Origin of the sequence: Aquicoccus sp. SU-CL01552, assembly GCF_040365005.1 — a bacterium.
In the GTDB taxonomy this organism is placed as follows: domain Bacteria; phylum Pseudomonadota; class Alphaproteobacteria; order Rhodobacterales; family Rhodobacteraceae; genus Antarcticimicrobium.
In genome coordinates this window covers 1-56,672 of the sequence record NZ_BAABWV010000005.1, presented here as the reverse complement: position 1 = coordinate 56,672, position 56,672 = coordinate 1, and the positions used below count along the sequence as shown (strand labels likewise).

General features: G+C 65.9%; 47 protein-coding genes, 2 tRNA genes and 1 pseudogene (1 of these 50 running past the window's edge). 23 read left to right on the top strand and 27 right to left on the bottom strand.

Going from position 1 to position 56,672, the window contains the following annotated elements; translation table 11 throughout:
* Positions 1–1,034, bottom strand: partial view of a pyridoxal-phosphate-dependent aminotransferase family protein gene (locus ABWV23_RS07350; RefSeq protein ID WP_353346500.1) — the 5' portion only. Its footprint begins 178 nt before the window's first position; only the first 1,034 of its 1,212 coding nucleotides appear in the window; its start codon is at positions 1,032–1,034; its stop codon lies beyond the left edge, outside the window.
* A gap of 146 nt (positions 1,035–1,180) precedes the next feature.
* Between ABWV23_RS07350 and ABWV23_RS07345 the strand changes: the two genes are divergently transcribed.
* The 3 genes from ABWV23_RS07345 (at position 1,181) to ygfZ (ending at position 4,595) form a co-directional block, all read left to right on the top strand.
* Entirely contained in the window at positions 1,181–1,861 is a 681-nt protein-coding gene (locus ABWV23_RS07345) for a fused DSP-PTPase phosphatase/NAD kinase-like protein (RefSeq protein WP_353346498.1), read from the top strand.
* Positions 1,858–3,720, top strand: a complete 1,863-nt coding sequence (locus ABWV23_RS07340) for an ABC transporter ATP-binding protein (protein WP_353346496.1) — start codon at positions 1,858–1,860, stop codon at positions 3,718–3,720. Before ABWV23_RS07345 ends, ABWV23_RS07340 begins: the two co-directional genes overlap by 4 nt.
* Positions 3,721–3,860: 140 nt before the next feature.
* Complete coding sequence (gene ygfZ, locus ABWV23_RS07335) at positions 3,861–4,595, top strand: CAF17-like 4Fe-4S cluster assembly/insertion protein YgfZ (RefSeq protein WP_353346494.1); 735 nt, start codon at positions 3,861–3,863, stop codon at positions 4,593–4,595.
* A gap of 117 nt (positions 4,596–4,712) precedes the next feature.
* Here the strand turns inward: ygfZ and ABWV23_RS07330 are convergent, their stop codons facing one another.
* Both ABWV23_RS07330 and efp read right to left on the bottom strand, forming a co-directional pair.
* Positions 4,713–6,053, bottom strand: a complete 1,341-nt coding sequence (locus ABWV23_RS07330; RefSeq protein ID WP_353346492.1) for a ferredoxin reductase family protein — start codon at positions 6,051–6,053, stop codon at positions 4,713–4,715.
* Between the two features lie 178 nt (positions 6,054–6,231).
* On the bottom strand, positions 6,232–6,795 hold the full coding sequence (gene efp, locus ABWV23_RS07325) for an elongation factor P (RefSeq protein ID WP_353346490.1): 564 nt from the start codon (positions 6,793–6,795) through the stop codon (positions 6,232–6,234).
* Positions 6,796–7,012: 217 nt separating this feature from the next.
* Between efp and ABWV23_RS07320 the strand changes: the two genes are divergently transcribed.
* Together ABWV23_RS07320 and ABWV23_RS07315 are read left to right on the top strand one after the other, a co-directional pair.
* Positions 7,013–7,333 carry a DUF6280 family protein gene (locus ABWV23_RS07320; RefSeq protein ID WP_005849321.1) on the top strand — a complete coding sequence of 107 codons (321 nt, stop codon included), beginning with the start codon at positions 7,013–7,015 and terminating at the stop codon, positions 7,331–7,333.
* 86 nt (positions 7,334–7,419) lie between these two features.
* Complete coding sequence (locus ABWV23_RS07315) at positions 7,420–8,883, top strand: cobyric acid synthase (RefSeq protein ID WP_353346488.1); 1,464 nt, start codon at positions 7,420–7,422, stop codon at positions 8,881–8,883.
* Here the strand turns inward: ABWV23_RS07315 and ABWV23_RS07310 are convergent.
* The 3 genes from ABWV23_RS07310 to ABWV23_RS07300 form a co-directional block, all read right to left on the bottom strand.
* The gene (locus tag ABWV23_RS07310) at positions 8,880–9,821 is read right to left on the bottom strand and encodes a hypothetical protein (protein WP_353346486.1); all 942 of its coding nucleotides are present in this window, start codon (positions 9,819–9,821) and stop codon (positions 8,880–8,882) included. The genes ABWV23_RS07315 and ABWV23_RS07310 overlap by 4 nt on opposite strands.
* Positions 9,822–9,896: 75 nt before the next feature.
* The gene (locus tag ABWV23_RS07305) at positions 9,897–11,315 is read right to left on the bottom strand and encodes a TolC family outer membrane protein (protein ID WP_353346484.1); all 1,419 of its coding nucleotides are present in this window, start codon (positions 11,313–11,315) and stop codon (positions 9,897–9,899) included.
* A gap of 65 nt (positions 11,316–11,380) precedes the next feature.
* Positions 11,381–12,034, bottom strand: a complete 654-nt coding sequence (locus ABWV23_RS07300) for a protein-L-isoaspartate O-methyltransferase family protein (RefSeq protein WP_353346482.1) — start codon at positions 12,032–12,034, stop codon at positions 11,381–11,383.
* Between the two features lie 266 nt (positions 12,035–12,300).
* On the opposite strand from ABWV23_RS07300, the gene ABWV23_RS07295 reads away from it, so the two are divergent.
* Positions 12,301–12,374, top strand: a tRNA-Cys gene (locus ABWV23_RS07295).
* A gap of 232 nt (positions 12,375–12,606) precedes the next feature.
* Here the strand turns inward: ABWV23_RS07295 and ABWV23_RS07290 are convergent.
* The gene (locus ABWV23_RS07290; RefSeq protein ID WP_353346480.1) at positions 12,607–13,617 is read right to left on the bottom strand and encodes a tyrosine-type recombinase/integrase; all 1,011 of its coding nucleotides are present in this window, start codon (positions 13,615–13,617) and stop codon (positions 12,607–12,609) included.
* Positions 13,604–14,011 carry a hypothetical protein gene (locus tag ABWV23_RS07285; RefSeq protein WP_353346478.1) on the bottom strand — a complete coding sequence of 136 codons (408 nt, stop codon included), beginning with the start codon at positions 14,009–14,011 and terminating at the stop codon, positions 13,604–13,606. The genes ABWV23_RS07290 and ABWV23_RS07285 overlap by 14 nt, the downstream gene beginning before the upstream one ends.
* A 959-nt stretch (positions 14,012–14,970) precedes the next feature.
* On the opposite strand from ABWV23_RS07285, the gene ABWV23_RS07280 reads away from it, so the two are divergent.
* The 3 genes from ABWV23_RS07280 (at position 14,971) to scpC (ending at position 19,837) form a co-directional block, all read left to right on the top strand.
* The gene (locus ABWV23_RS07280) at positions 14,971–15,447 is read left to right on the top strand and encodes a hypothetical protein (protein WP_353346476.1); all 477 of its coding nucleotides are present in this window, start codon (positions 14,971–14,973) and stop codon (positions 15,445–15,447) included.
* 202 nt (positions 15,448–15,649) lie between these two features.
* A complete protein-coding gene (locus ABWV23_RS07275) occupies positions 15,650–17,386 on the top strand; it encodes an ATP-dependent nuclease (protein WP_353346474.1) in 1,737 nt (578 codons plus the stop codon).
* Positions 17,387–18,322: 936 nt separating this feature from the next.
* On the top strand, positions 18,323–19,837 hold the full coding sequence (gene scpC, locus ABWV23_RS07270; RefSeq protein WP_353346472.1) for a succinyl-CoA:acetate CoA-transferase ScpC: 1,515 nt from the start codon (positions 18,323–18,325) through the stop codon (positions 19,835–19,837).
* A gap of 106 nt (positions 19,838–19,943) precedes the next feature.
* On the opposite strand, the gene ABWV23_RS07265 is transcribed toward scpC, so the two are convergent.
* Positions 19,944–21,767, bottom strand: coding sequence for an ABC transporter transmembrane domain-containing protein (locus tag ABWV23_RS07265; protein ID WP_353346470.1), 1,824 nt, complete (start codon positions 21,765–21,767; stop codon positions 19,944–19,946).
* A 513-nt stretch (positions 21,768–22,280) separates the two neighbouring features.
* On the opposite strand from ABWV23_RS07265, the gene ABWV23_RS07260 reads away from it, so the two are divergent.
* Both ABWV23_RS07260 and ABWV23_RS07255 read left to right on the top strand, forming a co-directional pair.
* Positions 22,281–22,430 (top strand): hypothetical protein, encoded by a 150-nt coding sequence (locus ABWV23_RS07260; protein WP_353346469.1) that lies wholly within the window; start codon positions 22,281–22,283, stop codon positions 22,428–22,430.
* A 102-nt stretch (positions 22,431–22,532) separates the two neighbouring features.
* Positions 22,533–23,807: a lytic murein transglycosylase gene (locus tag ABWV23_RS07255; RefSeq protein WP_353346467.1), complete on the top strand. Its 1,275-nt coding sequence runs from the start codon at positions 22,533–22,535 to the stop codon at positions 23,805–23,807.
* Positions 23,808–23,826: 19 nt separating this feature from the next.
* Here ABWV23_RS07255 and ABWV23_RS07250 read toward each other — a convergent pair whose 3' ends face one another.
* The 3 genes from ABWV23_RS07250 to ABWV23_RS07240 all read right to left on the bottom strand — a co-directional run bounded on the left by ABWV23_RS07250 (position 23,827) and on the right by ABWV23_RS07240 (position 26,494).
* A complete protein-coding gene (locus ABWV23_RS07250) occupies positions 23,827–24,537 on the bottom strand; it encodes a Hint domain-containing protein (RefSeq protein ID WP_353346465.1) in 711 nt (236 codons plus the stop codon).
* A gap of 337 nt (positions 24,538–24,874) precedes the next feature.
* Positions 24,875–25,552 carry a sulfotransferase family protein gene (locus tag ABWV23_RS07245; protein ID WP_353346463.1) on the bottom strand — a complete coding sequence of 226 codons (678 nt, stop codon included), beginning with the start codon at positions 25,550–25,552 and terminating at the stop codon, positions 24,875–24,877.
* Between the two features lie 15 nt (positions 25,553–25,567).
* Positions 25,568–26,494, bottom strand: a complete 927-nt coding sequence (locus tag ABWV23_RS07240) for a DMT family transporter (RefSeq protein ID WP_353346461.1) — start codon at positions 26,492–26,494, stop codon at positions 25,568–25,570.
* Between the two features lie 83 nt (positions 26,495–26,577).
* Between ABWV23_RS07240 and ABWV23_RS07235 the strand changes: the two genes are divergently transcribed.
* Entirely contained in the window at positions 26,578–28,206 is a 1,629-nt protein-coding gene (locus ABWV23_RS07235; RefSeq protein ID WP_353346459.1) for an AMP-binding protein, read from the top strand.
* 99 nt (positions 28,207–28,305) lie between these two features.
* Here ABWV23_RS07235 and ABWV23_RS07230 read toward each other — a convergent pair whose 3' ends face one another.
* The 4 genes from ABWV23_RS07230 to ABWV23_RS07215 form a co-directional block, all read right to left on the bottom strand.
* Entirely contained in the window at positions 28,306–29,475 is a 1,170-nt protein-coding gene (locus ABWV23_RS07230) for a M24 family metallopeptidase (RefSeq protein WP_353346457.1), read from the bottom strand.
* Entirely contained in the window at positions 29,465–30,658 is a 1,194-nt protein-coding gene (locus ABWV23_RS07225) for a diaminopropionate ammonia-lyase (RefSeq protein ID WP_353346455.1), read from the bottom strand. The genes ABWV23_RS07230 and ABWV23_RS07225 overlap by 11 nt, the downstream gene beginning before the upstream one ends.
* Positions 30,655–31,806 carry an amidohydrolase gene (locus ABWV23_RS07220; RefSeq protein WP_353346453.1) on the bottom strand — a complete coding sequence of 384 codons (1,152 nt, stop codon included), beginning with the start codon at positions 31,804–31,806 and terminating at the stop codon, positions 30,655–30,657. Before ABWV23_RS07220 ends, ABWV23_RS07225 begins: the two co-directional genes overlap by 4 nt.
* A 182-nt stretch (positions 31,807–31,988) precedes the next feature.
* The gene (locus ABWV23_RS07215) at positions 31,989–32,168 is read right to left on the bottom strand and encodes a GntR family transcriptional regulator (RefSeq protein WP_353346451.1); all 180 of its coding nucleotides are present in this window, start codon (positions 32,166–32,168) and stop codon (positions 31,989–31,991) included.
* Positions 32,169–32,411: 243 nt separating this feature from the next.
* Here ABWV23_RS07215 and ABWV23_RS07210 point away from each other — a divergent pair, with 243 nt between their 5' ends.
* Positions 32,412–32,603 (top strand): YgaP family membrane protein, encoded by a 192-nt coding sequence (locus ABWV23_RS07210; protein WP_353346449.1) that lies wholly within the window; start codon positions 32,412–32,414, stop codon positions 32,601–32,603.
* Positions 32,604–32,711: 108 nt separating this feature from the next.
* Positions 32,712–33,725: a hypothetical protein gene (locus ABWV23_RS07205; protein WP_353346447.1), complete on the top strand. Its 1,014-nt coding sequence runs from the start codon at positions 32,712–32,714 to the stop codon at positions 33,723–33,725.
* 4 nt (positions 33,726–33,729) lie between these two features.
* On the opposite strand, the gene ABWV23_RS07200 is transcribed toward ABWV23_RS07205, so the two are convergent.
* The 6 genes from ABWV23_RS07200 to ABWV23_RS07175 all read right to left on the bottom strand — a co-directional run bounded on the left by ABWV23_RS07200 (position 33,730) and on the right by ABWV23_RS07175 (position 39,958).
* Positions 33,730–35,073 carry an SPOR domain-containing protein gene (locus tag ABWV23_RS07200; protein WP_353346445.1) on the bottom strand — a complete coding sequence of 448 codons (1,344 nt, stop codon included), beginning with the start codon at positions 35,071–35,073 and terminating at the stop codon, positions 33,730–33,732.
* Between the two features lie 70 nt (positions 35,074–35,143).
* On the bottom strand, positions 35,144–35,776 hold the full coding sequence (gene upp / locus ABWV23_RS07195) for a uracil phosphoribosyltransferase (RefSeq protein ID WP_353346443.1): 633 nt from the start codon (positions 35,774–35,776) through the stop codon (positions 35,144–35,146).
* A gap of 106 nt (positions 35,777–35,882) precedes the next feature.
* Positions 35,883–37,094 (bottom strand): phosphopentomutase, encoded by a 1,212-nt coding sequence (locus tag ABWV23_RS07190; RefSeq protein ID WP_353346441.1) that lies wholly within the window; start codon positions 37,092–37,094, stop codon positions 35,883–35,885.
* On the bottom strand, positions 37,091–38,398 hold the full coding sequence (locus tag ABWV23_RS07185) for a thymidine phosphorylase (RefSeq protein ID WP_353346439.1): 1,308 nt from the start codon (positions 38,396–38,398) through the stop codon (positions 37,091–37,093). Before ABWV23_RS07185 ends, ABWV23_RS07190 begins: the two co-directional genes overlap by 4 nt.
* A gap of 4 nt (positions 38,399–38,402) precedes the next feature.
* Positions 38,403–38,795: a cytidine deaminase gene (locus ABWV23_RS07180; RefSeq protein ID WP_353346437.1), complete on the bottom strand. Its 393-nt coding sequence runs from the start codon at positions 38,793–38,795 to the stop codon at positions 38,403–38,405.
* 77 nt (positions 38,796–38,872) lie between these two features.
* Complete coding sequence (locus tag ABWV23_RS07175) at positions 38,873–39,958, bottom strand: cupin domain-containing protein (protein ID WP_353346435.1); 1,086 nt, start codon at positions 39,956–39,958, stop codon at positions 38,873–38,875.
* A 141-nt stretch (positions 39,959–40,099) separates the two neighbouring features.
* Between ABWV23_RS07175 and ABWV23_RS07170 the strand changes: the two genes are divergently transcribed.
* The 4 genes from ABWV23_RS07170 to ABWV23_RS07155 all read left to right on the top strand — a co-directional run bounded on the left by ABWV23_RS07170 (position 40,100) and on the right by ABWV23_RS07155 (position 46,664).
* Positions 40,100–42,373: an NADP-dependent malic enzyme gene (locus ABWV23_RS07170; RefSeq protein WP_353346433.1), complete on the top strand. Its 2,274-nt coding sequence runs from the start codon at positions 40,100–40,102 to the stop codon at positions 42,371–42,373.
* A 246-nt stretch (positions 42,374–42,619) separates the two neighbouring features.
* The gene (gene prpE / locus ABWV23_RS07165) at positions 42,620–44,512 is read left to right on the top strand and encodes a propionate-CoA ligase PrpE (protein WP_353346431.1); all 1,893 of its coding nucleotides are present in this window, start codon (positions 42,620–42,622) and stop codon (positions 44,510–44,512) included.
* 39 nt (positions 44,513–44,551) lie between these two features.
* On the top strand, positions 44,552–45,097 hold the full coding sequence (locus tag ABWV23_RS07160) for a CIA30 family protein (RefSeq protein ID WP_353346429.1): 546 nt from the start codon (positions 44,552–44,554) through the stop codon (positions 45,095–45,097).
* A gap of 133 nt (positions 45,098–45,230) precedes the next feature.
* On the top strand, positions 45,231–46,664 hold the full coding sequence (locus ABWV23_RS07155) for an amidase family protein (protein ID WP_353346427.1): 1,434 nt from the start codon (positions 45,231–45,233) through the stop codon (positions 46,662–46,664).
* A gap of 492 nt (positions 46,665–47,156) precedes the next feature.
* On the opposite strand, the gene ABWV23_RS07150 is transcribed toward ABWV23_RS07155, so the two are convergent.
* On the bottom strand, positions 47,157–47,918 hold the full coding sequence (locus ABWV23_RS07150; RefSeq protein WP_353346425.1) for an NAD kinase: 762 nt from the start codon (positions 47,916–47,918) through the stop codon (positions 47,157–47,159).
* A 165-nt stretch (positions 47,919–48,083) separates the two neighbouring features.
* Here ABWV23_RS07150 and glyA point away from each other — a divergent pair, with 165 nt between their 5' ends.
* Both glyA and ABWV23_RS07140 read left to right on the top strand, forming a co-directional pair.
* Positions 48,084–49,379 carry a serine hydroxymethyltransferase gene (gene glyA / locus ABWV23_RS07145; protein WP_353346871.1) on the top strand — a complete coding sequence of 432 codons (1,296 nt, stop codon included), beginning with the start codon at positions 48,084–48,086 and terminating at the stop codon, positions 49,377–49,379.
* Positions 49,380–49,552: 173 nt separating this feature from the next.
* A complete protein-coding gene (locus tag ABWV23_RS07140; RefSeq protein WP_353346423.1) occupies positions 49,553–50,338 on the top strand; it encodes an inositol monophosphatase family protein in 786 nt (261 codons plus the stop codon).
* 7 nt (positions 50,339–50,345) lie between these two features.
* On the opposite strand, the gene ABWV23_RS07135 is transcribed toward ABWV23_RS07140, so the two are convergent.
* The 3 genes from ABWV23_RS07135 to putA form a co-directional block, all read right to left on the bottom strand.
* Positions 50,346–50,732, bottom strand: a complete 387-nt coding sequence (locus tag ABWV23_RS07135; protein WP_353346421.1) for a GFA family protein — start codon at positions 50,730–50,732, stop codon at positions 50,346–50,348.
* Positions 50,729–51,469: a rhomboid family intramembrane serine protease gene (locus ABWV23_RS07130; RefSeq protein ID WP_353346419.1), complete on the bottom strand. Its 741-nt coding sequence runs from the start codon at positions 51,467–51,469 to the stop codon at positions 50,729–50,731. Before ABWV23_RS07130 ends, ABWV23_RS07135 begins: the two co-directional genes overlap by 4 nt.
* Positions 51,470–51,540: 71 nt before the next feature.
* Positions 51,541–54,951, bottom strand: coding sequence for a bifunctional proline dehydrogenase/L-glutamate gamma-semialdehyde dehydrogenase PutA (gene putA / locus ABWV23_RS07125; protein ID WP_353346417.1), 3,411 nt, complete (start codon positions 54,949–54,951; stop codon positions 51,541–51,543).
* Between the two features lie 122 nt (positions 54,952–55,073).
* Between putA and ABWV23_RS07120 the strand changes: the two genes are divergently transcribed.
* The 3 genes from ABWV23_RS07120 (at position 55,074) to ABWV23_RS07110 (ending at position 56,298) form a co-directional block, all read left to right on the top strand.
* Positions 55,074–55,562 (top strand): Lrp/AsnC family transcriptional regulator, encoded by a 489-nt coding sequence (locus ABWV23_RS07120; RefSeq protein ID WP_353346415.1) that lies wholly within the window; start codon positions 55,074–55,076, stop codon positions 55,560–55,562.
* 30 nt (positions 55,563–55,592) lie between these two features.
* Complete coding sequence (locus ABWV23_RS07115; protein WP_353346414.1) at positions 55,593–56,150, top strand: tetratricopeptide repeat protein; 558 nt, start codon at positions 55,593–55,595, stop codon at positions 56,148–56,150.
* A gap of 62 nt (positions 56,151–56,212) precedes the next feature.
* Positions 56,213–56,298 (top strand) — tRNA-Leu (locus ABWV23_RS07110).
* Positions 56,299–56,438: 140 nt separating this feature from the next.
* Here ABWV23_RS07110 and ABWV23_RS07105 read toward each other — a convergent pair.
* A pseudogene (locus ABWV23_RS07105) lies at positions 56,439–56,672 on the bottom strand (hypothetical protein); the annotation flags it as partial.

Below are 56,672 nucleotides of genomic sequence, written 5' to 3'. Positions count from 1 at the left end.
ATGCCCAGCCCGATCCCCAGCGTCAGCCCGATGTTCCGAGACACCCAGTCGCGCAGCGCCGAGCCATGCGGCGCGCCGATGCGCAGCGCGGTGACCGCGTGCGAGCGATGCGCGCGGTCGGCGACGTTGAGCGTCAGCGGCCCGCCGTCCTGCCCCCAGGCCTCGCAGGCGGTCCAGATCGCCCGCGCCAGCCGCGCGTGGCGGTCCCAGACATGCTCGATCCCCTCGTCGTGGATCAGATCCAGCGCCGCGCGCAGACCATAAAGGTGATGGGTCGGCGCGGTGCCGCCGAAATACTGGAAGAACAGCTCAGGATCGGCGCGCGGCACCCAGTCCCAGTAGCGGCTGACGCGCGGCATCTGCGCGCGCACCGCCGCCGCCTTGTCATTGAAAAAGACGAACCCCAGGCCGGGCGGCACCATCAGGCCCTTCTGACTGCCCGTGACCGCGACGTCGACGCCCCAGGCATCCATTTCGAACCGGTCACAGGCCATCGAGGCGATACAATCGACCATCAACAGCGCCGGATGCCCGACCGCGTCCAGCACCGCCCGCAAGCCGGCGACGTCGTTGCGGACCGAACTGGAGGTATCCACATGCACCCCCAGAACCGCCTTGATCCGGTGGCCGGTGTCGGCACGCAGCGCCTCGGCGATGCGATCCATGTCCCAGGGGGTGGATTTCCCGAAATCGAGGATCTGCGCTTCGATCCCCAATCCCTGCGCCATGTCGGCCCAGCCGTGGCCGAACCGGCCGGTGGCGGGCACCAGCACCGTCTCGCCCGGTGCCACGACGTTGGACAGGGCCGCCTCCCAGGCGCCGTGACCGTTGCAGATGTAGATCGCCGCGTTGTGCTCGGTTCGCGCCACCCGCTTGAGATCCGGGATCAGGCCGGCGGTCAGGTCGATCAGCGCACCCTCGTAGATATTCGGCGCCGGCCGGTGCATCGCCTGCAGCACCACGTCCGGCATCACCGACGGCCCCGGAATCGCAAGGTATTCGCGCCCCTGCGCAACGCTCAACGTCTCTGTCATGGTCTTGTCCTGAAACTGGTCCGACGCACACTATCCCGCTCGCCGGCGGCGTCAATCGGAACCACGGCCTTGTCACGCCCGACCCCGCATCCTAGATAGGCTCGATTTCCCGGGTGCTGCCCGGACAGGCATCGAAGGAAGCGTCAATGGGTCTTGCCGACCGGATACGACAGCTCGAACGGGATGTGCGCGCCCATTTCAACGTGGATCCGACGATTCCCGGGAACGAACAGCGCGCGCGGATCTACAACCGCTACTTCGATCATGCCATCCTGCGTGGCATCTGGACCAACGAGCGCGAGATCGCACCGGGCGTCTTTCGCTCCAACCACCCAACGCACGAGCGCTTTGAACAGATGCCCGCGCGGGGCATCCACACCGTCCTCAACCTGCGCGGCGCCAGTGTCTCGGCCCATTACATGACCGAGAAGGCCAGTTGCGAGGCGCTGGGCCTGACCCTGGTCAATGCCACCTTGCACGCCCGCGCCGCCGCCTCGCGCGCCGAGATCCAGCACCTGATCGCGGTATTCCGTAAGATCGAGAAGCCCTTTGTCATGCATTGCAAGTCAGGCGCCGACCGGGCCGGATTCGCCTCGGCGATCTATCTTCTGGTGATCGAGGGCCGGCCGGTGACCGAGGCGCGCAAGATGTTGTCCTGGCGGTTCTTTCACATCCGCAATTCCAAGGTCGGCATCCTCGATTACATCCTGGACTGCTACGAGGCCCGCAGCGGAAAATCGCCCATTTCCTTTGAGGAATGGATCGCGACCGAATACGATCCCGAGGTAATCCAGACCCGGTTCCGGCAAGGAAAGACACCCGCATGAGCGACAGCCCCAAAGGCGCCAAGAGTTCGACGCTGCTGATCTGGTTGTGGCGCAACTACCTGCACCGGCACGTCGGCTGGCTGCTGGTAGCGCTGCTGTTCATGACGCTCGAAGGCTCGATGCTGGGGGCGCTCAGCTACATGATGCAGCCGATGTTCGACGACATCTTCGTCGGCGGCGACACCGGCGCGATCACCTGGGTGGCGCTGGCGGTGATGGGCATCTTTACCCTGCGCGCGGTCTCGGCGGTGAGCCAGCAGGTGGTGCTGACCCGTATCTCGCAACGCACCGCCGCCGCGCTGCGGCTGGATCTGCTGGCCCGCGCCATGCGCCAGGACGGCGCCTTTCACCAGGCGCATCCGCCGGGGTTCCTGATTCAGCGGGTGCAAACGGATGTGAACGCGATCAACGACGTCTGGCGCGCAGTGATCACCGGCGCCGGGCGCGACGCGATCTCGCTGGTTGCGCTGATGACGGTGGCGATCAGCGTCGACTGGCGCTGGACCGCGATCACCCTGATCGGGGTGCCGGTGCTGTTCCTGCCGGTGGCGTTGATCCAGCGGTTCGTGCGCACCCAGGCGCGCAGCGCGCGCGATCTCGGCGCCGGGCTCTCGACCCGGCTGGACGAGATCTTTCACGGTATCGTTCCGATCAAACTGAACGGGCTGGAGGACTACCAGCATCGCCAATACGGGGAAAAGACCGGGCATTTCGTACGATCCGAGATCCGGGCCGCCTTCGGCACCTCGGCGATCCCGGCGCTGATCGACGTGATGGCCGGGGTCGGCTTCATGGCGGTGCTGATCTATGGCGGCAGCGAGATCGTCTCGGGCGAAAAGACCGTCGGCCAGTTCATGAGCTTTTTCACCGCCATGGGCCTGACCTTCGAACCGGTGCGCCGGCTCGGCTCGATCAGCGGGCTGTGGCAGGTGGCCGCCGCCGCGATCGAACGGATCAAGGAGCTGATGGACGCCCCGATCCGGCTGACCTCGCCCGCCAAACCGGTGCCGGCGCCCGAGGGCCTGCCGGAAATCGTGCTGGAGGATGTCACCCTCAGCTATGGCACCGCACCAGCGCTGCGCGGGCTGACCCTGCGGGCCGAGGCCGGCAAGACCACCGCGTTGGTCGGCGCCTCGGGGGCGGGCAAATCGACCATCTACAACCTGCTGACCCGGCTGGTCGACCCGCAGGAGGGCCGCGTCGCGGTCGGCGGCGTCGACGTGCGCGACATGGACCTGGCCGCGCTGCGCGGGCTGTTCTCGGTGGTCAGCCAGGATGCGCTGCTGTTCGACGAGACCCTGCGCGAAAATATCCTGCTGGACCGCACCGACGTGAGCGACGCGGCCTTGCAAAAGGTGCTGGAGGCGGCCCATGTCTCGGACTTCCTGCCCAAGCTCTCCGACGGGCTCGACACCCGCGTCGGGCCGCGCGGCTCGGCGCTTTCGGGTGGGCAGCGGCAGCGGGTGGTGATCGCGCGGGCGCTGCTGCGTGACACGCCGATCCTGCTGCTGGACGAGGCCACCAGCGCGCTGGACGCGCAATCGGAAAAGGTGGTGCAATCCGCGCTCGACCGGCTGTCGGGCGGGCGCACCACGCTGGTGATCGCGCACCGGCTCTCGACCATCCGCAACGCCGACAAGATCGTGGTGATGGATCGCGGCGCCGCGGTGGACGAGGGCACGCACGAGGAGCTGCTGGAACGCGGCGGCATCTATGCCGACCTCTACCGGCTGCAATTCCAGGACGGCAAGATGCTGGTCGATGCCCAGGGCCGCCCGTTGCCCGCCACCGCCCCGGCCAGCGAGCAGCCGCAGCGCCAGGGTTGGCTGCGCCGGGTCCTGCACCGGATTGCCGGCTGACAATCGGTGCAAACGGGCGTTTTGCCCGCTCTTCTTCTGACCGAGACGACTCCGGGAGAGGCGCGCGGCACGCGCGGCTTTCCCTGTTCAAACCGGCCGCATTTCCTATATCAACCGCGAAGGACAGCAAGGAGCCCGACATGACCGCGCGCCGCATTCTCCGCCTGACCGGGCCGGATACCGAAGAGTTCCTCCAGGGGCTGATCACCAATGACACGGCCAAGCTCGAACAGGGGCTGGTCTATGCCGCGCTGCTGACGCCGCAGGGCAAGTATATCGCCGACTTCTTCCTCGCCCGCGACGGCGACGGCGTGTTGCTCGACGTGGCCGAGGGGCTGGCCGATGACCTGATCAGGCGGCTGACCATGTACAAGCTGCGCGCCAAGGTCACGATTGCACCCAGCGGGTTGCAGCTGCAGCGCGGCACCGGACCGGCGCCCGAGGGCGCCCTGCCCGACCCGCGTCACCCGGAGATGGGCTGGCGCGCCTATACCGCCGCGCCCGAAGGCGACGACGGCACCGACTGGGACGCGATCCGGGTCGCCCATTGCATCCCCGAGACCGGGATCGAGCTGACGCCCGACAGCTATATCCTCGAATCCGGGTTCGAGGCGCTGAACGGCGTCGATTTCCGCAAGGGCTGCTATGTCGGTCAGGAGGTCACCGCGCGGATGAAGCACAAGACCGAGCTGCGCAAGGGTTTGCGCCGCGTGCAGGTCAAGGGCGCCGCGCCGGTGGGCACCGAGATCCTGGCCGATGGCAAGCCCGCCGGTACGCTGTTCACCCAGTCGGGCGGGCATGGCATCGCCTATCTGCGTCTCGACCGGGCCAAGGGCGAGATGACCGCCGGCGCGGCGCGGCTGCGCCTGGACTGAGCCCGGCCCTGCGGAACCGCCGCGCTAGCGGGCCTTGGACGAGCGCCGGACAGAAAAAGGGGCCGGCGCCCGCGCGCCGACCCCCTTGCCATTGTGAAGGCTCATTCTGCGCCGGGTTCAGCGCATGTTGAACAGCTCCTGATGGAAATCCCCGGCGGCAAGGCCGTGGGCCACCAGATCCCCTCGCATGGCCTGACCGAACCCGGCCGGGCCGCAGAACCAGACGCTGGCAGATGTCCAATCCGGCACCATCTGGCGCAGCCGGTCGCCGGTCAATGCCCCGTCGCGGCTGTCTATCATCAGGTGCAGGGTGACCCCCGCCGCCTCGGCATCCGCCTTGAGCAGTTCCAGCGCCTCGGGCGCGATCTCCGGTACGCTGTGGATCAGGTCGATCTGCTTGGTCCCGGGCGATATTGCCAGTTGCTTCATCCGGGCGATGAACGGGGTGATGCCGATGCCGCCGCCAATCCAGATCTGACGCGGCTTGTCGTCATCGAAGGTAAAGCGGCCATAGGGCCCCTCGACCGTGGCCGCGCCGCCCACCATGAGTTGTTCGGGCAGGAAGCGGGTGTAATCGCCCAGTGCCTTGGTGATGAAGGTGATGCACCGGGTCGCCGGATCCCAGGCCGAGGCGATGGTAAAGGGGTGTTTGCCCTCGCTGCGGTCAAAGGTGACGAAGGCGAACTGGCCCGCGTCATGCCCCGCCCAGCCCGCGTCCAGCTTGACCTCGACCTCGGTGATGCGCATCGAGGGGAAGCTACGAACCGCCTCGATCCGGCCCGCTACCTTGTGACGACGCCCGATCTGACGGCTGAGCGCCAGCGCCGCCGAGATCACACCGCCGAGCATCAAGAGCGCGGTGACGATGCCGAGCGGCTGGCTCCAGGCGTCGAAATTCATCAGAACGGCGCCGTGGAACACCAGCACGAGGTAAGCCACGGCGATCAGCGTGTGGGTAGAGACGAAATACTTGTAGGGAAACCGCTTGATCAGCGCCAACAGGATCAGCAGGATCACCGCGTAAAAGGCCCATTCGCCCAAGCCTTCCGCGGTGTCGCGCAAGCTGTTGAAGAACGCCTGTATCGCGCCCGGTTCCGCCGCGTCCGCCGGCGGCCCGCCGCGCTTGGGACGCTCCATCACCCCCCATTGGACCAGCCACTTCGGCCCCTTGGCCGCGATCCAGTGGGTCACCGAGACCACCAGCGCAGTGATGCCCAGCCACTTGTGCAGGCGATAGGACTTGTCGAGGCCGTTCAACCACGGCTCCAGCCACTTGGCGCGGGTGGCGAGGATCATTGCCGCGCTCATGGCGCCGATCGCCAGCACCCCGGAGTACTGCACCAGCAGGTTGCGAACAGCGATGAAGCTCAGGGTATCGGGGATTGGCAGGTTGGCGAGCAGCCAGGCGGCGCTCAGGACGGAGAGAATGCCCCAGAGGGCAAATCTGATTCTAGTCATAACTGAATTCCCAAAACGGATTACCGGCACCCGACGCCGCCCCCTGTTCGCGCGGGGCGCGCCATGCGCCATAAAGGTCATACGAAGGGCCGGTAATATTCCGTCGGAGGAAAAAATAAAATAAGCCCACGCAGCATCTATGACTGCGTGGGCGAAAGGGTCGCACGCGGCGAGCGGGTCAGGCCCGTTCGGCGTAGTCCATGGTTTCGGTGTTGACGATGATGTCCTCGTCCTGCCCGACGAAGGGCGGCACCATCACCTTGACCCCGTTGTCGAGGATCGCCGGCTTGAAGCTGTTGGCGGCGGTCTGTCCCTTTACCACCGGCTCGGTCTCGACCACCTTGCAGGTGACCTTTTGGGGCAGCGTGGCGTTCAACGCCTCGGCCTCGTGGAATTCCACCACGATGGTCATGCCGTCCTGCAAGAACGGGCGACGGTCGCCGAGGATCTCGGAGGGCAGTTCGACCTGGTCGTAGGTCTCGGTGTCCATGAACACCAGCATGCCGTCGGTTTCGTAGAGGAACTGCATGTCCTTCTGTTCCAGGCGCACGCGTTCGACCTTGTCGGCGCTGCGGAAGCGTTCGTTCAGCTTGGAGCCATTGCGCAGGTTGCGCATCTCGACCTGCGCGAAGGCACCGCCCTTGCCGGGCTTGACGTGGTCTACCTTTACGGCCGCCCACAATCCGCCGTTATGCTCCAGCACGTTGCCGGGGCGGATCTCGTTTCCGTTGATCTTGGGCATGATAAAATCCTTGAGACGAGGTTGATGCTCGGAATGCGAACCCTATATCTGGCGGGCTTGGACCATGCAAGACAACGATATCTCGTGTTGCACCCGCAGAAAGCCATGCGCCGGACGCATTGCAGACATGCAGTTTTGGGGTGCCAGAATCAGTCTCGATCGGTCATAAGCAACGCCACGCCAAAAATTGCAAGAGCAAGAAAAACAAGGAAACGGGATGAAAGATTTCGTTGACGGCACTGCCTTCAATAACGAGCAAGGCAATCGTGCCCGTAAACTCTTTGCGGCCGTTGTACTGGCCGCCCTCGACGACGCCATCGCCGATGACAAGAAATATGGCAACGGACCCGAGCAGATCGCGCGTTGGGCGCGGTCCCGCGACGGCCGCGAAGTGCTGAGCTGCGCCGGGATCGACCCGAACGAACGCGTGGTGGAAGGCCTGATGGACTTTGTCGGCAAGGGTGTGCGCACCTCGGTCGCGCTGTCGCGCGAAGAGAGCGAGCGTCGCCACGCCGCCCAGCAGGCCGAGGCCGCCTGACCGCTTTCCCCCATCCTGAGAAACGCGCCCCTTGAGGCGCGTTTTTTTTCGCCCGCCCCAAGGCCGGCGATACGGGAGGTCCACAGATGACCCGCGCGATCATGATCCAGGGCACCGGCAGCAATGTCGGAAAGTCGCTGTTGGTGGCGGGGCTGTGCCGCGCGGCCAGGCGGCGCGGGCTCTCGGTGGCGCCGTTCAAGCCGCAGAACATGTCGAACAACGCCGCCGCCACCGCCGATGGCGGCGAGATCGGTCGCGCCCAGGCGTTGCAGGCCCGTGCGGCGGGACGCGCGCCGCACACCGACATGAACCCGGTTCTGCTGAAACCCGAGAGCGAGACCGGCGCGCAACTGGTGGTGCAGGGCCGCCGTCGCAGCACGCAGGAGGCCGCCCGCTATCAGCGCGACAAGGGGGCGCTGCTGGACGTGGTGCTGGAAAGCTTTCATCGCCTCGCCGCCGGCGCCGACCTTGTGCTGATCGAGGGGGCCGGCAGCCCGGCCGAGACCAACCTGCGCCGCGGCGACATTGCCAACATGGGCTTTGCCCGCGCGGCCGGGGTGCCGGTTGTCCTGGTGGGCGATATCGACCGGGGCGGCGTGATCGCCCAGATAGTCGGCACGCAGGCGATGCTGGACGCCGACGACCGAGCCATGATCGCGGGTTTCGCGATCAACCGGTTTCGCGGAGATCTTGCCCTGTTCGACGCCGGTCGCGACGATATTGCCGCGCGCACCGGCTGGCCCTGCCTGGGGGTGGTGCCGTGGTTCCACGACGCCTGGCGACTGCCGGCCGAGGACATGATGGATATCGCCTCGCGCGGGGCGGACCAGGACGGCGCCTGCAAGGTGGCGGTGCCGCAGCTGCCACGGATGGCGAATTTCGACGATCTCGACCCGCTCTCTGCCGAACCCTCGGTCGCGGTCGAGATCGTGCCGCCGGGCCGCCCCCTGCCCGGAGATGCCGACCTGGTGCTGATCCCCGGCAGCAAGTCGACGCGCGGTGACCTGTCGTTCTTTCGCGCGCAGGGCTGGGACATCGACCTCAAGGCGCACCTGCGCCGGGGCGGGCATGTGCTGGGCCTGTGCGGCGGCTACCAGATGCTGGGCCGGTCGATCGCCGATCCCGACGGGCTGGAGGGGCCGCCAGGCACCGATCCGGGGCTTGGCCTGCTGGAGGTGGAAACGGTGATGCGGGGCGACAAGACGGTCAGCCCGCGGGTGGCGACCGCCCTGCCGGACGGTGCGCCCGTCACCGGGTACGAGATCCATCTGGGCCGCACCGAGGGGCCGGATCGGGCACGCGGCTGGCTTTCGGTCGAGGGCCGGATCGAGGGCGCGGCCTCGCCCGACGGGCGGGTGCGGGGCAGCTACCTGCACGGGCTGTTCGCCTCGGACGGGTTTCGCACCGCGTACCTGCGCGGGCTGGGGCACCGGTCGGACGCGGCCTATGAGGCGGGCGTCGAGGCCACGCTGGATGCGCTGGCCGATCACCTGGAAACCTATCTGGACGTGGACGCGCTGTTGGGTCTGGCCGCCCCGCTGCGGGGCTAGTCGAGGTCCTGCGCGGCCAGCACGCGGTGGATCTCGCGGCGGACCAGCTTGCGCACGTTGCGGGTGATCCGCTCGCCCAACGCGCCCTGCAATTCCTGCCGCACGATCTCGGCCACCAGTTCGCGCAGGCTGTCCTCGTCGATCACCGCCTCGTCGGTGGCCAGATCGTCGGACTCCTCGTCGATGTCCTGCGCGGTGTCGTCTTCGACCTCGTGCCAACCGATCCCCTCGACCGGCGTGCCGGCATAGGCGTCGTCGCTGGTGCCGTCCGGTTCCCACTGGTCTCGGGTGCGGCCGATGACGGCCTCCAGCACCTCGATCTTGGCGCTCAGGTTTTCCGCCCGGGTGGAGTGGAACGTCGGGGACTGATCGGCAAATTCCCCCTCCTTGTCCGGGAAGGCAGCCCAAGGTCCGGCGTCGGGCATTTGCCCGGTCTCGTCAGCAACCTCGTCCGCCGCGTCATCTGCTGATACGGCGTCGTCGCCCGCCTCGGGCGCGTCAAGGAGCGGCAGATCGAGGTGTGGCGGGTCAAGGTCGGGTGCCGGTTCGGAGGGCGCAGCACTCACCGCCGCGGTATCGTCGTCGACAGCGGTCCCAGTCTCGACCGCCTCGTCCTCCGGGGCCTCCTCGCCCACGGTGGCGAACAGGGTCGCGTCCGGGGCGGACCAGGGGGCCGGATCGGCGCCCGCAGCGACGGTGGGGGCGGAAGGCGGGGTCGCCGCCTCTTCTGCGCCCATCGCCGTGTTTTCCGCCTCGGTCACCCGCAACGCCGGCGTCAGGACCAGGCGATCCGCCTTGGCCGCGGTCGATTCGGAAGGTCGTTCAGCCGTGGCCTTGGGGGGCGCGATAGGCTCGACCGGCCGGCCATCATCGCTTACCAGACGGCGAATCGAGGACAGGACGTCCTCGATCTGTGCATTCGTGACGGGGTCAGACATGTTTGTTTTCCACTCTCGCCTCGAACAGGAGTGTACCCCCTGCCCGGGATTCGAACAACCGGGAGCCGAGAATTCTCAGTTCTTGCCCAGCGCCTTGAGCACACGATCGAGATCCTTGCTCCGCTTGCTGAGCTTGGACGGCGCCGTCTTGACGAGGTTGTAATAGAGCGTGGGGTCGTAGATCTGCACTGCAAGGCCCAGCCGCTCGGCGGTCAGAAGGCCCTGCGCCTGCAACAGCTGATAGGTCGCGACCGCCTGTTCGGCCCGGGCCGAGATCTGGTTGGTCTGCGCGTCCAGCAGGTCCTGTTCGGCCGACAGAACGTCAAGCGTGGTCCGTGCGCCCAGCTTTGCCTCTTCCCGGACCCCTTCGAAGGCCACCCGCGCCGCGCGCACCTGTTCTGCCGTCGAGATCAGGCTGGCCCGCGCGGTTTCAAGGCGGGTAAAGGCATTCGCCACGCCCTGCACCACGTCCTCCTGCGCGGTCAGCAAGCCGGATTTGGCCGCGTCCCGGTTGGCCAGTGTCCGGCGGTACTGCGACGCCAGCGACCCGCCCTGGTAGATCGGCTGCGTCACGGTGAGCGAGACCGAACCGGTGGTATAGCGATCCGCGGTATCCGCATCATCTGATGTACCGTAGTACCCCGTGAGCGAGGCCGACGGCCCCATGGTCTTGGCCGCGCTCAGCGCCACCAGCTCGGTGGCCTTCACCTGGTGCTGTGCGGCCAGGATGCTGGGATGGTTGCGCACCGCGATTGCCGTTGCCGCATCCAGCGAGGCGGCGGCCTTGGGCAGGCGGGGCTGACCGGTCAGCGGCCCAGGCTTGCGGCCCACGGCGGTGGCATATTCGGCCTGTGCGTTGATCAGCGCCCCGCGCGCCGAGGACAACCCCGACCGCGCCGCCGCAAGCTGGGCCTGCGCCAAGGCGACGTCGGTGCGGGTCACCTCGCCCACGTCGAACCGATCCTGCGCAGCACGCAGTTCCTCGCCCAGCAGGCGCACGTTGTTTTGGCGCAGGCGCACGTTTTCCGATTGCAGCACCACGTTGAGATAGGCCGAGGCGGCGCGGAACAGGATCTGTTGCTCGATGTTCAGGAGTTGCTGGCGGGTGGCCAGAACGGTCTCCTGCGCTGCCTGCTTGCTCAGCTTGCGCTGCCCGCCATCATAAAGGATCTGACTGATGGTCAGGCCAGTGTAGAGATCCGATGAAGGGTTGCTGAATGGGATACCCGAGGACGTCCCGTGGATCACTGTCCGGGTCGCCTCTGCGGTCCACGAGATCACCGGGCGCAATTGCGCCACCGCAGTGGCCACATCCTCGTCCGCGGCCCGCAACAGGGCGCGGTTCTGTTCCAGAAGGCCGCTGTTGTTATAGGCGCCGATCAGGGCGTCGACGATGTTCTCGGCCTGTGCGGCCCGCGGAGTCAGCGCCGCAAGGGCCAGCCCCCCCGTGATCACCACCGCTCCGAGGATGCCTTTGAACGCTGCCTTGCTCATGACCCAGTCTCCGATGCCCCGAATGCCGGGGTCTGTTTTCAGTTTTTTCGCTCCCGGCCCCGCGATCAGAGCGCGAAGGCCTGTTGTGCCTCGAACCCCGGCAGGACGGGCGCGGCGGCGTTGAACTCGAACCGCCACGACATTTCGCCGTCGGACTTGTAGCCGATCCGCAGCTCGCCCACCGCGCCATCGACGAAGAGGCACGCGATTCGCCCGCCCTCCTTGAGCTGTGCAAGCAGCGCGGCCGGTACGTCCTCGACACCGCCCTCGACGAGTATCACGTCGTAGGGCCCGTGTTCCGTCGCGCCCTCGGCCAGCGGCCCCTGGTGCACGATCACGTTGTCGGCGCCGACCTCGGACAACAAATCCGTGGCCTCTTTGGCCATCGCCTCGTCCTGTTCGACGGCGACCACGGCCTGCGCCAGACGCGCCATTACCGCCGCCGAGTAGCCAAAACCGCAGCCCACATCCAGCACCAGCTCGTCCGCGCCGATGTCGAGCGTATCAAGCATCTTGGCCAGCGTGCGCGGCTCCAGCAGGACACGCCCCCCGCCCAGTTCCAGATCCTCACCCGCATAGGCGACGTCACGCTGCGCGTCGGGCACGAACAATTCGCGCGGGACCGCCAGCACGGCGTCGATGATCGGGTACTTGGTTACATCGGACGGACGGATCTGGGTATCGACCATCATCCGGCGGCGGGCGGCAAAGTCTGTCATTGCTAAACTCGGTTGTTCAGTCCCTTGCAGGCTTTTGCCACATCCCCGCCCCCCCGGCAACGGGCCGAGACGCGATTTCCCGCCGCATGCGCTCTTGCAGTGTCTCCCGAGACCGGATGCGGGCCGTTTCGCCCCCCCCTTGAAACCATGGCGCGATGATGTCGGGCCCCCATCGACATCCCCCGCCCCCGGGCAGCGCGGCCGATTCCATTGCCCCCTTGCAGAGATATCCGGATGCGGCTAAGAGGCTGCAACCACGACGGAGCGGCGAGTTGGCGGAGTGGTGACGCAGCGGATTGCAAATCCGTGTACACCGGTTCGATTCCGGTACTCGCCTCCATTTAAAATCAATGACTTAGCGGATTTTGGACGCGCGCCGCTCGGCGCGTCTAAACATTCGTCTAAACATTCTGTTTTTGTTCTGTTCTCATCGAGGACGTTCCAAGGCGGATTTTGGATGCCCCGAACGGCCCGCGCCGACGGCGCAGTTCCAGAGGTTGCGGAAGGGTCAGCAGAAACGAAAAAGACGCCGGGATTCTCCCCCAGCGCCGACCACTCAAATCTCTACGCGATCAGGAGTGTTTTTGTTCGGTTCGCATCTGTTGCGCCTGTACGGCCCTTATCCGCTGACGAACCTTTTTCGTGTAGTGCTGGACCATCGCCGCGCTTTGACCGGTGACCGCTGCAATGAGATCATCGCCGCAGCCCACCTCCAGAAGCTCACAGGCCGCGTTGTAGCGCCAACTGTGGATATCGTAGTCCAAGGCCCCTATCCGCTCCCTGACCTTCCTCACAGCCGCTGAGGCGCCCCTGTAGGACCATCGGTTCGCGCCGCGCTCATTGGTCAGGATAAAGACCGAATGCTTGCTGGCGACGTCCAGAGCCGCTTGCAGCTCGGGAAGGATCGGAACCCAGAGTTCCTTCGAGGTCTTGCTTTGCCGAACCCAGACGGCCCCGTCTTCGATGTTCGACCAGCGCATGTTGAGAACGTCACCGATCCTTTGACCGGTTCCGACGCAAAGCTCCATCACAAGGCGTTCGCGGGTGCCCAGTGCACAAGCCGCGCGGTAGGCATCCAGAAGCTGGCTTGGCCAAGGCTCGCGCTGCTTTTTCTTCTGGGACTTAAGCTCGGGCACACCTCTCGCCGGATTGGAGGCCCGCCAACCCAGATCAACACAGTGCTCCATGAGAACACGCAGCACCCGCAGAGAGTAGTTTGCGAAATACGCTTTCTCGGCATTCGAGTCGCGAAGCCGGATCACGTCCTTGCGCTGCATCTTGGCCGGGTTGGCCTCGCCCATGATCTTGCGGAAGAAGTCGAGATGCTTGTCGTAGTCCAAGCCGGTTCGGGGTTTCAGGTTCCTGTACCTGGGCGACTTCCGATAGTCGTCAATCAAGGCTCCGAAGTTGCGTGAGACGATCCGGCGCGGCGCGTCCTTTTGCGAGAGGATGCCGGCATACTCCCGCCAGAACTCCGCCGTTCCAAACTCGCTTTGGAATTTCTGCGACGCCCATCCGCGCCGCTGGAAGTAGATCCCGTTCCGCTGCCGGTAGACGTGTTTGGGAAGCTCACGCTTTGCCATGACGCATGTCGATCCTGTCGAACTCATCGGAATCTTGCTCCGATGCGAGGACAAGCTCAATCCTCCTGCCTTCGACCGTGACGCGGCTGACCGCCTTTCCGGCCCGCTCGAAGGTGTTGAGCAAAGCCAGCGCGCGTTGTTCCACCGTTGACCTAGCCATCAGAACGCCCCCCCGTTTGGATCGGGCCGATTGCGGACCATCGAGCAGACGTGGAGCCTGCTGGAAACGTGAGGCTGCGAAAGCAGCGCAGGTGCGGATCGCTTTGAAAAACCGATGCATCTTGCCATGTTCAACACTCGCCCCTTCCCGCTTGGATTCCGCGTCCCCTGAAAACACTGGAAACACCGGAGAACACCCGTTCTGGGAACAAGCGTAGGGCACGAACAGCCGCACCGGACAACCCACCCAACCGGCGAGGGACCACTAGGGGCTTATACAGACTGAAACATATTGTTACCGAAACTCGGCGTTTCAGAAACCAACTCGGCGGCACACGGCAGGCGAAACCGCTCCGAAGCAATAATCGAAAACGCGGCTACCGACCTCTACATGACGCTTTAACAGAAAAATCTAAATCACCGCGCGACGTGTCGAACGGCAAGCCGTGCTGAGTGCTGGATGACTGTCTAAGCCTACGGAAGACCGCGCCGAGGGAGAGCGGGTTCTTAACCACCGAGTTGGGGGGAGTGGCCCCGAACCCAGAACCTGCCGCGCAAGTGCTTTCCGGCGTTGTCGTGGGTTCGGGACCACTAGGGGGATATACCATCAAGAGTAGTGTGTATCCCTGCCCACCCGGCACGGAGGCCGGGCGGGCAAGCGCGTGGTTCAAGGCCCTGCTTAGACACCTGACTAGGGCAGCCCCTTCGGGGACGGCTTCGCCTCTGCCCTGGTCGAATCGTGGAGACTGGGCGAGAACGCCGATACTGCGGACACCCCTCCGCCTTTGGCGCAGGGAACCCCGTCCTTGTGCGCCTCTGGCGCATGGTCTCCGATCAGACTTAGCGGCTCCGCCGCCGAGGGAGGAGCCGTTGCGACAGAGAAGATTGGTTCATGCCGCACAACGAAACTACCCCCATAAAAAATCACCGCAACCTACAGGGCACGCCTACCGGTGCGGGTGCTTGTAACTGGCAGCGGCGCGCGCCGGGAAGGGTATTCCACCGTCCGAAACGGAACCGGCAGCACTCCGAAGGGCACACAAACTGGCGATGTAGAACTCCCAAGCGCCATCTAGGCCGCCCTGGATACCACGCCGAAATGCTTCACAAAGCGCCGAATCGCCCAAAAGCACTAGAAGCTTGCCCTAGAACTACCTGAAGTATTAGTCTCATGACGAAATGTAGGAGGGTGCCGTGGACGATGAGATAGCAGGCTTCATGCTCATGGCGGCAAAATTTGAGTTCTTCTTGATAAATTTAAACCCGAATTTTGCCCATGTGCATGGAAAAACCAAAGTCGTTACAGGTGTAAATTGGGATCGAGTCAGTGAATCTTTGGAAGACATACATCCGTTTGATGAATTTCGCCTTGAGGACTCCGGGTTTCAAACTCTAAAAGAAACAGCACCTCATTTCTTAATAGAAGCGGAAAACGGCGGCTTTAGGTGGGACAGTGACGAGGTGAAAATTACATCTTGGCAGATACTGTTACGGCGCGGCTATGCTCAACTTCGAAATAATGTTGCGCACGGAAACAAGGCTCAACTTCCCGCGCCCTTCACCGCCCATCGAACAAAGGAGTTTCTCGCAGCAGGACACAACCTAATCCACTTTATTGCAGCGACTTACTCTCAAGATGACATGTTGAGATATCCAGTTCAGTTTCGGTGAAAATCCCTGATCGCCAGAGATAAATCATTCCAAAAATAGGACGCCAGCGGCCACCACCCGCCATTTCGATCGATGGGTCAATCCGACAACCAACAGAACTAGCTATTAGACAACCCCACTTGCATTGCGGCTCTACAAAACTCAATCTCACCCGAAAAGAAATTTCCCGCCATCTACGACAAGCCGAGAAGTGAGAAACTCGATGACCGAAACGAAAACCCCAACCCACCCTTTAAACGGTATAACTATCAATATTCGGGGAGTGAAATGTTTCGACAACGACGGGAGCGGATTTTTTCACTTTGCCCCCATCACATTCATTATCGGAAAAAATAATTCAGGTAAATCAACCATTCTGGATGTTTTGCAAGAATGCACCAAACCAGAGACCCCTATGTTCCAAGGGCCATTGTCTAGAGCAGGAACCGCACCACTTATTGAGATCAAAGGGCGGCCTGACGAAAATAGACTTAAATCGGCTTTTCCAGAAAGAGTAAGCGGTGGAGAAATTCACGGCAATCACTGGCGCTACGCTAAGGAGAAATTTTCCCCTTATAGCTTCATCTGGGCCTTCGACCAAGAACGCCACGCTAAGCCCAGAGATACCGACGGAAATCTTGAAAACTGCCTTCCCGCTGCAGTAAGCAAATTGGAAAGATGCTTCAATTTCCCCTTCTCCGGTTTGTGGGACACTCGTATTCGAGCTGAGCGCGATGTGCGACCGGAAAAACGCGCAACGAACAGAGAATTAGACTCCAATGGCAGTGGGTTAACGAATCTCGTTAGGGCCTTCATAAATAGCGAAGACCTCCCTAGAGAACTGGTCGAAGTCCATTTGCTAAGAGATCTCAACGAAATCTACCTTGGCGACAGTAAATTCTCGGAGATCATTTGCCAAGAACATGAAGCTTCTGGAACATGGGAAATTTACCTTCGGGAGGAAGGAAAGGGAGATATACGGCTATCGCAGTCTGGAAGCTCGCTAAGAACGGTCTTTTTGGTCCTTGCCTTTCTGCGCCTGTATCCAAAAGTCAAGAAAACGGGTTCGGCAGCCAGATTGATATTCTGCCTAGAGGAACCCGAAAACAATCTTCACCCAGCCCTACTGAGAAGGCTTATTGACTTTTTGGCACAGCAAAGGGAAAAACGAAACTTTAGCCTAGTCATCACAACTCACTCACCAATCTGCATTGATTTAGCCACAAAACGGGACGATGCAACCATTCTCCATGTGAAACGGGAGAAAAATAGAACCATCTGCGCAAACGTCCTCGACTACGCCGGACAAACCAGCATTTTGCAAGATTTAGATGTTCGCGGCTCAGACATCCTACAAGCTAATGGTATTATCTGGATTGAAGGACCTTCTGACCGCATCTACATCAAAAAGTGGATCGAAATTGTTTCGCACGGAGAACTCCGAGAGGGCGTACACTACACTTTCATGTTTTATGGTGGAAAAGTGTTGAAGCATTTTGATGCTCTTCCACCTGAAGAGCTTCCTAAGAAAGTTGCTATGCTAGCTGTGAACCGAAACATGGCCGTTGTTATCGATAGCGACCGACGCCCAAAGGCATCGAGAACGAAAACCGGCAGACAGAGACGACCGAATATGAGACTGAACGCGACCAAGAAAGAGATTATTCGGCAAGTCAAAGATCAGGGCGGATTCGCTTGGGTTACTGCCGGAAAAGAGATCGAAAACTACATTCCCAACCGAATTTGGAGCCAAGTGGCGGGAAAAGCATTAAAAATTGAGGACGAATATACAGATATTCCGAAAATCCCAGCGCTATCCGAACTTGCATTAACAAAAGTTGACCTGGCTCACAAAGCGGAGCGCCTAATTGGACTCGACGCAATTTCAGGTCATCTTGATCTTGAATGCGCCATCAATGAACTCTGCCGCCATGTTCGAACGTGGAACGGATTAAAGTGAGCACCGGAGAAAATTATTGCAGAAAATAGATTTCCAGCCGCGTTACCTTGGTGATTTTCCGAAGGCTGCTCAATGCTGGGCTTATTCACTCATGTGGCATAGTAGCGTCTCCATGACAGTCCTAAGCAATAGACGATATAAAAAAATAAAAATACCGCCTCGAACAAAAAACAGATACTCGCCCTTATCTCAGGGAAAGTCAGCTCTCAGCACTTGATGCATAGCGAAAATTTCGCACGGCATCCGACGCGACCTCCGCGTTTAGCCATATCTTACTTTACGCTCAAAAGCTGCAAAAGCCGCTCAGGCCGATAGACTTTACCAAATCAAAAGCCATCATATTTCCAAAGTTTACCATGAACAGAGCCAAAGTGGAGCCCAATGGTCGGCGTGATCGCCCTCCCAAAACACGTCTAAACATTCACGCTATGTTCCGGTAAAAACGGGCTTTCGTCTAAACAAAGTGTTCTTTGTTTTCATAAACATGCCAAGTCTTGCAAATCCGTGTACACCGGTTCGATTCCGGTACTCGCCTCCATTTAAAATCAATGACTTAGCGGATTTTGGACGCGCGCTGACGGGGCGAGGGCGGGGCCGGGTTTCCGATCCCGAGTTTTTCGAGCGGCCGGCGTCGGCTTGCGCAGAACGTCAGTATCACCCGAAACCGGTCAACAGGCGCGTTGCGCCATCGGGTCGCGCGGCTGTTGCCGTCGGAGGGACCACCCGATCCCCCCAGGGACGCCAAGGGCCGAACGTGCCGATGCGGTCGGAAACTTGTGATCACGGCGCGGTGCGGACCCTAGGCATATTGGCGCAGTGATGGCCTGAGGGCTTTCGGTGCGTCGAGAGAACGGTTAATCAGCGACGGCCCCTCCAAAGCACAGCCGCGTCCCGGCGCCGAGGGACCGTTCTATCGTACTGCCAAGGTGAGCCCCCGTGACCAAGATCAGCCGTATTGCCCCCGATGCCCTCAAATCCAGGATCATGGGTGCCGAGGAGGCCGCCTCGCTCATCCATGACGGCGCCGTCGTCGGCATGAGTGGTTTCACCGGCTCGGGCTATCCCAAGGCGGTGCCGCTGGCGCTGGCCGGCCATATCGAGGCACAGCATGCAGCGGGCAACCCGTTCCGGGTCAAGGTCTGGTCCGGCGCCTCGACCGGGCCGGAACTGGACGGGGCGCTGGCCAAGGCGGACGGGATCGATTTCCGCCTGCCCTACAACTCGGACCCGGTCGCACGCCAGAAGATCAACGCGGGCGAAATGAACTATTTCGACATGCACCTGAGCCAGGTCGCACCGATGGCCTGGCAGGGGTTCTTCGGGCCGCTGGATACGGCGGTGGTGGAAATCTCGGGCTTCACCCCCGAGGGCGGGCTGATCCCCTCGTCCTCGGTGGGCAACAACAAGACCTGGCTGGACCGCGCCGAGAAGATCATCCTCGAGGTCAACCGCTGGCAGAGCGACGCGCTGCACGGGATGCATGACATTTATTACGGCACCGCGCTGCCGCCGGACCGCAAGCCGATCCCGTTGGTCAACCCCGATGATCGCATCGGCCAGCCGCATTTCGATGTGGATCCCGACAAGATCGTTGCCATCGTCGAGACCGATACGCCCGACCGCAACGCCCCCTTCGCCGAACCCGATGCCATCGCCGAAGCGATCGCCGGGCACCTGCTGGACTTCCTGCGGCACGAGGTCAGGGTCGGCCGCCTGCCTGCCGCGCTGTTGCCGCTGCAATCGGGGGTGGGCAACGTGACCAACGCGGTTCTGTCGGGCCTGCTGGACAGCCCGTTCGAGAACATGACCGCCTTTACCGAGGTGATCCAGGACGGCATGCTCGACCTGCTGGATGCGGGCAAGCTGCGGATGGCCTCGGCCACGGCGTTCTCGCTCAGCCCCGAGGCGGCCGAACGGCTCAATGCCGATGCGCATCGCTACAGCGACAAGCTGATCCTGCGCCCGCAGGAGATCTCGAACCACCCCGAACTGGTCCGCCGGCTGGGCTGCGTGGCGATGAACGGGCTGATCGAGGCCGACATCTACGGAAACGTGAACTCCACCCACGTCATGGGGGCGCGCATCCAGAACGGCATCGGCGGCTCGGGCGATTTTGCCCGCAACGCCTATATCTCGATCTTCATGACCCCCTCGACGGCGAAGGGCGGGGATATCTCGGCGATCGTTCCGATGGCGAGCCATGTCGACCACATCTCGCAGGATGTGCAGGTGATCGTCACCGAACAGGGTCTTGCCGACCTGCGGGGGCTGGCGCCAAAACAAAGGGCCAGCCTGATCATCGAGAACTGCGCGCATCCCGATTACCGCGATGCCCTGCACGACTATGTCGCCCGGGCCCGGCACAGCGCCTTTGGGCAACACGCGCCCAACATCCTGTCCGAGGCGCTGAGCTGGCATCAGAGGTACGTCGAGACCGGCTCGATGAAATAATAGGAGCTGGCAGCCGGCTCTCGGCCGGCGCCCCCCCCCCCCGCGTTCGCGGGGATGACAGGGGCCCGGGATGGGGCGGCGGCGCGGGCGTCGCGTCCCCCTGTTCCTATTGCGCCGCGATCGCCCCGTCGGTGAACTGCAGCCGCGCGAGGCGGGCGTAGAGGCCGCCACCGGCGACCAGTTCGTCATGGGTGCCCATGGCGATGATGCGGCCTTGGTCCATCACCACGATGCGGTCGGCCTTTTTCACCGTGGCCAGGCGGTGGGCGACGATCAGGGTGGTGCGGGTCTGGCTGAGGTCGTCGACCGCCTGCTGCACCGCCAGTTCGCTTTCGGCGTCCAGCGCGCTGGTCGCCTCGTCCAGCAGCAGCACCGGGGTGTCGCGCAGGATGGCCCGTGCGATGGCGATGCGCTGTTTCTGCCCGCCGGAGAGCATCACGCCGCGTTCACCCAGGTAGCTGTCATAGCCCTGCGGCAGCGCGGTGATGAAGTCATGCGCGGCGGCAGCGCGGGCGGCGGCCTCGACCTCGGCATCGCTGGCATCAAGCCGGCCGAAACGGATGTTGTCGCGTGCCGAGCCGGCAAAGATCACCGGATCCTGCGGCACCAGCGCCACAGCGCGGCGGAACTCGGCGCGGGTCATCCCGGTCAGCGGCACGCCGTCGAGAGTGACCTGCCCGGTCTCGGGGTCGTAAAACCGCAGGACAAGCTGGATGATGGTGGTCTTGCCCGCGCCCGAGGGGCCGACAAAGGCCACCGTCTCGCCCGGGGCGATCCGAAGGTTGATGTCGTCCAGCGCGACAGTGTCGGGCCGCGACGGATAGCGGAAAGTGACGCCGTCAAAACCAATGGCGCCGCGCACCGGGGACGGCAGCGCCGCGGGAGCGGCAGGGTCGTTGACGGTGTCGGTGGCCTGCAACAGCTCCACCAACCGCTCGGTGGCACCGGCGGCGCGCTGCAGCTCGCTCCAGATCTCGGACAGGGCGGCGACCGAACCCGCCACCAGCACCGCGTAGATCACGAACTGCACCAGCGCGCCCTCGGTCATGGCGCCGGCGCGCACGTCATGCGCCCCGATCCAGAGCACGCCGACGATGCCGGTGAACACCAAAAAGATCACGATCACAGTCAGCAGAGCACGGGTGAGGATGCGGCGCTGCGAGACCTGGTAGGAGGTTTCGGTCATCTCTGAGAAGCGGGCGCGGCTCTCGCCCTCGTGGGTAAAGGCCTGAACCGTCTGCACCGCGCCCAACGCCTCGCCCGCGTTGCCCGAGGAGGCGGCGATCCAGTCCTGGTTCTCGCGGCTGATGGCGCGCAACCGGCGGCCCAGCACAAGGATCGGGACCACCACCGCCGGCACGATCAACAGCACCATGCCGGTGAGCTTGGCAGAGGTCGCCAGCATCAGCACCAGCCCGCCGACGAAGATCAGCAGGTTGCGCAGCGCGATCGAGATCGACGAACCGATCACCGACTGGATCAGCGTGGTGTCGGTGGTGATGCGGCTGAGCACCTCGCCGGTCATGATCCTTTCGAAGAACTGCGGGCTCATGCCGATGACGCGGTCAAAGACCGATTTGCGAATGTCGGCGACGACGCGCTCGCCCAGCTTGGTCACCAGCGTGTAGCGCAGCCCGGTGCCCACCGCCAGCAGCGCCGCGATGCCGAGCGCGGCAAGGAAATAATGATCCAGCAGTTCGGTCGAACCGTCGCGGAAATTGTCGACCACCCGGCGCACCGCAAGCGGCAGAGTCAACGAGACCATCGAGGTGAAGACCAGCGCCACCCCGGCGGCGAGCATCAACCCCAGGTAGGGCCGCATGAAGGGCCAGAGCGCGGCGAGAATGCCGATTTTCCGCGACCTTGCGCGTTCCTCCTCCTGGCCGGGGGCGGGCGGCGGGGCGGATCGGGCGGTTGCGGCGCGGGCCATGGTGGCTCCTTTGGCTTGGGAAAGGGCGGCGCGGCCGGCCCATCATCGGTGGGCCGTTTCATGGCCGCGCCGGCGGCGCGGGTCAAGCGGCCAGTTGCCGCGCCTGGAGCGGACCCGGTCAGATCGGCAAAGGCGGTGACGATCAGGGCGCTCAGCGCCTCCCGGTTGGCGGTGCGCCGCGCGTGGCTGTCGGACCGCGCATCCTGCTTCAACCCGGGCTGCTGCAACACCCCGCCGAAAAAAACGCTCCCGTTCGTTCTGAAGCCCGGGGATCACGATTGTGCCGTCACCCGCCGAGAACGGACCGTAGGGAAAGATCGTGGCATGACTGGCCCCGGCGCGGGCCGGGGCGGCGCACTGTCATGGGCGTAATACATCGAATAGCTCATCCACTCGGCCAGCGCCTCGCGCATGGAGACCTCGATAGTGGCGCCCTGCCCGGCTGATCCTGCGGCAGGTCGATTTCCTCAAGGACGATTGCGCGAGTGGCGAGACCGGCGCCACGCCCGCACCATGCGCCTGAGCCTGGTGCGGCTGTCCGATGACCGGGCGCTGCGCGACCGCTGCATCGCCCTGCGTGACCGCGCCCCCCTGCCCCGCAGCGCCCGCGCACTGGTCGATGCGCTGGTGCGCTCCGGTGTCGGCGGCGACACCGCCGCCTGAACCCCGCGCCGACGACGGGCCTGCGGTGCTTTCGCTTGGACGGTGGAGAATTTGCCCTTAGAACTTGGGGATGAGGGACCAATGAGGCACATCATCAGAACCATGTTGTCACCTGCTATCCGCCGTGCCGTGCGCGCCCTGGCGCGGGTCATCCTCCTGGTGCTGCTTCTGCTCGTCGCGCCGCCCGAGGCCAGCGCCCAGAACCAGGGCCGGGTCGAGGCGCAGTTCCAGACCTGGCTGGAGCGGACGGTCTGGCCGCAGGCCCGGGCCAAGGGCGTCTCGCGCGCCACATTCGACGCGGCGTTTTCCGGGGTCCGGCTGAACTGGGACCTGCCCGATCTGGTGCCCCCCGGCACCCGGCCGAAAACCCCCAAGCGCCAGCGACAGGCCGAATTCGGCGCGCCGGGCAAGTATTTCAGCCCCGGCGCGGTGCGGGGTGCCGCCTCGGTCGGGCGGCAGATGGCCAAGCGACACGCGCGCACGCTGGCGCAGGTGGAACAGGCCACCGGCGTTCCCGGGCGCATCATCCTGGGCATCTGGGGCCGCGAGAGCGGCTACGGCAAGGTTGCGATCCGCCACGACGCCTTCGAGGTGCTGGGCACCAAGGGGTTCATGTCCACGCGGGCGCCCTATTTCACCGACGAGTTGATCGCCGCGCTGCAGATCGCCGAGGCCGGCCATGTCAGCCCCCGCGGTATGAAAAGCAGCTGGGCCGGCGCCCTCGGACAGCCCCAGTTCATGCCGTCCAGCTTCCTGCGCTTCGCCGCCGATGGCGACGGCAACGGGCGTGCCGATATCTGGGGGTCTGAGGCCGATACCATCGCCTCGATCGCCGCCTACCTGCAGCGCCACGGCTGGGTTGCCGGGCGCGACTGGGGGTTCGAGGTGGTGGTTCCACCCTCAATCTCCTGCACGCTGGAGGGGCCGGACCAGGGCCGCAGCATCGCCGATTGGGCCGCGATGGGGGTCACGCGCACATCAGGCCGCGCGTTCCCGGCGCATGAGCAGCGCGGCGAGGGGTATCTCTTGATGCCCGCCGGGCGGCACGGGCCGGCCTTTATCGTGACGCCGAATTTCTACGTGCTGAAGGATTACAACATGAGCGATCTCTACGCGCTCTTCGTCGGTCACGTGGGCGACCGCATCCAGTATGGCATGGGCGATTTCAGCGCCGGTTGGGGGAATGTCGGCGGGCTCTACCGGTCGGACATCGCGGCGATGCAGCGGGCGTTGGAGAAACAGGGCCACGATGTCGGCGGTGCCGACGGGCTGCCGGGGTTCAAGACCCGCCGTTCCATCGGCCGCTGGCAGGCGGCGACGGGGCGCAGCCCGACCTGTTTCCCGGACAAGGGGATGACGGCGGTGCTGGTGCCCTGAGCGCGGCGGGCGGCGCGCCCTAGCTGGCCAGCGGACGGACGCCGGGCAGGGGCGGCAATTGCCAATCGATCTCTTCCGGTGCGGCGCAGAGGCCACGGGCACCGCGCGCCTCGACCAGCGACCGAACCAGGTAGCGCGCGCTCTGCAAGGTCTGGACCGAGAAAAAGCTCATGTCATTGCCTTCCTCCTCGCCGATCACGGTGCGCGGGCGCGGGCAATAGAGCAGCGGCCCCCCGGCGGTATAGATCGCCTCATCACGGGCAAAGGCCAGGGTGGTGACACTGACACCGCCGCCCGGCGCGTCAAGGCGGATACCGTTGACGCCGACCAGCGCGCGGGCGGGCACCAGCGCGAAAGGATCCCCGAGAATCTCCAGCGCCTTGTCGCTTTCCAGCAGCACCCCCTGGTCCGGCATCAGCCAGAACGGGGCATCGTTGCCCAGGGCGGCCACCGGCACCTTGACCGCCTGCAGCGCCGCCACCGGGTGCCCCGCCGCGACCGCGCCCAGATGCTCGCGCTGAAGGTCGGTGATCGGCTGTACCCCGTTGTCGAAACTCAGGAGGCGGTCGCCGGTGCAAAGCGTCTCGACCGGGCGCCAGCCGGTTTCCGTGGCCACCTGCGTTCCCGCGACCAGCCCGGCGGTGCCGGTGATCAGCATCCCCTCCGGTGCGTTTTCCCGCTCGTCCGGGACGGTGTCGGCTTTGATGAGCCCCTTGATCAATCGCAGCATGTCTTCGGCCTTCCCCAGGGCAGGCGCTCGATCGGCGCCCGGTCGTTTGTTGTCCCTCACATGACGCGATCAGGGTGCCCGCCATGGGCCGGAAAAAAGGAAAGGTCGTGGCATTGTTTCGCACCGGCACATGATGCGACGGTTCCGACGGGAATTGGTGCCGAAAGGGCGGCGCGCGCCCACATCCCCCACCGTTGCCCCCCCGGCCCCGAGCCGGGGCCCCGGGACGCCTCAGACAGATCCCGGGTCAAGCCCGGGATGACAGGAGGCCAAAAGCACACCGTTGTCACCCCGGCCAGCGAGCCGGGGTCTTTGGACCTGACAGGCGGATCCCGGGTCAGGCCCGGGATGACAGGGGTGAAGGGTCCTGGTCGAAGCGATACCCGAACCGCGCGATGTCCTCGGCGCACACCTCGGCAATCGCCTCGGCCGCCGGAGGGGCATAGGCGGTACGGTAATCCTTTGGCCGGTCGGAGCGGTTGGCGCGCGGCAGCTCCAGCCGAAACCCCAGATGCGCGAACAGCGGCGCGGCGTCCTCCTTGAACCGCTCGATCCGGATGTAGGCGTCGCAGTGCTCGCGCCCGTCCGCGCGCCGCATATAAGACGCCGCCGGGGTGTCGCGAAACCCCGCGCGGGTCTCCGGATGCAGAATGAAATCGTTGAATTCCAACCGCTTGGCCAACCCGACGGCGGGATGGTCGAACCGCTGCCCGCGCAGCCAGTGGTAATAGCTGACCGCCCGGTCCCAAGGGTTGCGTACCAGCGTGAAGGCGAACAAACCGTCAAGAACCGCATCGGGCACCAACCCCTCGATATCGGCCAACGTCGAATGCTTCCACAGCCGCCCGCGCGCCGGCGCCCCCTGCACCCGGCGCCGACGACGGCGCGCCTTCGGGGTGTCGCCCAGCATGATGTCATCTTTCATCGCGCGCCCCTCCAGCGCCAGCGCCAGCGCCGTGCCCCCCGTTTTCGGGATATGGATGAAGACGTAACCGCGCCCGGGGCTGAGGATCATGGCAGCGAGCCTAGCCTATTTCGACCGCACCGCAATGATGCCCCCCGCCGCGACGATCAGGGCGATTCCGACCGCCTGCCACAGCCCCACCGCCTGCCCATAGGCGAGCCAGGCGAAAAGCGGACCGAACCCCATCACCGAATACTCGAAGACCGACACGTAGGACGGCTCGCCCAGCTGATAGGCCTTGATGACCAGGAACACCCCGGCGACCGATCCCACCGCCTGCACGACAACCCAGGGCAAGGCGCGCTGCATCGGCCAGACCCAGCCCCGGTTGACGAACCCTTCGGCCCCCGGACCGGTGTCGACCGGAAACAGCGCCAGCCAGCTTAGGCCGGTCGCCCCCATCAGCCCAAGCGCCAGCATCATGCCGGCAAGCAGCGCCACCGTGCTTTCGCCGGCGCAAAGGCTGCGGGTGGCAATCGCCCCCAGCGCGTAGAAAAACCCGCCGGCCACCGGCACCAGGATACGCCAGTCAAAATTACCCGGATCGGGTTGCAACACGAAAAGGATGCCCGCGAACCCCACCGCCACCGCCAGGATGCGCCACGGACCGATACGCTGTCCCATCCCCAGCCCGGTGACCAGCAGGATGAAGATCGGCGAGGTGAACAGGCCCGCCAGTGCCTGGGCGATCGGCATGATCGCCAGCGCCGAGAAATAGAAAAGCATCGACACCGCCACCAGGACCGAGCGCACCGCCACCCGGCCCGGCCGTCGCGGCAGCAGCCGCCCCAGCCCCAGCGCCGCCATCGCCGCCACCAGCGGCAGCGCCATGACCGCACGCACCAGGTGGAACTGCCACAGCCCGATTTCCTCGGCCAGGATCACGATGAAATTGTCGATCACCCCGATGATCGCCATGGCGCAAATCATCAGTGCGGCGGCGGTCAGGGGCCGGGACGGCTCTGGCAGGGTCATCGGCTTTGTCGTTGGCATCGTCATGGGCTTTTCATCGAGAGGCAGGCAGCGCACTATCGCGACGGAACGCGACACGTGCTGCGCGAACAGGAGGAAAACACATGGGATGGATGACGGATGAAACCGGGCTTGGCAAGACGGCGGCGAACTACGTGCCGCTCACGCCGCTATCGGCTCTGAAGCGCGCGGCGCATGTCTATGCCGACGAGCTGGCGGTGGTCTATGGCCCCCACCACCGCAAGAGTTATGCCGAGTATTACGACCGGGTGACACGGCTGGCCTCGGCGCTGGCCGGGCTGGGGGTGAAACCCGGCGACGTGGTGGCGACGCTGATCCCCAACCTCCCCTCCCAGGCCGAAGCGCATTTCGGCGTGCCCGCCTGTGGCGCGGTGCTCAACACCATCAACACCCGGCTCGACGTGGGCACGGTGGCCTATATCCTCGATCACGGCGGCGCCAGGGTCCTGCTGGCCGACAGCCAGTTCATCGCGCTGGCCGAGGCCGCCCTCGACCAGATGGAGGGGCACAAGCCGATCCTGATCGAGGTGCCCGATCCCCACGCCGGCCATCCGGCGACCGGACGCCATACCACCTATGAGACGCTGCTGGGCAATGCCGAGCATGACTTCGACTGGATCATGCCGCAGGACGAATGGGAGAGCATCGCGCTCAACTACACCTCCGGCACCACCGGGCGGCCCAAGGGCGTGGTCTATCACCATCGCGGCGCCTATCTGAACGCGATGGGCCAGATCTTGAGCTGGCGCATGGTGCTGCGGCCGACCTACCTGACCATCGTGCCGCTGTTTCACTGCAACGGCTGGTGCCACACCTGGATGATGCCGATGCTGGGCGGCACGCTGGTGTGCTGCCGCGACATCACCGCGCCGGCGATCTTCGACGCCATCGCCGACGAAGGGGTGACCCATTTCGGCGGTGCGCCCATCGTGCTGAACACGCTGGTCAACGCGCCCGAGGAGGAGCGGCGCAGCTTCGATCACACGGTCGAGGTCTTCACCGCCGGCGCGCCGCCCGCCCCCGCCACCCTCGCCAAGATCGAGCCGATGGGCTTTCACGTGACCCAAGTCTACGGGCTGACCGAAACCTATGGTCCGGCCACCGAATGCACCTGGGGCACCCATTGGGACCACCTCGAGGGCGACGACCGCGCCGCGATCAAGGCCCGGCAGGGCGTGGCGATGCCGATCTTCGAACATATCACCGTGATGGACGCGCAGATGCGGCAGATCCCGAAGGACGGCGAAACCCAGGGCGAGATCATGATGCGCGGCAACGGCGTAATGAAAGGGTATTACAAGAACCCGGAAGCCACCGAAGAGGCCTTTGCCGGCGGCTACTTCCATTCCGGCGACATCGCGGTGCAGCATTCCGACGGCTATATCCAGATCACCGACCGCGCCAAGGACGTGATCATCTCGGGCGGCGAGAACGTCAGCTCGGTCGAGGTCGAGAACGCGCTGATGGCGCATCCCGACGTGAACCTTGCCGCGGTGGTGGCCAAGCCGGACGAGAAATGGGGCGAGGTGCCTTGCGCCTTTGTCGAGCTGAAACCGGGTGCGGCAGAGGACGAGACGGCGCTGATCACCTTCACCCGCCAGTCGCTCTCGGGCTTCAAGACACCGAAAAAGGTGGTGTTCCAGGAGTTGCCCAAGACCTCGACCGGCAAGATCCAGAAGTTCGAGCTGCGCAAGCTGGCCAAGGCACTTTAGCAAACGCTCCGCCAAGATCGCCCGCCCGGATCGCCCGGGCGGGGTCACGCGACAGGACCGGACCGTGACGCCGGCGCAGCGGTCTTTCGCCCCCCGTGGTCAGATGACCGGCAGGTCGGGGGCGGCGCGGGTCGTCAAAAGGCGACCGCCTTGGGGCGTCACGACGATGTTTTCCTCGTGCACCATCATCAACCCGTCGCCGTAACTCAGCGAGGGTTCGAGCGTCAGCACCATGTTGTCCTGCAGCACCGTTTCGACACCCGCCATGTGCGACGGCTGCTCGGTAAGTTGCATGCCCAACCCGTGGCCAAGCCGGCCGATATCACCGCCACTGTCGTCCAGTTCCGAGATGACCGAGGACATCGCCGCGAACAACTCGTGGCAGCTGTTGCCGGTTCGCGCCGCCGCCAGCCCGGCCTCGGTCGCGCGCCACAGCACGTCATAGGCGCGCCGCGCCCTGTCGTCGGCCGCGCCGATCGCCCAATTGCGGTCGAAATCGCAAAAATAACCATCCCGGACGCATCCCGTATCCAGCATCAGCACGTCGCCACGTGCCAGCGGGCGGCGCGACGGGGGCGAGATGCAATCGACATATCCCCCGCGATCCGCCCCGCCGACGAGATAGGGCACATCGTCGGCCCCCTGCGCGAGGGCCTCGCGGCGAAACGCGCGGAACACCTCCTCCAGCGGCTGCCCCTCCGAGACCATGTAAGGAACCCGCGCAAAGGTGGCCGACCCGATGGCGCAGATATGCGCGATCTTCTCGATCTCGGCGGCGGATTTCACCATCCGAAGCCCTTGCACCAGCCCGGTGGCATCGGCGATTTCCAGCCCCGCCAGCGCGGCGATCAACCTCTCCCAATCGGCAAGGGGCATCCGCAGCGCGGTCTCGTGCCCCTTGAGCACCCCCAGCCGCGCCCCGCTGCGCGCGAGCGGGTCCAGCAGTCCTATCAACAGGCTGATCCCGTCATCCTCGGGCGCCGGCGCCGCCCATGTGCGCACGTCCTCCAGCCAGGTTTGCCGCATCAGCGCCGCACCGATTTCCGGGATCACCGCGACCGGCTTGCCCTCGGCGGGCACGAAGAGAAACCAGGGTCGCGTCGGGCTTTGCCAGAATAGAGTCTGGAATCCGGTGAAATAGCGCACCTCGGCTTCGGTCATCAGCAGCAGCCCGGCCAGCCCCTGTTCGGCCATCCACGCCTGGGCCCGCGCGGTGCGGGCTGCAAACTCGGCCTCCGGGAAGCCCCGCGAACCGGCGTCAGGTTGCATCGCGGCCCTCCAAGATCCGGTTGAAGATCGCGGGGTCGGTCACCCCCTCCGAGCCGATCAACAAAACGCGGGAGGCGCTGTCGAGGCCGAGGCGTTCCGAAAGCTGGGAGTCCTGCCGTGCCGCGATCAGCGCCGCCAGCCCGGCAACCGCGCTTTCCCCGGCCTCGATCGGGGTATCGCCGTTGCGCGGGCGCGCCAGCAGCCGCACGGTGGGGGCGACCAGCGCGTCGGGGATGGTGAGGAAATCGCCGGCCTCTTCGGCAAGGATCTCCCAGGCCATTTCCGATGGCTCGCCACAGGACAGCCCGGCCATCAACGTCTCTTCCTCGATGCGCACGCTGGTGGCGCGACCGGCCCTGGCGCTTTCGAACAGGCAAGCGGCCAGTTCCGGCTCGACGATCACGACGCGAGGCAATTCCCCCGGCCAGTATTGGCGCAGGCTGGCGATGACCCCGGCGGCCAAACCGCCGACGCCGCCTTGAAGGAATACATGGCTGGGGGGGCGCTCCAGCGCCGTGCAGATCTCATGCACCATCACGCCATAGCCCGCCATGACGTCGCGCGGCGGAAGCGTGTAGCCCGGCCAGGAGGTGTCCGAGACCACGAACCAGCCGTTCGCCTCGGCCTCCTGCCGGGCCAGCGTGACCGAGGCGTCGTAATCGCCCGCGATGCGGATCACCGCGGCGCCCAGCTCGCGCATCGCCTCGGCGCGCCCCTCGCTGACCTCGGCGTGGATGTAGATCCGGCATTGCGCGCCGAACCGTTGGCAGCCCCAGGCGAGCGAGCGGCCGTGATTGCCGTCGGTCGCCGAGACGAGGGTGATTGCGGCACACTCCTTGGCATGTTTACCGGTGCGGATATCGGCCAGCGAAACCGTGCGACCGAGTTTCGCCGAGATTTCCCGTTGCAGCACCCGCAGCGCGGCATAAGACCCGCCAAGCGCCTTGAAACTGCCCAGCCCGAAGCGCGGGCCCTCGTCCTTGTAAAGGATCTCTGCCACGCCGACCTCGCGCGCCAATGCCGACAGTGCGACCAGAGGGGTCGGCGCATAGCCCTCCCATCGGGTGATCTCATCGCGGGCGGTGGCGAAATCCGCGCGCGTGAGGACGCGTTCGGCGGCATCCCCTGTCTTGCGTATCGCGGCCACGTGGCCCAGTTGGCCGGACGGCAGCTGTTCGGTCATGATCGATCCTTTCGAAGCGGCAGGCGGTCCCTTGCCAGGTCGGCCCAGAAGGCCGCACCGATCGGCAGGAGCGCGTCGTTGAAGTCATAGTCGGAGGAATGCAGCGGCTGGCCATGCGGGCCGCTCTCGCCATTGCCGAGCAGGATGAAACAGCCGGGCACCGCATTGCAGAAATGCGCGAAATCCTCGGAAAAGCTCATCGGGCTGCGATCCGCGATGATCTCGAGCCCCCGGGCGCGGGCGACCCGGACGACAGCCTCGGTCGGGGTCGGCGCGTTGATGACCTCGACGAATTCGGTCTGGAAACGCATCGTCGCGGTGATGCCATGGGTCGCGGCCACGCCGTCGACGATCTGGCGCATGAACCGCTCGACCGCCTTGCGATCCTCGGGCAGGCGCGCGCGCACGTCGCCCTTGAGCGTCGCCTGCCCGGGCAGGACGTTGCGCTGCCCGTCGGTCAGGAATTCCGTCACCGAGACCACGGCCCCGGCACCGGGGGCCAGCTTGCGTGACACGATGGTCTGCAGCGCCAGCACGAGTTCTGCCCCCACGGTGATCGTGTCGACCCCCACATGCGGCATCGAGGCATGACCGCCCTGACCGGTGATCTCGATCTCGAACAGGCTCTCGCTGGCGCAGATCTGGCCGATCCGGGTCGAGACCTGGCCCAGCGGCGCGCCGGGCAGGTTATGGATGCCATAGACCTCTTCGAGAGGGAACCGCTCCAACAACCCCTCGTCGAGCATCGCCTGCGCGCCCAGCCCATGTTCTTCGTTGGGCTGAAAGATGAACACCACGGTGCCGTCGAAATCCCGGGTTTCGGCCAGTCGTTCGGCCGCGCCCAACAGCATGGCCATGTGACCGTCATGGCCACAGGCGTGCATCACGCCGGGGATCTGCGAAACATGGTCATGCTGGCCGGTCTCGTGGATCGGCAGCGCGTCCATGTCGGCCCGCAACCCGATCGCGCGGTTACCGGTGCCGGCGCGCAATAGGCCGACCACCCCGACTCCCTCGTGCACCTCGAGGCCGAGGTCGCGCAGGATCGCCGCCACCCGGGCCTTGGTGCGGTCCTCGCAAAAGCCCAGTTCCGGGGTGCCGTGAAATTCTCGGCGCAGCCGGGTCAGACGTTCATGAAACTCGGCCATCGCGACTCTCCTCACATTTGTCCGGGCAGCTTAGACAAGGGAGGGGTCGGCGTCGAAGGTTCCGTCACCCGTGATGATGTTCGCCGCATCCGCTCCGTCCGCCGATCCTTTCCTCGGATCCCGCACATTCAACCGGGACCTCCGACAATCGCCTGCGCCGTGAACTCGGCCATTTCGCCGCGTCAGATCTGTTCGCCGAAACCGAAGGCGGTTCCGGCGCTGTCGCGGATCACCTGCTCCAGCGCGATGCCGGGGTGAAAATCCGCCAGCCCCAGTATCCCGGCCTCCTCGGGCTGGGTGGCGCGCATCCGGATCGAGATGTCGCCGGTTCGGGCCGAGGTTCCATAGTGACGCTCCAGCAACCGGGGAGGGGCAAATTCAGGACCACGGGTTTTCGCGCCTGCGTGATATCGTCGGGACAGGGCCGCAACGCCGCGAAAAGCGCCGTTTGACAGCCCCCCCCGCGAAAGGCGCCCGACACCCGCGATGCGTGCTGCATTTCGGCGGGTTCGCCGCAGTACGGCCTTGCAAAATCCCAATTACATTCCTAAATCTGAATACAACGGCGAAATTGATACGCCGCATGTGCAACGGAGTGACGTAAAATGACAATCAATCAAGCTGTTACAGCTTTCGCTGGCTTCATGGTCCTGCTTTCGTTGGTGCTGACCTATTTCGTGTCGCCCTATTTCGTGTGGCTGACTGCCTTCGTCGGGGCCAACCTGTTCCAGTCGGCCTTTACCGGGTTCTGCCCGGCGGCGATGATCATGTCCAAGCTGGGGTTCAAACCCGCGTAAGCCAGGCCCCTTGCCCGAACGGGCCCCGGGTGGCAAAGCCATTTGCCGCCCCCGCCCTTGCCGTGTTAATCTGGGAAAAAACCCAGAGGCACGGCGGATGCAGGCGACATGACGGCGCTGCGTGAATATGAGCGGCTGGAGGCCAGCGGGCTGTGGCGCCCCACCCCCGAGGAACAGCGGCGCGAGATCATTGTTTCCATCGGCGAGGCGACGCTGACCATCACCGACCTGAATGATCGGGCCTTGGCGCATTGGTCGCTGGCGGCCGTCGAGCGCAAGAATCCCGGCGATTTTCCCGCGATCTATCACCCCGACGGCGACCCCGGCGAAACCTTGGAACTGGCCGAGGACGAAACCGCGATGATCGAGGCGATCGAGCGGCTGCGCGCGGCGATTTCCCGCGCCCGCCCCCGCCCCGGTCGTCTGCGACTGTTCGGCGTGGGCGCCAGCGTGGCGGCGGTGCTGGCGGTGCTGCTGGTGTGGTTGCCGGGCGCGATGCTGCGCCACACGGTGCAGGTGGTGCCCGAGATCAAGCGGCAGGAGATCGGCGCCGCCCTGCTCGACCGGATCGAGCGGGTCGCCGGCCGGGCCTGTACCACGCCCGAGACCGGACCGGTGCTGGACGCGCTGGCCCGGCGGACCGGGGTCAGGCGGCTGGTGGTGCTGCGCACCGGGGTGAAGGCCGCGCTGCATCTGCCCGGCGGCATCGTGCTTCTGAACAGATCGGTGATCGAGGATTACGAAGACCCGGCGGTCGCCGCCGGCCACATTCTTGTCGAGCGCGCCCGCGCCCAGGACCTTGATCCGCTGGCCGAGTTTCTTGACCATGGCGGCCCGGTGGCCACCTTCCGACTGCTGACCAGCAGCCACGTAACCCAGGGCGCACTGGACAGCTATGCGGAACGGGTGCTGGTGGCGCCGCGCCCGGCGCTGGACGACGAAAGCATCCTGGCCGCCTTTGCCGAGGCCGATGTTCCCAGCAGCCCCTATGCCTATGCCCGCGACATCACCGGCGAAAGCGTGCTCGGCCTGATCGAGGCCGACCCGATGGCCGGACGCGATCCGGCACCGGTTCTGCCCGACCGCGACTGGGTCCTGTTGCAGGGCATTTGCGGCGGCTGACCGGTCAGTTGTTCAGGCTGGCCCCGGAATACCCGGCGGCCCGGACCCGCAGCAGCGCGTCGTGCGCTTGGGCCGTGCTGGTGAACGGACCCGCCAGAACCACGCGGTGGGTCGCCCCGCCGCGCTGAACCGTGCCCAACCGCATCGGCAACCCGCCGCGCGCAAGGCCCTGCGCCACCTGGCGCGCCTGCGCCTCGCTGCCAAAGGTCGCGACCCGCACGTAACGGTTCGGCGCGCTGGCCTTGACCGGGGCCGACCTCGTGGACAGGCGGGTGACCCCGCGCTCCGCTTCGGCCGGCGATTTCGCTACCGTGCGCGGCACGCTGACGATCTGACGGTCCGTGGGCAGCGGCGCCAGGGTGCGCGGCACGGTACGGGTCCAGATCCGGTCGGACTGGGCATCGCCGGCAAGGCTGCGCGGCCCGCGGTTCGGGTTCAGACGATCTTCGGCGCGCGCGACCGCGCGATATCCTGCCGGGGGCACCGCCCCGCTGCGCGGTCGTGCCGGGGTCAACTGGCGCTCGGCGCGGTGGGGATTGAGGCGGTCATCGCTCCAAACCGCGCGATACCCCTCGGGGACCGCCACGTTTCGCGTGTTGCGCCGTTGGTCATAGACATGGCGCGGCACCGCGCGGGTCTCGGGCGAAACGCCGGGGGCGAGCGATGAGTGCTTGTCCCAGCCCCGTCCATAGGTCACCGGCGGTTCGGCCTGCGGGCCACAGCGCACGCCCGCGCCGCGATTGATGAACTGCTGGCTGAAGGCCGAGGCGTTGGCACAGGGACCGGCGGCCTTGGCCGGGGCCCGGCGCGGCGCGATCGCCGGCGCGGGGCGCGGCGCCGTCGCGACCGGCTTGCGAACCTGGGTTCGGGGTGCGGTCACAACCACCGGCGCAACGGGGGCGGGACGGCGCACGGTGGTCACCGGTGCCGCGGCAACCTTGGGTTTCCGAACCGGGGCAGGCTTGGGCGCAGGGGCCGAATTGGCAACCGCGGGCGGCAGCGGTCGGGTCTTTTGCGTGGTCGCCTGCGTCGCGGCGGGAACCGTGATCTCCACCGGCTTGGATGCGGCGGCCCGCGCCGGCGCCGACGAGGCCCCAGCCACGGCGGTGGGTTTGAACCCGCAAACCTGCTTGCGATCACGACCGACGCGCGGCACCCAAGTGACGTTGCCGTCGATGCCCGCGCGGATATAAATGCAGCCGCGGCTATCGACATATTGCTTGCCGCTGAACGACGCCGGCGGGAACTCTGCCGGGGGCGAGGCGTTGCGCAGGTTCTGAGCCTGCCCTGAAACCGCCGAAATCGCCGCCGCGATGATGGAATACGCAATAACCCTTGTTAAATTCATCCCTGCCCCCACAAGATATGGAGGAAAGGATGCCGCAATTCGCGCCGCCAGTAAAGGCATCTGTTGCGTCTTATTTCGTCCCGAACATCCGGTCGCCCGCATCACCGAGGCCCGGCATGATGTAACCCTTGCTGTTCAGACCCCGATCGACCGATGCGGTGACGATCGGCACGTCCGGGTGCGCCTCCTTCATCCGGGCGACACCCTCGGGCGCGGCCAGCAGGCAAAGGAAACGGATATCGGTCGCACCGGCCTGTTTCAGCAGGTCGATGGCGGCGGCCGAACTGTTGCCGGTGGCCAGCATCGGATCGACCACGATCACCATGCGGTTGTTCAACCCCTCGGGCACCTTGAAGTAATACTGCACCGGTTTCAGGGTTTCCTCGTCGCGGTAAAGCCCGACGAAACCGACCCGCGCCGAGGGGACCAGTTCCAGCACCCCGTCCAACATGCCGTTGCCCGCCCGCAGGATCGAGACCAGCGCCAGCTTCTTGCCCGCCAGGATCGGCGCGTCCATCTCTTCCATCGGGGTTTCGATGGCCCGCGTGGTCATCGGCATCTCGCGGGTGATCTCATAGGCCAGGAGCAGGGTGATCTCGTGCAGCAACTGCCGGAACTCGGCCGATGAGGCCCCCTTGTCCCGCATCAATGTCAACTTGTGCTGGACCAGCGGATGGTCGACGACGGTCAGATGCTCGGACATGCTCTCACTCCCGGTTTGAGGCCTATCCCCCTATTAGGCCGGCCCGACCCCGCGCCGCAACCCGCAACCACGCCCGGGCCAGCGGATCGGGGCGGAATTTCGCGGCTCAGAGAAAGCTTTGCCCCGGCCCGCGCTCGGACAGCCCCAGGTGATCGGCGATACTGGCCGCCACGTCGGTGAACCCCACCAGCCCGGCCTCGCCGGCGCCGCGCCCGGCGACCAGAACCGGCGCCCGCTCGCGGGTGTGATCGGTGCCGCTCCAACTGGGGTCGTTGCCGTGATCGGCGGTGAGGATCATCAGGTCACCCGCCCGCAGCCGCCGCAGGATCGGACCGATCGCGGCATCGAACCCTTCCAGCGCCCGGGCATAGCCCGCGATGTCGCGCCGGTGGCCGTACAGGCTGTCGAACTCGACGAAATTGGCGAATGTCAGGCTGCCCTCCTCTGCCGTATCGACCAGCCGACCCAGATGCGTCATCAGCTCCGCGTCCGGCCCCTTCACCACGTCGTCGATCCCCTGCATCGAAAAAATGTCGCCGATCTTGCCCACCGCGTGCACCCGTCCCCCGGCGGCCTGCACCCAGTCGGTCAGCACCGGCGCCGGCGGCGCAATGGCATAGTCGCGGCGGTTGGCGGTGCGGGTGAACCCGGCCTCGGGCGTGCCGATGAAGGGGCGGGCGATGACCCGGCCCACCTTCATCGCGTGCAGCATCGGGGCGACCTCGCGGCACAGTGTCAACAACCGATCGAGGCCGAACGCCTCTTCATGGGCGGCGATCTGAAACACGCTGTCGGCGGAGGTATAGCAGATCGGCCAGCCGGTTTTCAGGTGTTCCGCCCCCAGCCGGGCGAGGATCTCGGTGCCCGAGGCATGGCAATTGCCAAGGATGCCCTGCGTCCCCGCCGCCCGCGCCACCGCCTGTGCCAGGTCGGCCGGAAAGGCGGGATCACTGTCGGGAAAGTAATGCCAGTCCCAGGGCACCGGCACCCCGGCCAATTCCCAATGACCCGAGGGGGTGTCCTTGCCCGGCGAAACCTCGCTCGCCGCACCCCAGAGGCCGACCGGCGCGGCCCCCAGCCCCGGCGCCGCCACGCCCGAGGCCAATTGCACGGCCGCCCCCAACCCCAGCGCGTCGAGATTGGGCAGGTGCAGCGGCCCGTTGCGGCCTTGATCGGCCTGCCCGGCAGCACAAGCGCGGGCGATATGGGCAACCGTGTTGGCGCCGGTATCGGGCCGGTCGCCATTGAAAAAGCGGTCCGCGTCCGGCGCACCACCGATGCCCACCGAATCCATCACCACCAGAAAGGCGCGGCTCATGCCCCCAGCCTTTCGCGGATCAGATCGGGCTGCGGCACCGGCTCCGGCCCCAGCGTGATGGCGGCGCGCACCGCCGCCTCGGCCCGGCGGGCGCCATCCTCGCGCGCGGCATGGATCATCGCCAGCGGCGTGCCCTTCTCGACCTTGTCCCCCAGACGGATCACGTTCGACAGGCCGACGGCGGGATCGACCACGTCGCTCTCCACCTGTCGGCCGCCGCCCAGGTCGACCACCGCAAGGCCCAGCGCCTCGCCGTCGATGGCGGTGACATGGCCCGCCTCGCGCGCCGTCACCTCGTGCATCACCGTCGCCTCGGGCAGGAAGCGCGCCCAATCCTCGACAAAGCCCAGCGGCCCGCCCTGTGCCGCGATCATCCGGCCGAACCGCTCGGCCGCGCGGCCATCGGCGATCACCGCCGCCACCTGTGCCGCGCCCGCTGCCGCATCCTCGGCCAGACCGGCGTCGGCCAGAACCTGCCCGCCCAATTCGGCGGTCAACTCGGCCAGCGGGCCGCCGGCCCGCCCGGTCAGTACCTGCATCACCGCGTCGATCTCCACCGCGTTGCCCAGCGCCGGGGCCAGCGGTTGCGACATGTCGGTGATCAGCGCCGAGGTCCTGCAGCCAGCGGCATTGGCGGTATCGCTCAGCGCCCGGGCCAGCGCGCGGGCCTCCTCCACCGTCTTCATGAAGGCGCCCGACCCGACCTTGACGTCAAGCACCAGCGCATCGGGGGCCTCGGCCAGCTTCTTCGACAGGATCGAGGCGGTGATCAGGTCCAGGCTTTCCACCGTGCCGGTCACATCGCGCACCGCGTAAAGCCGCTTGTCGGCGGGAGCGATCCGGGCCGAGGCCCCGGCGATCACGCAGCCGGTCTTTTGCACCAGCTTCGGCAGCACCGCCTGCGGGATCGCAGTCGAAACCCCGGGGATCGCCTCGAGCTTGTCGAGCGTGCCGCCGGTATGGCCCAGGCCGCGCCCCGAGATCATCGGCACATAGGCGCCGCATTCGGCCAACGCCGGGGCCAGGATCAACGAGATGCAATCCCCCACCCCGCCGGTGGAATGCTTGTCCACCACCGGCCCGTCGAGATCCCAGTTCATCACCGTGCCGCTGTCACGCATCGCCAGCGTCAGCGCGGTGCGCCCCGCCGCGCCCAGGTCGCCCATGCAGACGGCCATGGCAAAGGCGCCGGCCTGCGCGTCGCTCACCCCGTGATCGGCCAACCCTTGGGCGAACCAGCGCAACTCAGCCTCCTCCGGCACCTCGTGGCGGCGCAGCCGGGCCAGTATCGCGCGCGCATCCATGCGATCAGCGCCCCTGGATGTGATCGGTGTTGAAGGCCCCGGGCAGCAACTCGCCCAAAGTCATCACCTGTTCCTGCCCGTCCACCGTGCCCATGATCACCGGCACATGGTCGGCGCCGAACTCGGCCAGTTTCTGCCGGCAGCCACCACAGGGCGAGACCGGCATCGGCGCATCGGCGATGACATAGACCTCGTCGAGCTCGGTCTCCCCGGCGGCCACCATCGCGGCGATCGCCCCGGCCTCGGCACAGGTGCCCTCGGGATAGGCGACGTTCTCGACGTTGCAGCCCGAATAGATCGTGCCCGAGCCGGCCCGGATCGCCGCCCCCACCTTGAAGTTGGAATAGGGGGCGTGGGCATTTTCCCGAACGGCGGTGGCGGCCTGTTTCAGCGACATGTACAAAATCTCCGGCTTTTTACCCAACCTTGCGGCTGGGCGGACAGGATGCAAGGGGCGGCGCGGATTGGCGCGCCCTACCCCAACTCGGTGGCAAAGGCGCCCGGCAACGTCACCTCGAGCAGTTCGACATCCCCGGATGGCTCCGACAGACGGGTCTTCAGCCCCGGCGGAATCACGAAGGCATCGCCGGCGGTCAGCGGGTAAGAGTCCCGCCCCTCGCCCTCCAGCGTCACGGTACCGGCCATGACGAAGGTGAAATGGATATCCGCCGAATGGCGGGCCCAGACCGGATCGCCCGCGCCCCGGCGTACCACCTGCACCCCGGCAACCCCCTTGGTATTGGCGTTGATCGTGGTGTCGCGGGCGACATAGCCCGGCAGGCGGAACGGCACCCAGTCCGCCCCCTCGGCGCGGTTGTAGACGAACCGCTGTCCCTGCCATTCGCGCTCTGGGCGCAGATGCGGGGTGGGCAGCACCATCTCGTGGTCGATCTCGGTCACGTGCTCGGCCGGAACGCCGATCTCGATCACCTCGACGTTGTCGCTGGCTTCCAACACCCGGTGGCGGATCTCGGGCGGCTGGATGAAACAGTCGCCCCGGGTCAGCCGCATCGGCTCGCCCTGGTCCTCATAGACCACGTCGACCCAGCCGCCGACGCAGAAGATCAGCTGGAACCCCACCTTGTGATAATGCACCATGTCGGGCACCGGGCCGCCGTCGGGGATGCGGATATGGCTGGCGATGATCGAACCGCCCAGCCGCGACGGCACCAGGTCGCGGTAATGCATCCCGGCCCGGCCGATGATCCAGGGGGCCTGGTCGGCCAGGCGACGGACCACGAATTCATGCTGGGTGCTCGGCATCACGAGCGGCGGATTGCGCGGCTCGATCTCGATTTTCGTGCCGTTGGGTGCGGTCAAGCGCCGCGCCCCGCCCGCGAAACCGTCGGGATCGTCGGTCAGGATGCGCAATGTGCCGGGCGCCTCCGGTGCGCCATTCTCGATCCGTAGCCGCAGACCATGGCCGGAAAACACCGCGATCTGCGGGTTGTCGGCCGGATAGATCATGTCCATCCGCATGCCCAAGGTCTTGGTATAGAATGGAATGTCGTCGCGCAGCTCATCCGTTGGCAGGCGCATTTCGGCGATGGTGTCTGGCATCGGCTCCCCCTGTTGGCGGCCTGACCTTGGCGGCGGGTCGCCGGATTTGCAAGACGCGGCAAAGACAGCTAATGAAATCTCAGCGCTTTCACCTGATCACAAAATAGTTTAACGTTAAACTATACCTTTGGAGGAGCCCCCATGTCCGAACAGCAGAGCCAGCGGCAGGCCGCCCTGTTCTATCACGAGCGTCCGAAACCCGGGAAACTCGAGATCCGCGCCACCAAGCCGATGGCCAACGGACGCGACCTCAGCCTTGCCTATTCACCGGGCGTCGCCGAGGCCTGCCTGGAGATCCAGACCACACCCGCCGACGCGGCCCGCTATACCGCGCGGGGCAATCTTGTAGGGGTGGTCACCAATGGCTCGGCGGTGCTCGGGCTGGGCAACATCGGCGCACTGGCTTCCAAGCCGGTAATGGAGGGCAAAGCAGTCCTGTTCAAGAAGTTCGCCTCGATCGACTGTTTCGACATCGAGGTGAACGAATCCGATCCCGAGAAGCTGGCCGAACTGGTCTGCGCGCTGGAGCCCAGCTTTGGCGCTATCAACCTCGAGGACATCAAGGCGCCCGACTGTTTCATCGTCGAACAGATCTGCCGCGAGCGGATGAACATCCCGGTGTTCCACGACGACCAGCACGGCACCGCCATCGTGGTCGGGGCCGCCGCCAAGAACGCGCTGCACGTGGCCGGCAAGACGTTCGACGAGATCAAGATCGTCTCGACCGGCGGTGGTGCGGCCGGCCTCGCCTGCCTCAACATGCTGCTGAAACTGGGTGTCAAACGCGAGAACGTCTGGCTCTGCGACATTCATGGGTTGGTGTATGAGGGCCGCGAACAGGACATGAACCCGCAAAAGGCCGCCTTTGCGCAAAAGACCGACCTGCGCGACCTCGACCAGGTGATCGGCGGGGCAGACCTGTTCCTCGGGCTCTCCGGCCCGAATGTGCTGACGCCCGAGATGGTGGCCAAGATGGCCAGCCGTCCGATCATCTTCGCGCTGGCCAACCCCACCCCCGAGATCCTGCCGGACGCGGCGCGCAAGGTCGCCCCGGATGCGATCATCGCCACCGGGCGCTCGGATTATCCCAACCAGGTCAACAACGTGCTGTGCTTTCCGTTCATCTTCCGCGGCGCGCTGGACGTGGGCGCGACCGAGATCAACGACGAGATGCAACTGGCCTGCATCGACGGCATCGCCAATCTGGCCCGCGCCACCACCAGCGCCGAGGCGGCGGCGGCCTATCGTGGCGAACAGCTCACCTTCGGGGCCGATTACCTGATCCCCAAGCCGTTCGATCCGCGCCTGATCGGCGAGGTCGCCACCTCGGTCGCCAAGGCCGCGATGGACAGCGGCGTCGCCACCCGACCGATGGACGATCTGGAGGCCTACCGGCAGCGCCTTGACGGCTCGGTGTTCAAATCCGCCCTGATGATGCGACCGGTCTTCGAGGCCGCCCGCACCGCGTCGCGCCGTATCGTCTTTGCCGAGGGCGAGGACGAGCGCGTGCTGCGCGCCTCGCAGGCGGTGCTGGAGGAGACCACCGAGACACCGATCCTGATCGGACGCCCCGAGGTGATCGAGCGGCGCTGCCAACGCTATGGCCTCAAGATCCGGCCGGGGCATGATTTCAAGATCGTGAACCCGGAGAACGACCCGCGCTATCGCGATTACTGGGGCACCTACCATTCGCTGATGTCGCGGCGTGGCGTCACCCCGGACCTGGCCCGCGCCATCATGCGCACCAACACCACCGCGATCGGGGCGGTGATGGTGCATCGCGGAGAGGCCGACAGCCTGATCTGCGGCACCTTCGGCCAGTTCCTGTGGCACATGAACTACGTCCAGCAGGTGCTGGGCACCGACGGGCTGCATCCGGTGGGCGCGCTGTCGCTGATGATCCTCGAGGACGGGCCGCTGTTCATCGCCGACACCCATGTGCACCATGAACCGACGCCCGAACAGATCGCCGAAACGGTGATCGGCGCTGCTCGCCACGTGCGCCGCTTCGGGCTGGAACCGAACATCGCGCTGTGTTCGCATTCGCAGTTCGGCAACCTCGGCAACGACAGCGGGGTGCGGATGCGCGCCGCCCTCGATGTGCTCGATTCCGAGCCGCGCAATTTCTGCTACGAGGGCGAGATGCATATCGACGCCGCGCTGGATGCGACCCTGCGCGCGCGCATCTTCCCCGAGACGCGGATGCAGGGCGCGGCCAACGTGCTGGTCTTTGCCAATACCGATGCCGCATCGGGCGTGCGCAACATCCTCAAGATGCGCGCCGGCGGGCTCGAGGTCGGGCCGATCCTGATGGGCATGGGCAACCGCGCCCATGTGGTGACCCCCTCGATCACCACGCGCGGGCTGCTGAACATGAGCGCCATCGCCGGCACTCCGGTGGCGCATTACGGGTAAATTCGATCAACCCGGCCGCGAATCTCTCGGCGGCCGGGTTTGCACCTGCTTTCCACCTGAATTTGCAAAACCGCCCTCGTTTTACCGATGCGTTGCGAATGGCGCGGGATTTGCAAAACTTTGCACAAGGTTTTCCGCGTTTTCTGCAAATTTCTTGCGGTAATGTGACGCTGCGTCTTTGATCGCGCTTGCCGCAAGGGGGCCCCTCCCGATAACACGAATTCAACGCTGAGGGAGAGGAATACCATGGCATACAACGATATCTACGCCCGCTGGAAGAACGATCCGGACGGTTTCTGGATGGAGGCCGCCGAGGCGATCGACTGGGTCGAGAAACCCACCAAGGCGCTGTTCGACGACAATGCGCCGCTGTACGAATGGTTCACCGACGGCAAGGTCAACGCCTGCTGGAACGCGGTCGACCGCCATGTCGAGGCCGGGCGCGGCGACCAGGTGGCCATTATCCACGACAGCCCGGTCACCCACTCCAAGCGCTGGATCACCTATGTCGAGCTGCGCAACCGCGTGGCCCTGCTTGCCGGTGCCCTGCGCGCCAAGGGCGTGGAAAAGGGCGACCGCGTGATCATCTACATGCCGATGGTGCCCGAGGCGCTCGAGGCGATGCTGGCCTGCGCCCGCCTCGGCGCGGTGCACTCGGTGGTGTTCGGCGGCTTCGCCGCGCATGAGCTTGCCGTGCGCATCGACGACTGCAAGCCCAAGGCGATCATCGCCGCCTCCTGCGGGATCGAGCCGGGCCGCGTGGTGCATTACAAGCCGCTGCTCGACGGCGCGCTGGCGCTCTCCGCGCATCAGCCCGACTTCTGCGTCATCTTCCAGCGCGAGCAGGAGGTCGCCCGCCTCGAAGAGGGCCGCGATTACAACTGGCACGGCTTCCAGTACGGGGTCGAGCCGGCAGACTGCGTACCGGTCGAGGGCGATCACCCCGCCTATATCCTCTACACCTCCGGCACCACCGGACAGCCCAAGGGCGTGGTACGCCACACCGCCGGGCATCTGGTGGCGCTGAACTGGTCGATGAAGAACCTCTACAACGTCGATCCAGGCGATGTGTTCTGGGCCGCCTCGGATGTCGGCTGGGTCGTCGGCCATTCCTACATCTGCTACGCACCGCTGGTGCATGGCAACACCACCGTGGTGTTCGAGGGCAAGCCGATCGGGACCCCCGATGCCGGCACCTTCTGGCGGGTGATCTCGGAACACAACGTGCGCAGTTTCTTCACCGCGCCCACCGCCTTCCGCGCCATCAAGCGCGAGGATCCCAAGGGCGAGTTCGTGAAGAAATACGACCTGAGCGGGCTGCGCACGCTCTACCTTGCCGGCGAACGCGCCGACCCCGACACCATCAACTGGGCCAAGGACCAGCTCAAGGTGCCGGTGGTCGACCACTGGTGGCAGACCGAAACCGGCTGGGCCATCACCGGCATCCCGATGGGGATCGAGGAGATGGAGGTCAAGACCGGCTCTTCCGGCGTGCCGATGCCGGGCTATGACGTGCAGATCCTCGACGAGGCCGGCGATCCGGTGGGCCCCGACACGCTGGGCGCCGTGGCGGTGAAGCTGCCGCTGCCGCCGGGCACCCTGCCCACCCTGTGGAACGCCGAGGACCGGTTCCGCAAAAGCTATCTCGATCACTTCCCCGGTTATTACGAGACCGGCGACGCGGGCATGATCGACAAGGACGGTTACCTTTACATCATGGCGCGCACCGATGACGTGATCAACGTGGCCGGCCACCGCCTGTCCACCGGCGCGATGGAAGAGGTGCTGGCCAACCACCCCGACGTCGCCGAATGCGCCGTGATCGGCGTTGCCGATGACCTCAAGGGCCAGTTGCCGATGGGCCTGCTCTGCCTGACCAAGGGGGTGAACCGCCCCGAGGAGGAGATCGTGCGCGAATGCGTCACCCTCGTCCGCAGCGAGATCGGCCCGGTGGCCGCCTTCAAGCTGGCCGTGGTGGTCGATCGCCTGCCCAAGACCCGCTCGGGCAAGATCCTGCGCGGCACCATGGTCAAGATCGCCAATGGCGAGGAGTTCAAGATGCCCGCCACCATCGACGACCCGGCGATCCTCGACGAGATCCGCACCGCACTGCAAACTCTCGGCTACGCCAAGGGTTAGGGGCTGGTCCCGGGGCCGGGGCGCGCTAGGTCCATCGAAATGAAACAGCGCGCCCTGCCCCTCGTCCTTTCACTCGCGCTCGCGGCGACGTCGGCGCCTGCACAGACGCTCGAGGATTTCACCGGCACCACCGCCGGTAACTGGCGCTTCATCAGCGATCAGGTGATGGGCGGTGTCTCGCAGGGGCGCGCCGGGGTCGAGGCCGAGAGCGGTGAGACCTTCCTGCGCCTGACCGGCACTGTCAGCACCGAGAATCGCGGCGGCTTCATCCAGGCCCGGCGCGATCTGCCCGGCGGGCTGCCCACCGACACCAGGGGTGTCGCCCTGAGGGCGCGCGGCGACGGCCAGCGCTATTTCCTGCATCTGCGCACCACCGGCACCGTGCTGCCGTGGCAGTATTACCAGGCCCCGTTCACGCCCGGCCCCGACTGGGGCGAGATCCGCGTGCCGCTGTCCGCCTTCACCGCTTCCGGGTCACTCCTGCGCAACACGCCCCGGGCCGGCGCTGTGCGGTCGATCGCGCTGGTCGCCTACGGGCGCGACCATCTGGCCGACGTCTCGCTGACGCGGATCACGCTTTACTGATTACGGAACGTCCCCGCCCGGCTTATCTCTCCGTTTTTCCACATCTTTCCGCATGCCACGGCTTGGCATTGCCGACGCGCTGATCTTAATGTGCCGCCAACAAGAACAGGCACATAGGCGAAAGGCACGCATCATGGCAGACAGCAAAGATCTCTGGAAACTCGGCGCGACTGAGACCGCCGCCCGCACCACCGCGGGCGAGATCACCGCCGAGGCCGCCGTCGGCGCCGCAATCGACCGGATGGACGCGGTAAACCCCCGCCTCAACGCCGTGGTCGAAAACCTCTCGGACGAGGCCCGCGACCGCGCCCGCGCGCTGGACAAGGCCCGCGCATCGGGCGCGCCGTGCGGTCCCCTGCACGGGGTGCCGGTGACGATCAAGATCAACGTGGATCAAAAGGGGCATGCCTCCTCCAACGGGGTGGTCGCGCTCAAGGACCTGATCGCCCCCGGCGACGCCCCCATCGTCGAGAACCTGCAGGCCGCCGGTGCGGTGGTGATCGGGCGCACCAACACGCCCGAGTTCTCGTTCCGCGCCGATACCGACAACCCGCTGTTCGGCCGTACCCACAACCCCTGGGGCGATCACATCTCGTCCGGCGGCTCCACCGGCGGTGGTGGCGCGGCGGTGATGGCCGGGATCGGCGCGCTGGCCCATGGCAACGACATCGGCGGTTCGCTGAGGTTTCCCTCTGCCGCCAACGGCGCGGTCACGGTCAAGCCGGGGCTGGGCCGGGTTCCGGCCTACAACCCCAGCCAAAAGGCCGAACGTGGCATGCTGGCGCAGGCGATGTCGGTGCAGGGGCTGATCACCCGCGAGGCCCGCGACCTGCATGTGTCCATGCCCAGCATGATCGCGCCCGATCCGCGCGATCCCTTCCACACCCCGCTGCCCTGGCGCGGCGCGGCGCTGGAGGGGCCGATCACCGTCGGCTTCACCAAGGAAACCTATGAATTCGAGCTGCACCCCGAGGTCTCCCGCGCGCTGGACGCGGCACGCGACGCGCTGACCGATGCCGGCTACCGCGTGGTCGAGGTGGAACCGCCGTTGCTGCGCGAGGCGGGGATGGACGGCTACCGCGCCCTGATGGGCGAGGTGCTGGCGCTGATGGGGCCTGACATCCGCGCCCATGGATCGGACACCATCCAGGCGATCTTCGACGAGTACTTCCGCCAGTTCACCCCCTTCGAGGGCACCGAGCTGTTGCAGATGATGGCCAAGCGCAGCCATTACGCGCGGGCCTGGTCGCTGTTTCTCGAGGAATATCCGCTGGTGCTGGCCCCGTTCCTGCCGCAGCCGTTCTTCGCCCCCGACCGCGACACCCAGGGCCCCGAGGGCGTGCGCGAGGTGCTCGGTTCGGCGCTGTGGTCCTACGCGATGAACTTCATGGGTCTGCCGGCGGCCTGCGTGCCGGCGCGGCTGGCCGAACTGACCGAGGGGCCGCAGCCCATCAACGTGCAGATCGTCGCCCGCCGCTGGCGCGAAGATCTCGCCGTGGACGCCTGCATCGCCATCGAGGACCGGATCGGCCGCATGTGCGACCCGCTGTGGGATCGCATGGGCTGACCGCCGGGCGGACAGGACAGGCGCCAAGGAATAAGGGCGCGGGATGATATCCCGCGCCCTGCTTCGTACTAAAATCGACCGGATTTGAATAATCCCGCTCCGGTACACACTCACGACCCCGGGGCACTGCTTAGCAGTTGTCCCTTGATAGCAGCGATTTCATATCGGCTCTGTGACATGGGTTACAAAGGGCGGTGAAAGTTTCATCCTCGAGGACCAAAACGGCCGCCTCTGCGACCCGCTGCGAGACCGCATGGACGGACCGCCCGACGGACAGGACAGGTGCAAAGGAATAAGGGCGCGGGATGGGATCCCGCGCCCTGCTTCGTAAAAAAAAGACCGGATTTGAACAATCCCGCTCCGGTACACACTCACAAATCCGGGGCACTGCTTAGCAGTTGTTCCTTGATAGCAGCGTTTTCATATTGGTTCTGTGACATGGGTTACAGAACTTGGTGAAAGATACCGCCCCAGCGCAGTTTCCGCCCCGCCTCAGGTGAACTGTTCCGCGATCAGCCGCTCTTCCAGCCCGTGACCGGGATCGAACAGGATCCGGTGCCGGATATCCGGATCGGAGCGGATCTCGACCCAGTCGATATCCATGATCGAGATCGAATCGGCATCCGCCATCACCGGCCGCTTGTCGGCTTCCAGCACGTCGAAGCGCACATGCGCGGTCTTGGGCAGAAGCGCCCCGCGCCAGCGTCGCGGCCGGAATGCCGCGATCGCGGTCAGCGCCAGCACATCCGAGCCGATCGGCAGGATCGGCCCGTGCGCGGAGTAGTTATAGGCGGTCGACCCCGCCGGGGTGGCCAGCAGCGCCCCGTCGCAGACCAGTTCCGACAGCCGCAACCGCCCGTCCACGCTGATCCGCAGCTTGGCCGCCTGCGGGCCGGCGCGCAGCAGGCTCACCTCGTTGATCGCCAGCGCGTGATGGACCTCGCCCTGGCGGTCCATCGCCGTCATCGACAGCGGGTTGATGATCTCTTCCTCGGTCGCCTTCAGCCGGTCCATCAGATCGGCCTCGCTGTATTCGTTCATCAGGAACCCGATGGTACCCCGGTTCATGCCATAGACCGGCGCGCGCAGATCCTGGGTCGCGTGCAGTGTCCGCAGCATGAACCCGTCGCCGCCCAGCGCGACGATCACGTCGGCCTTTTCGGGGGGAACATCGCCGTAGCGCCCGGCAAGGGCGTGCCGCGCGGTCTGCGCCACCGGCGCGTCGCTGGCCAGAAACGCGATTTTCAGTGTCATGGCAGGGGTTTCCGGTGTTGCGCATTCGGCTCCGAAACAAGCATATCTTTCCACCCTTGGCCAGTCTTGGCGCGGCTTGGCGCCGAATCGTCGCATTCCGGGCTTTTCGCGCGCCCGGCTTTCCATTAGGTAAGCCGCCATCCACCGCAGATGATGGGAATTACCATGAACGCGCCCACCCGTGACACCGGCTTCTTCACCCAATCGCTCTCCGAGCGCGACCCCGAGATCGCCAAGGCCGTCGATCTCGAACTCGGCCGCCAGCGCGACGAGATCGAGCTGATCGCCTCCGAGAACATCGTGAGCCGCGCCGTGATGGAGGCGCAGGGATCTGTGATGACGAACAAATACGCCGAAGGCTATCCCGGCCGGCGGTATTATGGCGGTTGCCAGTTCGTTGACATCGCCGAGAACCTTGCCATCGACCGCGCCAAGCAGCTGTTCGGCTGCGAGTTTGCCAACGTGCAGCCCAATTCCGGCTCGCAGGCCAACCAAGGCGTCTACCAGGCGCTGATCCAGCCCGGCGACACCATCCTCGGCATGAGCCTCGACGCCGGCGGTCACCTGACCCACGGCGCCAAGCCGAACCAGTCGGGCAAATGGTTCAACGCCATCCAGTACGGCGTGCGCAAACAAGACAATCTGCTGGATTACGACCAGGTGCAGGAGCTTGCCAACGAGCACAAGCCCAAGCTGATCGTCGCCGGCGGCTCGGCCATCCCGCGCCAGATCGATTTTGCGAAAATGCGCGAGATCGCCGACAGCGTCGGCGCCTACCTGATGGTCGACATGGCCCATTTCGCCGGCCTTGTGGCGGCGGGCGAACACCCCTCGCCGTTCCCCTATGCGGACGTGGCCACCACCACCACGCACAAGACCCTGCGCGGCCCGCGCGGCGGCATGATCCTGACCAATGACGAGGCGATCGCCAAGAAGGTCAACTCGGCGATCTTCCCCGGCATCCAGGGCGGCCCGCTGATGCATGTGATCGCCGGCAAGGCCGTGGCCTTTGGCGAGGCGCTGCGCCCCGAGTTCAAGGACTACGCCAAGCAGGTGGTCAAGAACGCACAGGCGCTTGGCGACCAGCTGATGAAGGGCGGGCTTGACCTGGTCACCGGCGGCACCGACACCCACGTGCTGCTGGTCGACCTGCGACCCAAGGACGTCAAGGGCAACGCCACCGAAAAGGCGCTGGGCCGGGCCCATATCACCTGCAACAAGAACGGCGTGCCGTTCGACCCGGAAAAACCCACCGTGACCAGCGGCATCCGCCTGGGTTCGCCCGCCGGCACCACCCGCGGCTTTGGTGAGGAAGAGTTCCGCCAGATCGCCGACTGGATCATCGAGGTGGTCGACGGGCTGGCCGCCAACGGCGAAGAGGGCAACGCCGAGGTCGAGGAGAAGGTCAAGGGCGAGGTCGCAGCACTCTGCGCCCGGTTCCCGCTCTACCCCGGCCTCTGATCCCGCCCGGAACAACAGACAGCGGCCGCCGGGTCTTTCCGGCGGCCGTTTCGCGTCAATGCCCTTGGCCCTTGGCAAGGGGCGCCTGCGCGCGTATACGCGCCACCTGATCCACCCTCCCCTCCCGCGCGCGCCCCGCGCAGAGCAGACCAGACCGAACCGGAGTTCCGACGATGATAGGCAGTGCCAATCTCAACATCATGATCAAGGCCGCGCGCAAGGCCGGGCGCTCGTTGGTCAAGGACTTCCGCGAGGTCGAGAACCTGCAGGTCTCGATGAAGGGCGCGGGCGATTTCGTCTCCAAGGCGGACATCTCCGCCGAGAAGATCCTGAAGGAAGAGCTGATGGGCGCGCGGCCCAACTACGGCTGGCTGGCCGAGGAAGGCGGCGCCGAGGACGGCAACGACCCGACCCGGCGCTGGATCGTCGATCCGCTCGACGGCACCACCAACTTCCTGCACGGGCTGCCGCACTGGGCGATCTCGATCGCACTGGAGCACAAGGGCGAGGTCGTCGCCGGTGTCATCTTCGACGCCGCCAAGGACGAGATGTTCTTTGCCGAGAAGGGCGCCGGCGCCTGGATGAATGACATGCGCCTGCGGGTGTCGGGGCGCCACCGGATGATCGAGTCGATCTTTGCCACCGGCGTGCCCTTTGGTGGCCGCGCCGACCTGCCGCTCACGCTGCAGGATCTGGCCCGCCTGATGCCCGCCTGCGCCGGGGTGCGGCGCTGGGGTTCGGCCGCGCTCGACATGGCCTATGTCGCCGCCGGCCGTTACGACGGGTTCTGGGAACGCCGCCTCAATTCCTGGGATCTCGCCGCCGGCGTGATCTTGGTGCGCGAGGCCGGCGGCCTGATCCAGCCGCTGACGCCCGGGGGGGACATCCTCGAGGATGGCGAGGTGATCTGCGCCAACGAACCGATCTTCGACAGCTTCGCCAAGGTGATCCGGGGCTGAACCCGCCCTAGCGGTCGCAGCTGTGATTGATGCCGTCGGTCCAGGGGATCGCGGCGAAGTCGCGCGGGTCGATGCCGTCGATACAGCCGATGTTGATGCCGCATTCCGCCGGGTCCGAGCGGCGCTGGTGATGGGTATAGATCCCACAGGTCCTGCAAAAGTAGTGTTTCGCCGTCCGCGTGCCCCAGGTGTAGAGACCCAGGTTGTCTTCCCCCTGCAGCACCCGGACGCGCGCGGTCAGCGCCGTGACCGCCCCCGGCCCGCGAAGGCGGCAGATCGAACAGTCACAGCGGCTGGCCGAGGCCAGGCCTTGGGGCAGGAACGCCTCGATCACCACTGCACCGCAGTGGCAAGACGCGCGTCGGGTTTCGGGGGTATCGGGCAGATCGGTCATCGGCGCGGCACCCTGGGAATGCGGCTGGCGCTCAGCTTGTAGCGCACCTCCGGGTGCGGCGGCTGGCCGTGGGTGCGGCTCCAGAACCCCGGTCCGCCCCGCCGCAGCCAGAGCGGCACGGTCAGCGCCAGCCCGATCATGAAGCCGCCCGCATGCGCCCAATAGGCGACGCCGCCGCCGTTCGGGTCGGCCCCGAGGCCGCCGATGAACTGCATCCCCAGCCACAACCCCAGCATCAGCCAGGCCGGAACCGAGAGGATGCGCACGAAGATCACCAATATGATCAGGATATCCACCCGCGCCTTGGGAAACAGCAGCAGGTAGGCGCCCATCACCCCGGCGATCGCCCCCGAGGCCCCCACCGTGGGCACCGGCGACAGCGGCGCGGCCAGGTAATGGACCAGCCCGGCGCCCACCCCGCAGGCCATGTAGAAGGCCAGGAACCGGAAATGCCCCATCTCGTCCTCGAGGTTGTCACCGAAGATCCACAGGAACAGCATGTTGCCGGCCAGGTGCATCAGCCCGCCGTGCAGAAAGGTCGAGGTGACCAACGTCTCGAACCCGCCGCCCTGGCTCAGCCGCGCCGGGATCAGTGCCCAGTCGATAAAGACATTGCGCAGAACCACCTGGTCGGGCTGGCCGATATAGGTCAGGTAGACCCCGATATTGAGCGCCATCAGGGCGTAGACGACGTAAGGCGTGCGCCCCGAGGGGTTGTGATCGCGGATCGGCAGCATGGCGCGAAGCTGCGGCGAAACCCGCCCGGCGTCAAGCGCTCAGCACCGGTGCGGGGCGATTGTGCTGGCGCTCAGGCCATCCCGCCCAGCAGCGCGGCATTGCCCCCCGCCGCCGTGGTGTCGACGCAGACGTGCCGCTCACCCATCACCCGGGCTTGGTCGGGCTGCCCCGGGATCAGCGGCAGGATCGGCCCGGCGCGTCGTGACAGCGCCTGTTCGATCTGCCGCGCGGTGGCCGCATCGCCCCACCAGAGCACCCCGCCGATTCCCTCCAGATGCTCCAGCCGGTGCAGGTCGATCATGCCGGTGGCGCGGATCGCCTGCCCGCCGAGTTCCCGCACCATGCGCGCCTGTTCACCGGCGGCCTCCTGCCCCGGCCCGAGGCACAGGAGCGGCGCACGCGGCACCAGAGACAGCCGGTTGGATTCCCCCGTGGGCCCGGGCAGCGTGGCCGGATCGGGCGGCGGCGCGTTGCCCTCGGGCGCGGGCAGCTCGGCCATGGTGGCGGACCATGTCGCCGCGCTCTCGCGCCGGTCGGGGGCGCGGAACCGGGGCATGTAGCGCGGCCCGCCGGCCTTTGGCCCGGTGCCCGACAGCCCCTCGCCGCCGAACGGCTGGCTGCCAACGATGGCGCCGATCTGGTTGCGGTTGACATAGATGTTGCCGGCCTTCACCCGCTCGGTCACATGCTGCACCCGGTCGTCGATCCGGGTCTGCAACCCGAAGGTCAACCCGTAGCCGGTGGCGTTGATCGCGTCGATCACCCGGTCGAGGTCGCGCGCCTTGAACCGCGCCACATGCAGCACCGGGCCGAAGATCTCGCGCTCCAGATCCGCGATGCCCGACACCTCGATCAGCGCCGGGGTGACAAAGGTGCCGCCCGAGGGCAAAGGCATCTCTTTCAACAGCCGCCCCTCGGCGCGGGCGCGGTCGATATGGGCGGCGATCCCCGCCTGCGCCTCATCGTCGATCACCGGGCCGACATCGGTGGAGAGCGCCCATGGATCGCCGATGCGCAACGCCTCCATCGCGCCCTTGAGCATGGTCAGCAGGTCCTCGGCCACGTCCTCCTGCACGTAGAGGCAGCGCAGCGCCGAGCAGCGCTGGCCGGCAGACTGGAACGCGCTTTCGACGATGGCCTGCACCGCCTGTTCCGGCAGCGCGGTGCTGTCCACGATCATCGCGTTCAGCCCGCCGGTCTCGGCGATCAGCGGCGCACCGGGGGCGAGATTCTCGGCCATCGCGGCACGGATCAACCGCGCGGTCTCGGTCGAGCCGGTGAAGGCGACCCCGTTCACCCGCGGATCGGAGGTGAGCGCGGCGCCCACCGCCCCCGCACCGGGCAGCAGTTGCAGGGCGCTGCGCGGCACGCCGGCCTCGTGCATCAGGCTGACGGCGACATGGGCGATCAGCGGCGTCTGCTCGGCGGGTTTGGCCAATACCGCGTTGCCGGTGGCCAGCGCCGCCGCGATCTGCCCGGTGAAGATCGCCAGCGGAAAGTTCCACGGGCTGATGCAGGTGAAGGTTCCCGCCGGATCGCCCCCGGGGATGTTGGCGGCGTAATAGCGCAGGAAATCCACCGCCTCGCGCAACTCGGCCACCGCGTCAGGCAGGGTCTTGCCCGCCTCGCGCGCGACCAGCGTGAATATCTCGCCGTAATGCGCCTCGTAGAGGTCGGCCGCCGCGTTCAACACCTTGGCGCGCAGCTCTGCCGGGGCGTCCCAGGTCTGCGCCCCCGACAGCGCGGTTTCCACATCCGCGGCACTCGCCCAGGCCACTGTGCCGGGGCTATCCTCGGGCCGGGCCGGGTTGATCACCGGCACCGCCGCCTCCGGCGCCGCCACCCCGGCCAGCAGCGGAGCCGCCTGCCATTGATGCGCGGCAAAGGGGGCGCGGGCGGCCTCGATCGCCGCCAGCGTCGGCGCATGGGTCAGGTCGAACCCGCGCGAATTGCGCCGCTCCGGTGCGAACAGCTCGGCCCCCGTGGGCAGCAGGGCTGCGGCCTCGCCCACCGCCTCGAAGGGACAGGCGGCGACCACCTCGGGCGGCACCTCTTCGTCGACGATCTGGTTGACGAAGGAACTGTTGGCGCCGTTCTCCAGCAGCCGCCGCACCAGATAGGCCAGCAGGTCGCGATGCGCCCCCACCGGCGCATAGATGCGGCAGCGGCTGCGGTTCTGCTCCATCACCAGGCTGTGCAGCGTCTCTCCCATGCCGTGCAGTCGCTGAAACTCGAAGGGGGCCTCGCCGGCCATGTGAAGGATCGCGCTGACCGTGTGAGCGTTGTGGGTGGCAAACTGCGGATAGATGCGGTTGGTCATCCCCAGCAGCTTGCGCGCATTGGCGATGTAGGAGACATCGGTGACCGGCTTGCGGGTGAACACCGGAAAGCCCGCCATCCCCTCGACCTGGGCACGCTTGATCTCGCTGTCCCAATAGGCGCCCTTGACCAGCCGCACCATCAGCTTGCGATCATGCCGCTCGGCCATGTCGTAGAGCGCGTCGATGACATCGGGCGCGCGCGGGCCATAGGCCTGCACCACCACGCCGAACCCGTCCCAACCCGACAGCGCCGGCTCGGCCAGCACCGTCTCGATCACCTGCAGCGACAGCGACAGCCGGTCGGCCTCCTCGGCGTCGATGTTCAGCCCCATGCGCGCCGACTTGGCCAGCAGCGCCAGCGCCCGCAACCGTGGCACCAACTCCTCCATCACGCGGCCTTCCTGCGCCACCTCGTAGCGCGGGTGCAGCGCCGAGAGCTTGACGGAAATGCCTGGGTTGTCGCGGATGTCGTCCCGCGTGCAGCCTTCCGCGATCGCGGTGATCGCCCGCGAATAGGCCAGGTGATAGCGGGTCGCATCGGCCTCGGTGCGCGCCGCCTCGCCCAACATGTCATAGGAATAGGAGTAGCCCTTGGCCTCCATCCCCGCGGCCCGCGTCATTGCCGCGCCGATATCCTCGCCCAGCACGAACTGGCGTCCCATCTCGCGCATGGCACGCCCCACGGCGGTGCGGATCACCGGTTCGCCCAGCCGCTTGATCGCGCCGCGCAAGGCGCGGATCGGGCTGGGCTTGTCGTCGTCCAGAACCTTGCCGGTCAGCATCAGCGCCCAGGTCGAGGCATTGACCAGCGGCGAGGTGGACTGCCCCAGGTGCTTGCCCCAGTCGCTCGGCGCGATCTTGTCCTCGATCAGCGCGTCGATGGTCTCGGCATCCGGCACCCTGAGCAGCGCCTCGGCCAGGCACATCAGCGCGACCCCCTCCTCGGTCGACAGCCCGTATTCGGCGAGGAACACCTCCATCAGCCCCGGCGTGGTGCTGGCCCGGATGTCGCGCACCAATTCCGCCGCCCGCGCGCTGATCGCCGCGCGGTCCTCACGTGACAGATCGGCCAGCCGCACCAACCGCTCCAGCGCGGCGTCCGGGTCGGCATAGGTCCGGGTGTCGATCTTTTGGCGCAGCGCGGGGATGGGGGCGGTCATGGCGATCCTCGGGTTGGGGGCGGTCAGCCTGTGGTCAAGCACTTTATATCGTCGATCTCACGGGACATTCGCCCGGATTTCTGGAATTCTCAGGCCATAAACCTGAAAGTGGACTGACAAACATGTCAAATGACCTTCCCGACCTCGACCGGTTCGACCGCGCGATTCTGGCTGTTCTGGCCGAAGACGGGCGCATCTCCATCGCCGACCTGGCGCGGCGCATCGGGTTGTCGAAATCGCCCACCCAGGCCCGGCTGCGGCGGCTGGAGGCGAGCGGCATCATCACCGGTTACCGCGCGCTGGTCGATCCGATCCGCCTCGGGCTGGATCACGTCGCCTTTGTCGAGGTGCGCCTGGCCGACACCCGCGAGGCCGCGCTGGCCGAGTTCAACGCCGCCGTCGCCAAGGTGGGCGAGATCGAACAGGCGCATCTGATCGCCGGCAACTTCGACTACCTGATGAAGGTGCGCACGCGCTCCATGGCCGATTACCGCCGGGTTCTGGCCGAGGTGATCTCGACCCTGCCGCATGTTTCCAGCACCTCGACCTATGTGGCGATGCAGGCGGTCAAGGAGGACGGACCGCTGGGACCGCTCGAAAACGTGACTTGACCCGGGCGGCAACGGCGCCACGCTTGGACCATGACACGCCTGACCCTTGCCGCCCTGTTGCTTGCCGCGCCCGCCTGGGCCGAGCCCTGCCCGCCGCCGCCGGATCATTCCGAACCGCTCGCCGCCCTCACCGCCCAGGTGCAGGCCGCCGAGACCGAGGCCGAGGCGCGCGAGATCGGCAACCGGATGTGGGACTACTGGGCTGACGCCCCGGACGACCGGGCGCAGGCGATCCTCGATCGCGGCATGACCAGGCGCGCGGGATACGACTTTCTTGGCGCGATCCGGGAATTCGACGCGCTGATCGCCTATTGCCCGGACTATGCCGAGGGCTATAACCAGCGCGCCTTCGTGCATTACCTGCGGCAGGATTTCACCGCCGCGCTGGCCGATCTCGACCGGGCACTGGCCCGTGCCCCCGACCATATCGCGGCGCTCAGCGGCAAGGCGCTGTCGCTCTACGCGCTGGGCCGGACCGAGGCGGCGCGCGACACCCTGGCCCGCGCGCTGGCGCTGAACCCCTGGCTGCCAGAACGCAGCCTGGCCGCGCCGGGGGCGCCACTGGCGCCGCCGGGCGAAGACATTTGAACAAATCCCGATTGTGCCCGCATTCGCACGGCGTTACATCAGATCCGCCCCCTCGGGGTGCTGCGGGCGTGGTGGAATGGTAGACACAAGGGACTTAAAATCCCTAGGGCATAGTCCCGTGCGGGTTCGAGTCCCGCCGCCCGTACCAAGTTACAGTTTATCGTCAGCAGATGACGTAACACTTGGAAGGACCCTGATGCTGTAACCGCCCCCCTCCGACGGCATCGACAGGCTTTGTGGCGCGAAGATCGTAAAGCCCGCACCTCCCCTCTCCCCCAGACGGACTTGTCCCTTGGCCTCTGTGACGGGCATGCCGAGCGCGGAGTAGCCGTGCAAAACGACTGCGCGAACCCGGAGTTCGGCAAACTGACGGTCGAAGTCGCGTGCCATGAGGCTCTGCCCCGGCAGTTTCACACAATGCACCCGCTGACCGTCGGTGCATTGCACAGCAATGTCACGAGAGGTTTCGTCTCGGCGCGGCTTCGGCGGTGGTAGCCGCTCCACTCACGCCAGATGGCGTGT

What these genes read in the sequence shown, in the direction of transcription:
- ABWV23_RS07345 (WP_353346498.1), top strand. Translation starts at nt 1,181, where the DNA reads ATGGGTCTTGCCGACCGGATACGACAGCTCGAACGGGATGTGCGCGCC.
- ABWV23_RS07340 (WP_353346496.1), top strand. Translation starts at nt 1,858, where the DNA reads ATGAGCGACAGCCCCAAAGGCGCCAAGAGTTCGACGCTGCTGATCTGG.
- ygfZ (WP_353346494.1), top strand. Translation starts at nt 3,861, where the DNA reads ATGACCGCGCGCCGCATTCTCCGCCTGACCGGGCCGGATACCGAAGAG.
- ABWV23_RS07330 (WP_353346492.1), bottom strand. Translation starts at nt 6,053, where the DNA reads ATGACTAGAATCAGATTTGCCCTCTGGGGCATTCTCTCCGTCCTGAGC.
- efp (WP_353346490.1), bottom strand. Translation starts at nt 6,795, where the DNA reads ATGCCCAAGATCAACGGAAACGAGATCCGCCCCGGCAACGTGCTGGAG.
- ABWV23_RS07320 (WP_005849321.1), top strand. Translation starts at nt 7,013, where the DNA reads ATGAAAGATTTCGTTGACGGCACTGCCTTCAATAACGAGCAAGGCAAT.
- ABWV23_RS07315 (WP_353346488.1), top strand. Translation starts at nt 7,420, where the DNA reads ATGACCCGCGCGATCATGATCCAGGGCACCGGCAGCAATGTCGGAAAG.
- ABWV23_RS07310 (WP_353346486.1), bottom strand. Translation starts at nt 9,821, where the DNA reads ATGTCTGACCCCGTCACGAATGCACAGATCGAGGACGTCCTGTCCTCG.
- ABWV23_RS07305 (WP_353346484.1), bottom strand. Translation starts at nt 11,315, where the DNA reads ATGAGCAAGGCAGCGTTCAAAGGCATCCTCGGAGCGGTGGTGATCACG.
- ABWV23_RS07300 (WP_353346482.1), bottom strand. Translation starts at nt 12,034, where the DNA reads ATGACAGACTTTGCCGCCCGCCGCCGGATGATGGTCGATACCCAGATC.
- ABWV23_RS07290 (WP_353346480.1), bottom strand. Translation starts at nt 13,617, where the DNA reads ATGGCAAAGCGTGAGCTTCCCAAACACGTCTACCGGCAGCGGAACGGG.
- ABWV23_RS07275 (WP_353346474.1), top strand. Translation starts at nt 15,650, where the DNA reads ATGACCGAAACGAAAACCCCAACCCACCCTTTAAACGGTATAACTATC.
- ABWV23_RS07265 (WP_353346470.1), bottom strand. Translation starts at nt 21,767, where the DNA reads ATGGCCCGCGCCGCAACCGCCCGATCCGCCCCGCCGCCCGCCCCCGGC.
- ABWV23_RS07260 (WP_353346469.1), top strand. Translation starts at nt 22,281, where the DNA reads ATGCGCCTGAGCCTGGTGCGGCTGTCCGATGACCGGGCGCTGCGCGAC.
- ABWV23_RS07255 (WP_353346467.1), top strand. Translation starts at nt 22,533, where the DNA reads ATGTTGTCACCTGCTATCCGCCGTGCCGTGCGCGCCCTGGCGCGGGTC.
- ABWV23_RS07250 (WP_353346465.1), bottom strand. Translation starts at nt 24,537, where the DNA reads ATGCTGCGATTGATCAAGGGGCTCATCAAAGCCGACACCGTCCCGGAC.
- ABWV23_RS07245 (WP_353346463.1), bottom strand. Translation starts at nt 25,552, where the DNA reads ATGATCCTCAGCCCCGGGCGCGGTTACGTCTTCATCCATATCCCGAAA.
- ABWV23_RS07240 (WP_353346461.1), bottom strand. Translation starts at nt 26,494, where the DNA reads ATGCCAACGACAAAGCCGATGACCCTGCCAGAGCCGTCCCGGCCCCTG.
- ABWV23_RS07235 (WP_353346459.1), top strand. Translation starts at nt 26,578, where the DNA reads ATGGGATGGATGACGGATGAAACCGGGCTTGGCAAGACGGCGGCGAAC.
- ABWV23_RS07230 (WP_353346457.1), bottom strand. Translation starts at nt 29,475, where the DNA reads ATGCAACCTGACGCCGGTTCGCGGGGCTTCCCGGAGGCCGAGTTTGCA.
- ABWV23_RS07225 (WP_353346455.1), bottom strand. Translation starts at nt 30,658, where the DNA reads ATGACCGAACAGCTGCCGTCCGGCCAACTGGGCCACGTGGCCGCGATA.
- ABWV23_RS07220 (WP_353346453.1), bottom strand. Translation starts at nt 31,806, where the DNA reads ATGGCCGAGTTTCATGAACGTCTGACCCGGCTGCGCCGAGAATTTCAC.
- ABWV23_RS07210 (WP_353346449.1), top strand. Translation starts at nt 32,412, where the DNA reads ATGACAATCAATCAAGCTGTTACAGCTTTCGCTGGCTTCATGGTCCTG.
- ABWV23_RS07205 (WP_353346447.1), top strand. Translation starts at nt 32,712, where the DNA reads ATGACGGCGCTGCGTGAATATGAGCGGCTGGAGGCCAGCGGGCTGTGG.
- ABWV23_RS07200 (WP_353346445.1), bottom strand. Translation starts at nt 35,073, where the DNA reads ATGAATTTAACAAGGGTTATTGCGTATTCCATCATCGCGGCGGCGATT.
- upp (WP_353346443.1), bottom strand. Translation starts at nt 35,776, where the DNA reads ATGTCCGAGCATCTGACCGTCGTCGACCATCCGCTGGTCCAGCACAAG.
- ABWV23_RS07190 (WP_353346441.1), bottom strand. Translation starts at nt 37,094, where the DNA reads ATGAGCCGCGCCTTTCTGGTGGTGATGGATTCGGTGGGCATCGGTGGT.
- ABWV23_RS07185 (WP_353346439.1), bottom strand. Translation starts at nt 38,398, where the DNA reads ATGGATGCGCGCGCGATACTGGCCCGGCTGCGCCGCCACGAGGTGCCG.
- ABWV23_RS07180 (WP_353346437.1), bottom strand. Translation starts at nt 38,795, where the DNA reads ATGTCGCTGAAACAGGCCGCCACCGCCGTTCGGGAAAATGCCCACGCC.
- ABWV23_RS07175 (WP_353346435.1), bottom strand. Translation starts at nt 39,958, where the DNA reads ATGCCAGACACCATCGCCGAAATGCGCCTGCCAACGGATGAGCTGCGC.
- ABWV23_RS07170 (WP_353346433.1), top strand. Translation starts at nt 40,100, where the DNA reads ATGTCCGAACAGCAGAGCCAGCGGCAGGCCGCCCTGTTCTATCACGAG.
- prpE (WP_353346431.1), top strand. Translation starts at nt 42,620, where the DNA reads ATGGCATACAACGATATCTACGCCCGCTGGAAGAACGATCCGGACGGT.
- ABWV23_RS07160 (WP_353346429.1), top strand. Translation starts at nt 44,552, where the DNA reads ATGAAACAGCGCGCCCTGCCCCTCGTCCTTTCACTCGCGCTCGCGGCG.
- ABWV23_RS07155 (WP_353346427.1), top strand. Translation starts at nt 45,231, where the DNA reads ATGGCAGACAGCAAAGATCTCTGGAAACTCGGCGCGACTGAGACCGCC.
- ABWV23_RS07150 (WP_353346425.1), bottom strand. Translation starts at nt 47,918, where the DNA reads ATGACACTGAAAATCGCGTTTCTGGCCAGCGACGCGCCGGTGGCGCAG.
- glyA (WP_353346871.1), top strand. Translation starts at nt 48,084, where the DNA reads ATGAACGCGCCCACCCGTGACACCGGCTTCTTCACCCAATCGCTCTCC.
- ABWV23_RS07140 (WP_353346423.1), top strand. Translation starts at nt 49,553, where the DNA reads ATGATAGGCAGTGCCAATCTCAACATCATGATCAAGGCCGCGCGCAAG.
- ABWV23_RS07135 (WP_353346421.1), bottom strand. Translation starts at nt 50,732, where the DNA reads ATGACCGATCTGCCCGATACCCCCGAAACCCGACGCGCGTCTTGCCAC.
- ABWV23_RS07130 (WP_353346419.1), bottom strand. Translation starts at nt 51,469, where the DNA reads ATGCTGCCGATCCGCGATCACAACCCCTCGGGGCGCACGCCTTACGTC.
- putA (WP_353346417.1), bottom strand. Translation starts at nt 54,951, where the DNA reads ATGACCGCCCCCATCCCCGCGCTGCGCCAAAAGATCGACACCCGGACC.
- ABWV23_RS07120 (WP_353346415.1), top strand. Translation starts at nt 55,074, where the DNA reads ATGTCAAATGACCTTCCCGACCTCGACCGGTTCGACCGCGCGATTCTG.
- ABWV23_RS07115 (WP_353346414.1), top strand. Translation starts at nt 55,593, where the DNA reads ATGACACGCCTGACCCTTGCCGCCCTGTTGCTTGCCGCGCCCGCCTGG.